Genomic DNA, 55,699 nt, shown 5'->3' with positions numbered 1-55,699 from the left:
GCAGACCGTGGTGTATGTCATCTTGCTGGCGGGCGCAGTGGCGGTGCTGGGAGAGGTCTACGGCGACCTGTTGCGCGCCGCGGGCGCCACGGAGCGGCTGATGGAGCTGATCGCGGGCGAATCCCCCGTGAAAGAACCGGAGCACCCCAAGCCGCTGCCAACGGGCGACCAGGGCCTGAAGGTGGATTTTGAAGGGGTGAATTTTCACTATCCCTCCAGACCCGATCATTCGGCCCTGCACGACTTCACGCTCCACCTCGAACCGGGTGAAACGGTTGCCCTGGTAGGTGCCAGTGGAGCAGGAAAGACCACGGTGTTCCAGTTGCTCCAGCGCTTCTATGACATCGACCAGCGTCCCGACGCAGCAACGCGCGGCCGCATTGCAGTCAACGGCGTGGACATACGGCAACTGGCGCTCAAGGAATTGCGCGCCAATATTGGCACCGTGCCGCAGGACGCCGTGATCTTCTCGGCGTCGGCTTTGGACAATATCCGCTACGGCCGCCCCGATGCCACCAAAGAAGATGTGATCGCCGCAGCCCGGGCAGCCTTCGCCCACGACTTCATTGAAGCACTGCCCCAAGGGTATTTGACCTTTTTGGGAGAGAGCGGCGTTCGCCTATCTGGCGGACAGCGCCAACGCATCTCGATTGCACGCGCAATGCTGAAGAATCCGCCCTTGCTGCTACTGGACGAAGCCACGAGTGCACTGGATGCGGAGAGCGAGCGCATGGTGCAGGCCGCACTGGAGATAGCCATGCAGCGCCACACTGGCCGCAGAACCACCCTGGTCATTGCGCATCGACTGGCGACGGTGCAGAACGCAGACCGGATCGTGGTGCTGGAAAACGGACGTATCGTCGAACAGGGAACCCATGCCGTGCTGCTCACCCAGGGCGGCGTCTATGCCCGCCTGGCAGCATTGCAATTCACAGCATGACCGTTGCTGCGCATCGCCTGCCGCGCAGTCCACGTCACCTGCGCGGCGAGTCCAGCCGGGCACGTTGCTTACTGCAAGGTTTCCTTGGCTGCCTCGGGCAACAGAAGTGGCAGCACTGCAATGCCTTCGTCGAGCAACTGCATGGTTTCTTCAGCCGACGCCCGCCCTCGTATGGCCCGCTGCTCTGCCTCGCCATGGTGGATGCGCCTAGCTTCCTGAGCAAACTGTGGGCCCACGTCCTCTGTAGTGGCCAACACCTTGCGCGCCAGCGACAACCATGCTGCCTGCTGATCCACACCCGACGCTTGCGTTGTGCTGTTGACTGAAGGCAACGGCGCAACCGGTGCAGACGACTCTGAGGCGGGTTGCCGTGCACCCAGGTTCAACCGTGGCGCACTCAGTCTTTTGGAGATGTGGACGTCGGCGCACAAGGGGCATTGCACCAGCGCATCGCGCAACTGCCCCTGAAAATCGTCTTCCGAGGCGAACCATCCCTCAAATACATGGCCCTGCCGACAATGCAGGTCAAGCACCTTCATGACGGAAACCTCGGCAAAGCCACGTCAACCGTGGCGACGCAGCAGATAGCGGTAGACAAAACCCGGAAAAGCCAGCGTAAGGAACAAGGTGCCCGTGACAGCATAGAACTCCCAACCCTGTGGAGCAATTTGCCCGGCACGCCGCTCCAGCAGGAGCGCCATGGCCCCCACCAGCAGGTACAGCACTACCAGCTCCACGAGCCGAACCAACAGGGCCTTCTTTGGCTGGGCCAACGGACCAATGGCCATCAACCGATGGTTGATGAAGGGAAGATTGGCCGCAATAAACGCGGCCACGATGACGAGCCAGATCGACCCAGTTTGAGACACAGAAATATTTGGATGGAGTTCAGGTGGCCAGGGCTCGCACGATGGCATCTGCACACAGCGCCATCAAGCCACCGGGCAACAAACCCAACACCAGCACCAGCGCGCCATTGACGGTCAACACCACCCGGACATCCAGGGGCGCTGACACACTGGTTGCGGTCAGGGGGGCATCAAAATACATCACCTTCACCACGCGCAGATAGTAGAACGCACCGATCAGGGACATGATGACCGCAAACACGGCCAGTGCAATATAAAGCCCTTGTCCCGATGCCATCAAGGCCTGCAAAACCGACAGCTTGGCATAAAACCCTACCAGCGGCGGAATGCCGGCCAAGGAGAACAGGCAGACCGCCATCACGCCCGCATACAAGGGGCTGCGCTGATTGAGACCTGCCAGATCGGCGATCTCTTCGCTTTCAAAGCCTTCGCGGGCCAGCAGCAAAATCACGCCAAACGCGGCCAGGGTGGTCAGGACATAGCTCACCACATAGAACATGGCAGAGCTGTAGGCGCTTTCCACCGCAGCGGCATCCACATTGCCGTTGATCACACCCGACAACAGGCCCAGCAAGACAAAGCCCATTTGAGAAATGGTGGAGTAAGCCAGCATGCGCTTCAGATTGGTCTGGGCAATGGCGGCCAGGTTACCCACAAGCAGCGAGCCGATGGCCAGCACCGCCAGCATCTGCTGCCAATCGATCGCCAGCGGCAATAACCCATCCACCAGCAGACGAATGGTGATTGCAAATGCGGCGAGCTTGGGTGCTCCACCGATCATCAGCGTGACGGCAGTGGGCGCACCTTGGTAGACATCGGGAATCCACATGTGAAATGGCACCACACCGAGCTTGAAAGCCAGACCTGCGACCACAAAGACCAAGCCGAACACCAGCACCTGGTGCCGGATCTGGCCAGAATTGACGGCCTTGAACACTTGCCCGATGTCCAGGGAGCCCGTGGCACCGTACAGCATCGACAGACCGTAAAGCAGAAACCCGCTGGCCATCGCACCCAGCACGAAATACTTCATGGCGGCTTCCGTGGCCGTTGCGTTGTCGCGCCGCAATGCCACCAGGGTGTAGCTGGAAAGGGTCAGCAGCTCCAGGCCCAGGTAGATCACCAGAAAGTTGTTGCCGGAGATCATGATGGACATGCCCAGCAAAGCCAGCATCGACAGCGTGAACAACTCACCACCCCGCAACATGCCTCGATCAGCGGCATAAGGGCGCCCGTAAACCAGCGTGACCATCATGGCCACGGTGGCGAAGCATTTGAGCCAGTTGCCCATGGCATCACTGACCACCATGTTGCCGAAACCGTAGAACGTGTTTCCGCTGCTGGCATACACACCCTGCAGGACAGCAACCACGGCCAACGTGAGCATGGTCAGGACGTAGGTACCGGTACGGCGTGGACTGTGGACCCCCAGGTCCACCAGCATGATCACGCAGGCCATGGCCAACAGCACGATCTCGGGGTAAATGGCAAGCCAGCTGATGTTGTCAATCATCTCGAATCTCTCAGTTCAGTCTGGTCAGTTCAGCTTCGACAGGGCCACATGCTTGAGCAACTCCGCCACAGAGGTGTCCATCACGTCGGTGAAGGGGCGTGGATAAAGACCCATGGCCAGCACGGCAATCGCCAGCAGCGACATCACGAGGAATTCACGACTGTTGATGTCGGTAAGCTCCTTGACATGGTCATTGGCAACGGGACCCAGATAGACACGCTTGAACATCCAGAGCGTATAGGCGGCACCGAAAATCAGCGCCGTGGCAGCTGCGCCGCCTATCCAGAAATTGGCCTTCACGGCACCCAGGATCACCATCCACTCGCCAACGAATCCGGCGGTTCCTGGAAGCCCACAATTGGCCATGGCAAAAAGCAAGGCAAATGCCGTGAAATTCGGCATGGTGTTGACCACGCCGCCATAAGCGGCAATTTCGCGGGAGTGCACCCGGTCGTACAACACACCAATGGACAGGAACATGGCACCCGAAACAAAGCCATGCGCGATCATTTGCACCAAGCCTCCCGAAACGCCCAGATCGTTGAAGATGAAGAAACCAAGCGTCACAAAACCCATGTGAGCGACGGAGGAGTAAGCCACCAGTTTTTTCATGTCCTTCTGGACGATGGCCACCAGGCCCACGTAAATCACGGCCACCAGTGACAGGGCAATCATGAGCCACGCCCACTCACGCGACGCATCCGGAGCAATCGGCAAAGAGAAACGCAGGAAACCGTAGGCCCCCAGTTTGAGCATGATGGCCGCCAGCACAGCGGAGCCACCTGTCGGGGCTTCCACGTGCACATCCGGCAACCAAGTGTGGACTGGCCACATCGGCACCTTGACGGCAAACGCCGCAAAAAAAGCAAAGAAAAGCAAGGTCTGGGCAGTGGAACTGAGCGGCAACTGGTGCCATGCCGCGATGTCGAAACTGCCGCCCGACTGGTTGTACAGGAAGATGAGCGCCACCAGCATCAGCAGGGAGCCGAGCAAGGTGTACAGGAAGAACTTGAACGCCGCATAGATCTTGTTGGGCCCACCCCAGATGCCGATGATGAGGTACATCGGAATCAGGGTGGCCTCAAAGAACACATAGAACAGCAGGCCGTCGAGGGCGCAGAACACACCGATCATCAACCCCGAAAGGATCAGAAAGGCGCCCATGTACTGGTTAACGCGCTCGGTGATCGACTCCCACGAGGCAATCACCACAATGACCGTGATGAACGCTGTCAGCGGCACAAACCAGAAAGAAATGCCGTCCACGCCCAGGTGGTAGTGCACATTGAAGCGCTCAATCCAGACGGACTTTTCAACAAACTGCATCGCCGCGGTACCCAGCTGGAAGCCATCGTACAGAGGCAGCGTTACCAACAAGCCGATGACGGCGCCAATCAGGGCGATCCAGCGGACAGCACGGGCATGCTCATCGCGCCCCACCGCCAGCAGCAAAACACCAAAGACGATCGGCGTCCAGATTGCAAGACTCAACAGACCCATTTTGTTCTTTTCCTTATTTGATGAGCTGCAGGAAATAGTCGCGCCAGACAAACCAGGTCATCAGCGCAAACACACCCAGAATCATCACCAGGGCATAGTGGAAGATGAAACCTGTCTGCATCCAGCGCACGACGCCGGAAACCCAACGCACCAGCTTCCACGATCCGTTGACCAAGGCACCGTCAATGATGGCCTGGTCTCCCACTTTCCACAGACCGGTGCCGAGCGCCCGGGCACCACGCGCCAGGATGTTTTCGTTGATCCAGTCCAGGTAGTACTTGTTTTCCAGCAACGTATACAACGGCTGCACACGCGCCTTGATGGCCGTTGGCAACGCGGGATTGACCATGTACATGTAGTAGGACAGCGCCACACCCGCCAGCGCCAGCCAGAACGGCGCCGTCTGCAGCCCATGCAACGCCATTGCCCAGGCACTGTGAAAGTGCTCAGCCATCTGTGCCATGGACGGATGCTTTGCCGCATCCACAAAAATCACATCCTTGAAAAAATCACCAAACAGCATCGGCTGGATGAACATGAAGCCCACCACGACAGAAGGGATCGCCAGTAGCACCAGCGGCACCGTGACTACCCATGGCGATTCATGAGGCTCATGGTGATCGTCATGACCGTGACCATGATCGCCCGCATGGTGGGCGTCCGGGTTCTGGTCATAGCGTTCCTTGCCGTGGAACACCAGGAAATACATACGGAACGAATAGAACGCCGTGATGAACACACCTGCCAAAACAGCAAAGTGCGCAAACCCTGCAGCAGGCAAGTGACTGAAGTGGACGGCCTCGATGATGCTGTCCTTGGAGTAGAAACCCGAGAACAGGGGCGTACCGATCAGAGCGAGCGAACCGAGCAGCGAGGTGATCCAGGTGATGGGCATGTACTTGCGCACGCCACCCATCCAGCGGATGTCCTGGTTGTGGTGCATGCCCATGATGACCGAGCCCGCGCCGAGGAACAGCAGCGCCTTGAAGAAGGCGTGCGTCATCAGATGAAACACGGCCACCGAGTAGGCCGATGCGCCCAGGGCCACCGTCATGTAGCCCAACTGCGACAAGGTGGAATAGGCGACCACGCGCTTGATGTCATTCTGGATGATGCCCAGAAAACCCATGAACAAGGCCGTGATAGCGCCAATCACCAGGATGAAGTTGAGTGCCGTATCCGACAGCTCAAACAACGGCGACATGCGAGCCACCATGAAGATGCCGGCCGTGACCATGGTCGCCGCGTGAATCAGCGCCGAGATGGGGGTGGGGCCTTCCATGGAATCGGGTAGCCACACATGCAGCGGGAACTGGGCCGACTTACCCATGGCGCCAATAAACAGGCAGATGCAGATGACCGTGATGAGCATCCAGTCGGTGCCCGGGAACGCCAGCCCGCCCAGCTCGGCCGTTTTGCCAAACACTTCGCCGTAATTGAGGGTCCCGGTGTATGCCGCAATCAGGCCGATGCCCAGAATGAAACCGAAGTCACCCACCCGGTTGACCAGGAATGCCTTCATGTTGGCGAAGATGGCCGACGGCTTGTTGAACCAGAAGCCGATCAGCAAATACGACACCAGCCCCACCGCTTCCCAGCCAAAAAAGAGTTGCAGCAGGTTGTTGCTCATGACCAGCATGAGCATGGAGAACGTGAACAGCGAAATGTAGGCAAAGAAGCGGTTGTAGCCGTCATCCTCCTCCATGTAGCCAATGGTGTAGATGTGCACCATGAGCGACACAAAGGTGACCACAACCATCATCATGGCGGTGAGACTGTCGATCAGGAAGCCCACTTCCATCTTCAGTCCACCCACCACCATCCAGGTGTAGAGCGTCTCGTTGAAGCGCGCGCCATCGAGGGCCACGCTCTTGAGCGTCATGGCCGACAGGATGAACGCGACCAGCACACCCAGGATGGTCAGCGTGTGGCTGAGGCGCCGGCCAATCCAGTTGCCGCCAAACGTGGTACCGAAGATACCGGCCAGCAAGGCGCCCGCCAGCGGCGCCAACGGAACCGCCAGAAGCGTTGAAGCAGAGAGGGTTTGACTCATTCTTGAGAACCTTGGGATGACGGGCGACTCAACCCTTGAGGGTGTTGAGTTCGTCCGCGTTGATGCTGGACTTGTTGCGGAACAACAGCACCAGAATGGCCAGACCGATGGCCGACTCGGCCGCCGCCACTGTCAGGATGAAAAACACGAACACCTGACCGTGCATGTCGCCCAGATAGTGCGAGAACGCCACGAAATTCATGTTGACCGCAAGCAGCATCAACTCGATCGCCATCAGCAGAACAATCAGATTCTTGCGATTGAGGAAAATGCCGATCACGGCGAGGGCGAACAACATCGCGCCCAGAGAAAGAAAGTGTCCCAGCGTCAATGTCATGCTTTTTTCTCCTCGCCCGCAGGCTCGCTGGCAACCTCGTGCCCAGGTTTCTGGGTTGCCGCAAGCTTCACGACCTGCAGACGATCGCGGGCCCGCACCCTGACCTGCGTCGAGGGGTCGATCGCCTTGGTGTCCTTGCGTTGTCGCAGCGTCAGTGCAATGGCGGCAATCATGGCCACGAGCAAAATGACGGCGGCAATTTCCACGGGGTACAGATATTCCGTGTAGAGCAATTTACCCAGAGCCTTGGCGTTGGAATAGGGAACCACCTGCCCCGCCGCATCCAGCACCACCGCTGCGACCTTGGGTTCATCCATGCCCCGGAATCCGCCCATGAGCACCGCCGCCATTTCCAGGGCAATCATGGCGCCCACGAAGGCGGCCAGCGGGAAATGCTTCCAGAACCCCTTGCGGATCGTGTCGATGTGGATGTCCAGCATCATCACCACGAACAGGAACAACACCATGACCGCGCCCAGATACACAAGGACCAGCACGATGGCCAGAAACTCCGCCTTGAGCAGCAACCAGATCGCAGCAGCCTGAGAAAAAGCCAGGATGAGGTGCAACACCGCATGCACGGGGTTGCGCGCGGTAATTACCCGGAAGGCTGCAAACAGCAGCACCACCGAGAAGAGATAGAAAAAACCAGTCTTGGCGTCCATGAATCGGTTCTTTGTAGAAAGTCTGGCCTAAGGAAGTCGCAGCAAGACCGCGTTAGCGGTACTTGGCGTCAGCGGCCTTGGCCGCAGCGATTTCACCTTCATAGCGGTCACCCACCGCCAGCAGCATGTCTTTGGTGAAATACAGGTCGCCCCGCTTTTCCCCGTGGTATTCGAGGATATGCGTCTCGACGATCGAGTCGACCGGGCAACTCTCTTCGCAAAAGCCGCAGAAGATGCACTTGGTCAGGTCGATGTCGTAGCGCGTGGTACGGCGAGACCCATCCTCACGCACATCCGATTCGATGGTGATGGCCATCGCAGGGCAGACAGCCTCGCACAGCTTGCAGGCAATGCAACGCTCTTCGCCGTTGTCATAGCGGCGCAATGCGTGCAACCCCCGAAAGCGAGGTGACAAGGGCGTTTTTTCCTCAGGGAACTGCACGGTCACCTTGCGGCGAAAGGCATAGCGGCCGGTCAGGGCCATGCCCTTGAGCAGCTCAACAAGCATGAAGCTCTTGAGAAAGTCTTTGAACGAAAAAGGTGCAGCAGCAGCAACAGCAGTCATTTGTGTCCCCGCTTATTTCCAGATATTCCACGGCGAGAGCAACCACCCGCCAACGATGAGCAGCCACACCAGCGTGACTGGAATAAAGATTTTCCAGCCCAGACGCATGATCTGGTCGTAACGGAAACGGGGGAAAGTCGCCCGGATCCAGATGAACATCGACACCACCACAAAGGTCTTCAGGCCCAGCCAGATCCAGCCTGGAACCCAGTTGAACAATGCGCTGTCAATTGGCGAGAGCCAGCCACCGAGAAACATCAGCGCAGCCAGGATGGACACCAACCACATGCTGGCGTATTCGGCCAGGAAGAAGATGGCGAAACCCATGCCCGAATATTCAACCATGTGACCCGCCACGATCTCGGCCTCGCCCTCGACCACGTCAAAGGGATGGCGGTTGGTTTCTGCCACGCCGGAAATCAGATAGACCAGGAAAATCGGCAGCAGCGGCAACCAGTTCCAGGACAGGAAGCCCAGGCCCATGTCGGCCGCCATGCCGCGCCCCTGCCCCATCACGATCTCGGTCAGGTTCATGCTGCCCGACACCATGATAACCACCAGGAAGCAGAACCCCATGGCGATTTCATAGCTGACCATTTGCGCAGAGGCACGCAGCGCACCCAGGAATGCATATTTGGAATTGGAAGCCCAGCCGGCGATGATCACGCCATAGACTTCGATGGACGTGATGGCCATCACCAGCAGCAAACCCGCATTCACATTGGCCAGGGCAACGTCCGGCCCGAAGGGAATCGCGACCCAGGCCGCCAGCGCAGGCATGATCGCCATGACAGGGCCCAGCACAAACAAGCCCTTGCTGGCTGCGGTCGGCTGGATGATTTCCTTGGTCAACAGTTTGAGTGCATCCGCAATGGGTTGCAGCAAACCCATCGGGCCGACACGATTGGGACCGTGGCGCACCTGCATGAAGCCAAGCAGCTTGCGCTCCCACAGCGTCAAATAGGCGACAGCCCCCATCAATGGCGCCAGGATCACCACAATCTTCAAAAGAATCCAGAGAACCGGCCAGACGATGGCAGTCCACCAGCCATAGCTCAACAGGTTCAGCCCCGCGTTGTGGATTGCATCAATCATGCCGCAGCTCCTTCCTGTGCACGACGGGCATCCGCCGTCAGTTGCAACGAAGTGGCCCGGCGCACCAGTCCATCGAGCTGGTAGATGGATGCCACGGCCGGCTCTCCCACCGCAGGCCCTTCAGCCTGGGGAAGCATGGCCTGGGCGTTACTCAACTGCGCGGACGAAACCGCTGCAACGCCGCCCGCCGGGGTGTTGGTAGCCCGTGCCAGCACGTCCTGGGAGGTCTCGAAATCAATGCCCGGCACGTTCAGCAGATTGGCCAGGACCCGCAGCACCTTCCAGGCAGGACGGGTTTCACCCAATGGCCGGACGACGGCATGGAAACTCTGCAAACGGCCTTCGGCGTTCACGAAGCTGCCCGACGTTTCGGTGAATGGCGCGATCGGCAGCAAGACATCGCTGAAAGCCATGTTAGCCTTGAACGGGCTCAGTGTGACGACCATGTCGGTGCCGGCCAGCGCCTGGCAGGCCGCCTCGCCACCGGCCGCGTCAAAGGCCGGCTCTGTGTTCAGCAAGAGGGCTGCTTTCAGACTACCACCGAGCATCTGGCCGGCATTCAGGCCGCCATTGCCGGGCATGGCACCGGCAAACTGCGCCCCCACCGTGTTGGCAGCCTCCGTGAGGTAACCCACCGTGGCCCCCGTCTGCTCTCCGATCCACTGTGCCAGCGCCAGAATGCGACTGGCATGCGCATGGTGGGCGGCAGCGTTGCCCAGCAAGATGGCCTTGCGCTCGCCTCCCAACAGGGAGCGGGCAATGGCCAGCGCGGAATCACTCACCTGAACCGAGCCATCGGGGACCTGAACGCCTTTTTCCTGGGCAATCGCGGCCGCCACGCTGGCCAAGGCTTGTTCCCAAGCGCTGGGCGGTTGCACCAGCGCCTGCACCACAGGCATGGCCCAGTCATAGACTTCTGAATTGATAGCACTCACCGCACAGCCATGGCGGGCTGCCTGGCGAATTCGCTGGGCAAACAGCGGATGGTCCTTGCGCAGGTTGGAGCCCACCACCAGAACGCGTTGCAAGGTGGACAAGGAAGCAATGGAAGTTCCCAGCCAGCGAATCCCGGATGGAGCAGCGAATTCGGCGTTGCGCAGCCGGTAGTCGATATTTTCACTGCCCAGGCCACGCACCAGCGCGCCGGCCAGATACAGCTCTTCCAGCGTGCTGTGCGGGCTGACCAAGGCACCGATGGCAGCAGCGCCATGGTCATTCTTGATGTTCTTGAGGCCGTTCGCGACGTATTCCAGCGCAGTCTGCCAGTCCACCTCTTGCCAGGTTCCGCCCTGCTTGAGCATGGGCCGGGTCAGGCGTTCGTCGCTGTTGAGTGCTTCGTACGAAAAGCGGTCGCGGTCAGCGATCCAGCACTCATTGACTTCTTCGTTCTCCAAAGGCACGACACGCATGACCTTGTGATTTTTCACCTGAACGATGAGGTTGGCACCGGTGGAATCGTGCGGGCTGACCGACTTGCGGCGCGACAGCTCCCAAGTGCGGGCGCTGTAGCGGAAAGGCTTGCTCGTGAGCGCACCGACCGGGCAGATGTCGATCATGTTGCCCGAGAGCTCGGAGTCGATCGTGTCGCCCGTCACGGTGGTGATCTCGGAGTGCTCGCCCCGGTGAATCATGCCCAGTTCCATCACGCCAGCCACTTCCTGGCCGAAGCGCACGCAGCGGGTGCAGTGGATGCAACGGCTCATCTCTTCCATCGAGATCAACGGGCCCACATCCTTGTGGAAGACCACGCGTTTTTCTTCTTCGTAGCGCGACGACGACGCGCCATAGCCCACGGCCAAGTCCTGCAACTGGCACTCACCGCCCTGGTCGCAAATGGGGCAATCGAGCGGATGGTTGATGAGCAGGAACTCCATCACCGACTGTTGGGCTTTGATGGCCTTGTCGGTCTTGGTGCGCACGATCATGCCCTGCGTGACCGGCGTGGCACATGCAGGCATGGGCTTGGGAGCCTTCTCGACATCGACCAGACACATGCGGCAATTGGCCGCAATCGAGAGCTTCTTGTGGTAACAGAAGTGAGGAATGTAGGTGCCGGCCTTTTCGGCAGCATGCATCACCATGGAACCCTCGGTGACTTCTACCTTCTGACCGTCCAGTTCAATTTCAACCATATGCTTTTCTCGCGATCAGGCAGAGGGCGCGGCCTGAGGGGTCTTGTTCCGGATCAACGCGTCGAACTCGGGGCGGAAGTGCTTGATCATGGCGCGCACGGGCATTGCGGCGGCGTCGCCCAGCGCGCAGATGGTGCGGCCCATGATGTTGCCGGCCACGGAGTCGAGCACCTCCATATCGGCAGGACGCCCTTCGCCGCGGTGGATGCGGTCCACCAGGCGCCAGAGCCAGCCGGTGCCTTCACGGCACGGGGTGCACTGCCCACACGATTCATGCATGTAGAAATACGACAGACGCTTGAGCGACTCGACCATACAGCGCGAATCGTCCATGACGATGACCGCACCGGAGCCCAGCATGGAGCCGGCCTTGGCAATGGAGTCGTAGTCCATGGTGCATTCCATGATGATGGATGCCGGCAACACGGGCGACGACGATCCACCCGGAATCACCGCCTTGAGCTGGCGCCCGGTGCGCACACCGCCAGCCAATTCAAGGAGCTTGGCAAACGGCGTGCCCATAGGCACTTCATAGTTTCCGGGCCGTTCCACATCGCCGCTGACCGAAAAGATCTTGGTGCCACCGTTGTTGGGCTTGCCGCAGGCCAGGTAGGCAGCGCCGCCATTGCGGATGATCCACGGCACCGCAGCGAAGGTTTCGGTGTTGTTGATGGTGGTGGGCTTGCCATAGAGGCCAAAGCTGGCCGGAAATGGCGGCTTGAAGCGGGGCTGGCCCTTCTTGCCCTCCAGCGATTCGAGCAAGGCGGTTTCCTCGCCGCAGATATAGGCACCAAAACCGTGGTGTGCATGCAGCTGGAAGCTGAATTCGCTGCCCAGAATGCCATTGCCCAGATAGCCCGCGGCACGCGCCTCTTCCAGCGCGGCTTCGAAGCGTTCGTAGACCTGGAAGATTTCGCCGTGGATGTAGTTGTAGCCCACGCTGATACCCATCGCGTAGGCAGCAATGATCATGCCCTCGATCACGATGTGCGGGTTGTACATCAGGATGTCGCGGTCCTTGCAGGTGCCTGGTTCGCCCTCGTCCGAGTTGCACACCAGGTACTTCTGACCGGGAAACTGGCGCGGCATGAAGCTCCACTTCAGCCCCGTGGGGAAGCCCGCCCCGCCACGACCCCGAAGGCCGGATTCCTTGACGGTCGCAATCACCTGGTCCTGCGTCAGGCCCGCGCCGCCATCCTTGCCCAAGATGGTGCGCAGCGCCTGGTAACCACCGCGCGCTTCGTAGTCCTTGATGCCCCAGTTGGCACCATGGAGGTCGGCATAAATCTGCGGCGTGATGTGCCGGTCGTGAAAGCAGGTCTCAACACCTGCTGCCTGGAATTGAGAAAGCACCTGGGCTGCCGTGGTCATTGTTTGGCCTCCGCTGCACGCAGGCTGTCTACCAGCTGGTCGAGCTTGTCGTTGCCCATGAAGCTGCACATGTGGCGGTCGTTCACCAGCATGACCGGCGCATCGGCGCAGGCACCAAGGCATTCGCATTGCTGCAGGGTAAACATGCCGTCCGGCGTCGTTTCACCCATGGAGATACCCAACTTGTGCTCCAGATGCTCCAGCGCCTTGCCGCCATCACGCAACAGGCATGGCAGATTGGTGCAGACGTTGAGCTTGTATTTACCCACCGCCTGCTGGTTGTACATGTTGTAGAAGGTGGTGACTTCATGTACGGCGATCTGCGGCATGCCCAGGTACTCGGCAATGCCCGCTTCGCTGGCTTCGCTGACGTAGCCCTGCTCCTGCTGCACGATGGACAGGCAGGCCATAACGGCCGACTGCTTTTGCTCCGCCGGGTACTTGGCCACTTCACGCGCGAATCGCGCCTTGGTCGCTTCGGTAATCATCGATCAATCTCTCCGAACACGATATCCATGGTTCCAATGATGGCCACGGCATCCGCAATCATGTGGCCCCGGGCCATCTCATCCAGCGTGGCCAGATGCGCGAAACCGGGGGCGCGGATCTTCAGGCGATACGGCTTGTTGGCACCGTCGCTCACCAGGTAGATACCAAACTCTCCCTTGGGATGCTCGACCGCCGCATAGGCCTCACCCTCGGGCACATGGAAACCTTCAGTGAACAGCTTGAAATGGTGGATCAGCTCTTCCATGTTGGACTTCATGGATTCGCGATCGGGCGGGGCAATTTTGTGGTTGTCCGTGATCACCGGGCCCGGATTGGCGCGCAGCCAGTCCACACACTGCTTGATGATGCGGTTGGACTCGCGCATTTCCTGCTTGCGGACCAGATAACGGTCGTAGCAGTCGCCGGTCTTGCCAACCGGCACATCGAAGTCCATGCGGTCGTACACGTCGTAGGGCTGGGTCTTGCGCAAATCCCACGCAATGCCGGAGCCGCGCAGCATGGGGCCGGTCATGCCCAGATTCAGCGCTCGCTCGGGCTGCACCACACCAATGCCCACAGTGCGCTGCTTCCAGATGCGGTTGTCGGTGAGCAGGGTTTCGTACTCATCCATGCAGCCAGGAAAGCGCTGCGTGAAGTCGTCGATGAAATCAAGCAATGAACCCTTGCGGTTCTGGTTCATGGCCTCCAGGGCCTTGGCATTCTTGATCTTGCTGACCTTGTACTGCGGCATGCTGTCCGGCAGGTCGCGGTATACACCGCCTGGACGGAAATAGGCCGCATGCATGCGCGCGCCGGAGACGGCTTCGTACATGTCGAACAGGTCTTCGCGCTCGCGGAAGGTGTAGATCAGGATGGTGGAGCTGCCGCAATCGTTGCCGTGCGAACCAAGCCACATCAGGTGATTCAGCAACCGCGTGATTTCGGCGAACATCACGCGGATGTATTGCGCGCGCAGCGGCACCTCGATGCCCAGCAGCTTTTCAATCGCCAGGCAGTAGGCGTGCTCGTTGCACATCATCGAGACGTAATCGAGCCGGTCCATGTAGGGCAGCGACTGGATGTAGGTCTTGTGCTCGGCCAGTTTTTCGGTGGCGCGGTGCAGCAGTCCGATGTGCGGGTCGGCGCGTTGCACGACTTCGCCGTCCAGCTCCAGCACCAGACGCAGCACACCGTGCGCGGCCGGGTGCTGCGGACCAAAATTCAGGGAATAGTTCTTGATTTCCGCCATGATGGATCACATGAGACGCCCAGCGGCTCAGTGCAGGCCTCCGTACTTGTCTTCGCGAATGATGCGGGGCGTGATTTCGCGCGGCTCGATGGACACGGGCTCATAGACCACGCGCCGTTGCTCGGCGTCATAGCGCATTTCCACATGCCCGGACAGCGGGAAATCCTTGCGGAAGGGGTGACCGATAAAGCCGTAGTCGGTCAGGATGCGGCGCAGGTCGTTATGGCCGTCAAACAAGATACCAAACAGATCGAACGCCTCGCGCTCGTACCAGTTGGCAGAATTCCACAGATCGGACACCGAGGCCACCACCGGGAAATCATCGTCAGGGCAGAACACCTTGACGCGCACGCGCTGGTTCAGGCTGACGGACAGCAAGTGCGACACCACGCAATAGCGGGCGCCTTCGTTCACAGCGTCGGCATATGCGGAATAGTCGACACCGCACAGGTCGATCAGCTGCTCGAAGCGGCAGCCCTCGGCATCGCGCAACACGCGCATCGCGTCCAGGTAGTCGGCAGCGGCAACCACCACCGTCACCTCGTCCAGAGCCACCGTGATCTGACGCACCTTGGCGCCCAAGGCCGCAGCAATGTTGTCTTGGAGTTTTTCAGGCCGAATGGCAACAGCAGTCATCATCAACCCTTCAGGCACGAGCAATGGTGTTGGTGCGGCGAATTTTCTGCTGCAGCTGGATGATGCCGTAGATCAGCGCTTCGGCCGTGGGCGGACAGCCCGGCACATACACGTCGACCGGCACGATGCGGTCACAGCCACGCACGACGGAATAGCTGTAGTGGTAGTAACCACCACCATTGGCGCACGACCCCATCGACAGCACCCAGCGGGGTTCGGACATCTGGTCATACACCTTGCGCAAAGCGGGGGCCATCTTGTTGCACAAGGTGCCCGCCACAATCATCAGATCGGACTGGCGCGGACTGGCGCGGAACACCTCGGCACCAAAACGCCCGATGTCGTAGCGCGCAGCGGCGGCATGCATCATTTCGACCGCACAGCAAGCCAGACCAAAGGTCATGGGCCACAGGGATCCGGTCTTGGCCCAGTTCACCACAGAGTCGTAACTCGTGGTGATGAAGCCTTCCTTCATCACGCCTTCAATCATTGCTTACGTCCTTATTGAAGCCCGCTCATTCCCAGTTCAGGGCGCCTTTTTTCCATTCGTAGGCAAAGCCCACGACAAGGATGGCCAGAAAGATCACCACGGCGACAAAGCCGGTCACACCCACGTCCTGCAGCGTCACCGCCCACGGGAAGAGGAAGGCGATTTCCAGATCGAACAGGATGAAAAGAATGGCCACGAGGTAATAGCGCACATCGAACTTCATGCGCGCATCTTCGAAAGCTTCGAAGCCACATTCGTAAGGGGAGTTTTTGGCGGCATCCGGGCGATTGGGGCCCAACACATACCCCAGAGCCAGGGGCACGACACCTACGGCGATGCCAACCAGGATAAACAAGAGGACGGGGAGGTACTGATCGAGATTCATCTGGAGGATGTGCTCACCGCTGCAGCTCTGCCCGCGACAACCCAGGGCGGGTCATGCAGGCAGGCCTATGTTTTGGTGCCGTCGGCGAGACTCGAACTCGCACAGCTTTCGCCACTACCCCCTCAAGATAGCGTGTCTACCAATTTCACCACGACGGCTGATTTTCTTATCTGGATGGCATGAGGCGCCTTGCGGCTTTTGCTTTCCAGACAGTCTTAATTCTACTCCGGAAAAACCCTTCCCCGGAGGCAGAAGCCCAATTAAGTGCGCTTTATTTCGTCGGAATCTGCCCCGCCCCCGAAGCGGCCGGCGCAGGCACCGGAACCGCCGCGCTCGAACCCGCAGGGACGGCATCCACCGGCGCTGCCGGAGCCACGGCCGCCGGCGTTTCCAGCACACTGCCCGAACCGGCCGGGCGCACGTTGCCAAAATAAGCCAGTGCCAGCGTGGCCACAAAGAACACCGTGGCCAGCACGCCCGTGGTGCGCGAGAGGAAGTTGGCACTGCCGCTGGCGCCAAACAGGCTGCCCGAACTGCCGCCGCCAAAAGCAGCACCCATGTCTGCCCCCTTGCCATGCTGGACCAGGATCAGGCCAATCATGCCCAGCGCCGTCAGCATCTGCACACCCAAAATCACATTCACAAGCACATTCATTCTCAATTTACTCCTGATTTAATAGCTTCAAGTGCAAGCCCTTATTGGGCTGCAGCAATAATTTGCAAAAAGTCCTGGGCTTTCAGCGCCGCGCCACCCACCAGGCCACCGTCGATATCGGGTTGCGCCAACAACTGCGCGGCGTTGGCAGCGTTCATGCTGCCGCCGTACAGCAGGCGAATGCGGTCTGCGTGCTCACTGGCCGCAGCCAGTTGTGCCCGCAGCACGGCGTGCACTTGCTGGGCCTGCTCGGGCGAAGCCGTGCGGCCGGTGCCAATGGCCCAGACAGGCTCATAGGCGACCACGATTTCACTGATGCAATGGCCGTTGAGATGGATCACGGCCGCCAGCTGGCGCTTCACCACCACCTCGGTTTGACCGGCTTCCCGCTCGGCCAGGGTTTCGCCCACACACACAATGGGCGTGATGCCTGCCGCCAGCGCCCGTTGCGCCTTGACGGCCACCAGGGTGTCGCTCTCGCCGTGGTACTGGCGGCGCTCCGAGTGCCCCACCAGGACATAGCGCACGCCAAATTCCTTGAGCATGGCCGCCGAGGTTTCGCCCGTGTAGGCGCCCGCTTCATGCACCGAGACATCCTGCGCGGCCAGCGCCAGCACCGATCCTGCAGCGATGCTCTGCACCTGGGCCAGATAGGGCGCCGGCACCGCCACCGCCACGTCACAAGCGGGCTGCCCCATACCGCTGATCAGGGCACGCACCAGCGCTTCGTTGGCAGCCAGACTGCCGTTCATCTTCCAGTTGCCTGCGATGAGTTTCTTTTTCATGATGACCACGTCAAAACAATCTTGCCAGTGTGCTGGTTGGATTCCATCAGCGCATGGGCCTGCGCCGCATCCGCCGCCGCGAACGTGCGGTAAATGACCGGGCGCACCGTGCCCGCAGCAATCAGCGGCCAGACATGCTCGCGCAGCGCGCGCGCAATGGTGCCCTTGAACGCCACCGGGCGCGGGCGCAAGGTCGAGCCCGTGATGGTCAGTCGGCGCCGCAGCACCAGGCCCGCATTGAAGTTGCTCTTGACCCCGCCCTGCACGGCGATGATGACCAGGCGGCCATCCTCGGCCAGGCACTCCACCTCGCGCGCCACATAGTCGCCCGCAACCATGTCTAGCACCACATCCACGCCCTTGCCGGCGGTGATGCGTTTGGCTTCCTCAACGAAATCCTGCGTCTTGTAGTTGATGGCATGGTGCGCACCCAGCGCCAGGCAGGCCGCGCATTTTTCGTCGCTACCGGCCGTCACGATCACCGTGGCGCCCAACGCGCGCGCCAGCTGGATGGCCGTGACGCCAATGCCGCTGGTGCCGCCCTGCACCAGCAGGGTTTCGCCCGCTTGCAGACGACCCCGGTCGAACACATTGCTCCACACCGTGAAGAAGGTTTCGGGCAGGGATGCGGCCTCGATGTCGCTCAGGCCCGCCGGCACCGGCAGGCACTGCTCAACCGGCGCCACGCACCACTCGGCATAACCACCACCGGCCACCAGCGCGCAAACGCGGTCGCCCACCTTCAACCCAGCCCGCGCCAGGGCGGCTGCATCGCCGCTTTCCACGACACCCGCCACCTCCAGCCCCGGCAGATCGGATGTGCCGGGTGGCGGTGCGTAATGGCCCAGACGCTGCAACACGTCCGGCCGGTTGATGCCGCTCGCGCTGACACGGATCAGCAACTCGCCCTCGCCCGCCTGGGGCATGGGGCGCTCGCCCAGGCGCAACACCTCGGGGGCGCCAAAGGCAGTGATTTCTACAGCGCGCATACAGGAACCCTTCGCTCGTCCATCCGAATGATTTTGGCCGCCAGGGCTTGATGGACAAGCGCCAGCAGCTCTTATATCAATAGCAGATCAATCAGCCGTTCAGCTGGCCCGCGTTGCCTTCGGAAGGCGCGGCTTGCTGCTGTTGCTGCTGCTGATCGACGGGCTGGCGATCACGACCGCCATCGCGGCGCTCGCCACCACGGTCGCCGCGGTCACCACGCTCGGCCGGGGCCGGACGATCGCTGCCGCCGGCTGGGCGCTCAGTCAGGGCCTTCAGGGACAGCTTGACGCGGCCCTTTTCGTCGGTCTCCATGACCTTGACCTTGACGATCTGGCCTTCGGTCAGGTAGTCGCCCACGCGCTCGACACGCTCGTGCGCGATCTGGCTGATGTGCAGCAGGCCGTCCTTGCCGGGCAGCAGGTTGATGAGGGCGCCGAAGTCCAGGATCTTGGTGACCGGGCCTTCGTAGATCTTGCCGATTTCGACTTCGGCCGTGATCTGCTCGATGCGGCGCTTGGCTTCGTCAGCCTTGGCGTTGTCGGTGGCGGCGATGGTGATGGTGCCGTCTTCCTCGATGTTGATCTGGCAACCGGTTTCCTCGGTCAGCGCACGGATCACGGCGCCGCCCTTGCCGATCACGTCACGGATCTTCTCGGGGTTGATCTTCATGGTGTAGAGCTTGGGCGCGAAGTTGCTCACTTCGGTCTTGGCTTCGCCCATGGCTTCCTGCATCTTGCCCAGGATGTGAATGCGCGCTTCCTTGGCCTGGGCCAGTGCCACCTGCATGATTTCCTTGGTGATGCCCTGGATCTTGATGTCCATCTGCAGCGCCGTGATGCCGGCAGTGGTGCCCGCCACCTTGAAGTCCATGTCGCCCAGGTGATCTTCATCGCCCAGGATGTCGGTCAGCACGGCAAAACGGTTGTCTTCCTTGATCAGGCCCATGGCGATACCGGCCACATGCGCCTTCATGGGCACGCCGGCATCCATCATCGACAGGCAGCCGCCGCAGACCGAAGCCATCGACGAAGAACCATTGGACTCGGTGATTTCCGACACCACACGCATGGTGTAGGGGAACTCTTCCTTGCTTGGCAGCACCGCCACCAGCGCACGCTTGGCCAGGCGGCCGTGGCCGATTTCGCGGCGCTTGGTGCTGCCCATGCGGCCCACTTCGCCGGTGGCAAAGGGAGGCATGTTGTAGTGCATCATGAAGCGGTCTTCGTACTCGCCGGCCAGCGCGTCGATGCGCTGCGCATCGCGCTCGGTGCCCAGCGTGGTCACCACCAGCGCCTGGGTTTCGCCACGCGTGAACAGCGACGAGCCGTGCGCGCGGGGCAGCACGCTGCTGCGGATTTCGATGGGGCGCACGGTGCGCGTGTCGCGGCCGTCGATGCGGGGCTCGCCCGCCAGGATCTGGCTGCGCACGATGCGCGCCTCGATGTCGAACAACATGCCTTCGACCTTGACGCTGTCGAAGGCAATGCCTTCTTCCTTCAGGTCGGCCATGACCACGGCATAAGCCTCGCGGCAGGCGTGCGTGCGGGCCTGCTTGTTGCGGATCTGGTAGGCCGCGCGCAGCTTGGCTTCGGCCAAGGCAGTCACCTTGGCGATGAGCGATTCGTCCTTGGCGGGGGCTTTCCAGTCCCACACGGGCTTGCCAGCCTCGCGCACCAGGTCGTGAATGGCGTTGATGGCCACATTGCCTTGCTGGTGACCGAAAACCACGGCACCCAGCATGATTTCTTCAGACAGTTGCTGCGCTTCGGATTCGACCATCAGCACGGCCGCTTCGGTGCCTGCCACCACCAGGTCCATCTGCGAGCTCTTGCGCGCCGTCTGGCCGGGGTTGAGCACATATTCGCCGTTGATATAGCCCACGCGCGCAGCGCCAATCGGGCCACTGAACGGAATGCCCGAGATGGCCAGCGCAGCGCTGGTGGCAATCAGGGCGGCAATGTCGGCATCGACTTCAGGGTTCAGCGACACCGTGTGGATGACCACATGCACGTCATTGAAGAAACCTTCGGGGAACAGCGGGCGGATCGGGCGATCGATCAGGCGGCTGGTGAGGGTTTCGTGCTCGCTGGGCTTGGCTTCGCGCTTGAAGAAGCTACCGGGGATCTTGCCCGCAGCGTAGGTCTTCTCGATGTAATCCACCGTCAGCGGGAAAAAGTCTTGACCCGACTTGGCCACCTTGGAGGCCACCACGGTGGCCAGCACCACGGTGTCGTCGATGTTCACCAGCACGGCACCACCGGCCTGGCGGGCGATTTCGCCCGTTTCCATGATGACGGTCTTGTCACCCCATTGGAAAGTCTTGGTGATTTTGTTGAAAATGCTCATGTTCAGCTCCTGTTTTAATAGCTGGCAGCGCTCTGCCAGATTGGCTTGGAGGGCAATTCAGAACACGATGCCATTCCAGTGAACCTGCCCGCCACCTGCGTGGATCAAGGCCATTGGAATGACACAGCTTCGCTCTGTTTTGCGGCTCCGAAGTAAAAAACGCCTGAGCTAGCGGACTAACCCAGGCGTTTTGACATGCAAATCAGATTACTTGCGCAGACCCAGCTTGGCGATCAGCGCGGTGTAACGCTCAGCGTCCTTGGCCTTGAGGTAGTCCAGCAGCTTGCGACGACGGCTCACCATGCGCAGCAGGCCGCGGCGACCGTGGTGGTCTTTGGCGTGCGTCTTGAAGTGAGGGGTCAGTTCGTTGATGCGGGCCGTCAGCAGGGCCACTTGCACTTCTGGGCTACCCGTGTCGTTGGCAGCGCGTGCATTGGCCTTGACAACTTCGGCCTTGATAGAGGATGCGATCATTGATTTTTCCTTGATGGAGACCTGCAGCAAAGCCACAGATCAATAGTTTTTACTTGCGCCAGCAGCTGGAACGGCCGTTGGCGTGCGTCTTGCACCATGCAAAACCGGCGGATTATAACCCGGGCCAGTTTTTGAGCCGCTCCACCCCCTGCACCAGGCGCTGTGGATCTTTGGACGCAAAACACCAGCGCAGCCAGCCCTGCGCCTCGTCGCCAAAGGCATTGCCAGGCGCCAGGCCCAACCCCGCCTCGGCCACCAGGCGCTTGGCGGTGGCCAGCGAATCGCCATGCCCCGGCAGGCGAAAGAACGCATACATACCGCCGCGCGCACTGGCCACCTCCACGCCGGGCAGCGCCTGCAAAAGTGGCACCAAGGTGTCGCGGCACTGCCGCAGGTGCGCAACCACACGCGGCGTGATCTCGTCCGCATGCTGCAGTGCGGCAATGCCGGCCCGCTGCGTGAAAACACTGGCGCACGAGGTATTGAACTCGACCAGCTTACCCATGTGGTGCGTCATCGACGGCGGCATCACCAGCCAGCCCAGGCGCCAGCCCGTCATCAAAAAGCTTTTGGAAAAGCTGTGCGCCACCACCAGGCGGTCTTCGGGCTCGGCCAGGTCCAGAAAACTGGGGGCACAGCCATGGGCGGTGGGCTCGTAATACAGGCGTTCATACACCTCATCGGCCAAGATCCAGGTGCCCGTGGCACGGCAATGCGCCAGGATGGCTTGCTGCTCCTGCGCCGTCAAGGTCCAGCCCGTGGGGTTGTTGGGCGCATTCACCACCAGCAACCGCGTGGCCGGGGTGATAGCAGCCAGCAGCTCCTGCATGTCCAGCGCCCAGGCGCCGCCCGGCTGGGGGCGCAGCGACACGCAGCGCAACGCCGCCCCCATGATCAGGGGCTGCGCCGTCAGGTTGGGCCACACAGGCGTGACGGCAACCACCTCATCGCCCGCATCCACCAGCGCCTGCACCGCCAGCATCAGCGCATTGACGCCGCCCGACGTGATGGCAATGCGGTCAGCGCCCACAGGCCGGTGCAGCCGGCTGGTGTAAGCCGCCACTTCGGCACGCAACTCCGGCAGGCCCAGGTTGTGCGCATAAAACGTTTCACCGCGCTGCAGCGAATCAATGGCCGCCTGGCGCACCACATCGGGCGTGCCCTCGTCACTCTCGCCAAACCAGAAGGCCAGCACATCGCTGCGCCCCATGCCAGCGTTGGCGACTTCACGGATACGGGATTCTTCGAGATTCAGCAAAGCTTGGCGCATGGCAGGATGGGCGTGGAAAATGACAACGCCGCATCGTAAAGGATGCCGACAGCAGACCGCCCGACCAACCTGCCAGCCATGGAGCACTCATGCATAGCAACAATTGCGACAAAAGCCTGCACAACCCACGCACTCAAGGCACAGGCGGTACAGGCGCCGCCGCCATCCTGTGTGCCTGCATGGCACTGGGCCTGCTGGCGCCCTCCCCCAGCGCGCAGGCCGCGCCCCAAAAGAGTGCCGCCGTTACAGGGGCCAGCACCCCCACCAAAAAGAAGGGCTCCGTCAAAGTGAAGCACCAGCGCAGCCCATCAGAAGAAAGCACCGCCGAGCGCGACCGGCGCCTGTACAGGGAATGCAAAGGGTTGCCGAATGCGGGGGCGTGCCTGGGGTACACGCGGCGCTGAACCATGGCGCTAAAAGCATGTTCACAAACTGAGCATGCGCAAACCCGTTGCGCCGCGGTAGCCAAAGACACGGTAAATCCATAGCATGCACGGCAGGCCCCGCACCAACCGCCCCACAGAAAGTTGCCGCCATGCCGTTGAACCGCAAAAACACCCGCCGCCCCGCCCTTGCGGCCAGTGCCAAACCCCGCCCGCTGCAAGGTTTCAGCATGGTAGAGGTAATGATCGTGCTCAGCATCGCGGCAATCCTCATGGGCCTGGCCGTTCCGGCATTTCAGGGGCTGCAGGAATTGCGCCGCCTCGAAGGCCACGCCGCAGAGCTGGCCACCGACATACAGCACATCCGCAGCGAGGCCGTGGCCCGCAATAGCCAAATGCATCTGCGCTTTGGCTCTGACACTGCAGGCACCTGTTATTTGCTGCACAGCGGCAACACCGGCGGCTGCACCTGCACCAGCGCCGGGACTGCGCAATGCACCGACCCAATGAACGCGCCCATCAAAAGCGTGGGCCTGGCCACCACGCAGGGCGTGCGCCTGCAGGCCAACGTCTCCACCATGCTGTTTGACCCGGTTCGCGGCACCACCACCCCTGCAGGATCCATCAACCTGATCGCCGACAGCGGCAAGACCATTCGGCATGTGGTCAACATCATGGGGCGCACCAGAACATGCTCGCCCCAGGGCAGCATGAGCGGCTACGCCACCTGCTGACGGCCAAGGCACGCCAGCACCACAGCACCACTGGCCCCCGCCCACCCCCACCAGAAACCCGACAAGCGGCCCCGCGCAATCGACCAGCGGCACATTCGAAACACTTGTTTCGAAAGCCTTACGCGTCAAAATGTAGGCATGAAAACCTCCACCGCACCACAGGCACGCCGCCAATCCCCCAAGCCCAATGGATTCACGCTGATCGAACTGATGATCGTCGTGGCGGTTGTGGGCATATTGGCTGCAGTGGCCTATCCCAGTTATATGAACCAGGTTCGCAAGTCGAGGCGCTCGGATGCGATTGCTGCGCTGGCTGAAGTTCAGCAGGCGCAAGAGCGCTGGAGGGCTAACAAGCCAAAGTACGCGAGCCACGCAGAGGCGATCGCGACGAAAACGCCGCCCCCTCCCCCACTGACCACACCACCCACACCGCCCACACCACCCGGACTCGGCCTATCAGCAACAAGCCAGGGCGGTTATTACACCTGGGCCGTTTCAAGCAACACGGAAACCGGCTACACCTTGACGGCAACCGCTGTTGATGGGAAAAGCCAGAAAAAAGACACCGGTTGCGATACCCTCACAGTCACGGTGAACAATGGCAGCGCAAGCAACTCGCCCAACACCTGCTGGGGCAAATGATGCCAAGGCAAAAAGGCTTCACCCTTATTGAGTTGTTGGTCACCGTGGCAATTGCAGCCATTTTGGTCACCTTGGCCGCGCCATCTTTTACTACTTTTTTTGCCAAAAAACGTGTCGAAGGTTTGATCAACGAACTGGTCACCGACTTGCAGTATGCACGCAGTGAAGCAGTGCAACGCAATGCCTCAGTCCAAGTGACCCTTGGCACTAATTGCTATGTTATTCACGCATTGGCAACGTCTACGACTACCGCATCTGCCAACACGAGTTGTGTACAGACAGCGGGAACAGCTTCGACCATCGGGTCTGGAGAGACAGAGCTAAAAACCGTCAAGATAGCAGCCGGAAGTTCAGCGTCCTTTTCGCCAAACACTGGAACGATAGTTTTTGATCCAGTACGCGGAATGGCAACCATCAGCAGCGGCGCCGACACAATCACAGCGACTAGCAGTATCGGCTCATGGGACCTGCGTGTAAACATCACTTCGATGGGCCGGGTAAAGACGTGCAGCCCTACCGGGTCCGGGCACATATCGGGCTATTCCACCTGCTGAATAAGGACAAAAAGTGTATACCCCAAAAAAAAGAGCACTACAGCAAGGCCTCTCTGTAATCGAGTTGCTTATTGGCGTGGCCGTCGGATTATTCATCCTCAGCGGTGCATTGATGCTGTTCGGCGACTACATCAACAACAATCGCCGTCTTGTACTCGAAACTCAGGTTAATCAGGACATGCGCGCAGCAGCAGACCTGATCGCCCGCGACTTGCGCCGGGCGGGTTACTGGGGCAACGCAACCGCGGCGGTCGTATCCTCCAGCGCTCCAATTCCGGCCGCTTCGTCACCCTACGCCGCAGTCTACCCAGCCGCCAGCGCAGCATCCTCAACCGCCACCTACAGTTACTCAAGCGCCAAACCCGCCAGCGCCGAGAACAACGCTCTTGATAGCGCAGAAAATTATGGTTTTAGGCTGAATTCTGGTGAATTGCAATTTCAACAAGGAAGCAGCAACTGGCAAGCTATTACTGATATCAAGTCCTTGACTGTCAGCAATTTCACTGTAACGCCAGTGCACAAATGCGTTCCATTGCAGCAGTACTGCACCGGTGGTAGCAGCAGCACTTGCGCTGCATGCACGGTTGATGCCAGCGGTTGCCCGACTGCGGCTTGCGCCACATGTCCGTTTATCAAAGTGCGAAGCTACAACATCGCATTGCAAGGCACATCCACCACTGACCCCACGGTAACGCGCAGTATTCAAGAGACTGTGCGTGTGCGCAACGAAGAACTACTTGGGAGCTGCCCACTATGACCTTATTTACAAATTCAAATCGGTCCACGCGCAATCCAAGGCTGCAGCGTGGTGCGACGACGCTAGTCGTATCTCTGATTTTGCTGTTCGGCATGACTTTGGTTGCGTTCTTCGTGAACAGAAGCATGCTGTTTGAGCAAAAAACCTCAGCAAACCAATTGCGCTCGACAAAAGCATTTGAAGCCGCCGAAGCAGGCATCGAATGGGCAACCGCGATGCTGAACGACCCGCGGTATGTCAACACGACCTGCACCACAACGGGCACCGGCAACACAAAGTCATTTCGAACCAAGTACCTGGGCTACGATGCAGCCGAAGGTTTTCTTGATTCGACGAAATTCCCATCCCCACCGCCGTCGCCAGTTTGCAGAATGAACGGTACCGCCGAGCCCGTCTGTAGCTGTCTTGATACTGGCATCCCAAGCCTCAGTACGACCACCGACCCCACGTTCACTGTGGAGTTAGAGCCTTTTAATGCAACAACCATTGCATTAAAGATGCCCGGCGCAACACCAGATAAGGAAAGCGTACTGGTCACATCCTACGGTTGCACTTCTGTCGGCAGCGGCAATCGTTGTGAGCCAGACAACACCAATAAATCCGATGCCTATCAGAAGATCAGCATTATCGTGAAACTGCGGCCAGCTGTCAGGGCGGTGCCAGCAGCGGCAATTACGACTGGTGGCTCGCTGCAGTTGACCAGTGCCGCCAGTAGTGTTTCAAACACCGACCCCGGCTCAAACGGCATACTTGTTAATGCAGGCGGTGGCATTAATAACACGGCAGTGCCCGGTTGCAACGGGGCATTCAAGGAATTTCAAAACACCTCTACTCTGTCGGGGACACCATGGCAAAACTCAATGATCGCAAATGATGCGTCACTTAGCAGCCTCAGTGCCGACCCCGACCCTGATGCCATGTTTAAGAGTTATTTCGGCACAACAATCGATCTATTTAAATCAGATGTATCGACAAAAATTTTAGGCAATTGCGGAAATGTAACAACTGACTATGCTTCAGCATTTGCCCAAGGTTATCGATCTTTCTACACAACTTGTTATTTTGACGCACAAAGCAACTTAGGCAGCCCAACAGATCCGGTCATCTTTGTAACGACAAACGGCCTGAAGTTCAATGGTGGTGAAAAGATTTACGGACTGGTTTATGGCGACCAAGCAACCTGGGACCAGGTTGGCCTTGGCAACGGTGAAATCAATGGGGCACTTATTGTGCGCGGCAATTATTGCGCAAATGCAAACGCCAATTACAACTACGACGCGGAAGCATTGAAAAAAATTCGCGGAGCAACAGGGTCAATGGTACGTGTACCAGGCAGTTGGAAAGACTTTTGATTTTTAGTCACCCACATAACCCAGAGAAGACCATGAAAGCACATTACAAAAAACCTGCCCATGGATTCGCACTGATCGAAGCCCTGGTCGCCATGATGGTGGTGAGTTTCGGAATGCTGGCTGTGGCCGGTTTTCAGACCACTTTGTCATTGAATGCTGACGTTGCCAAACAGCGCACCGAAGCTACCCGGTTAGCCCAGCAAAAAATGGAAGACCTGCGAACATTCGAGAATCTGACAAAATACGGGACGCAGATGGTGAGCAGTTCTGCCGTGACGCCCGTAACGCAAGAAACCATAACGTCCATTGCAGGTACAACGACTAATGCAACATTTATCCGATCCTGGGGTATCACGAGCGCAGGTACCCCTGACACTGGTCGCTCAGTCGTTGTTACAGTGGCCTGGACTGATCGTGCGGGGAATGCGCAACAAGTCCAACTGACATCCCATGTCTCCGCGACAGATCCACTCTTGGCTGGCAGCCTCTGGTTTCCGTTGCCCGACGGAACTATTCTGCGGCGGCCCAAAAATCGCAACCTAGATATTCCAATACCTTCTGTTGACTTAGGCAATGGCAAAAGCGCAGTCAGATTCAAAGACAATGGCAAATATATTTTGTTTGACAATATTACCGGCGACGTTACAAACACCTGCACCGACAACACATTAACTTCCACATCCACTGCAGATGAGATAAAAAACACCCTAAAGGACCCCAGCACCAGTAACACCGGAATTTGCACAAAAATTATAGGTTATATCGTAGCTGGGTATGTCGATGTAAGTTTAGAAGATGGAGCCAAAACTAGTCCAATCACAATTCCCACAGGATGGAATGCCAACAGCATTGACATTGATCACTCGGGTATTACCTACACACCAGCAACCAATTACTCAACAGAATGCCAGTTTGGCGACGCCAAAGATCAAAATTCTGGCATCACTATCGCTAACTACAAATCTTACATATGCCTGATCTCCTGGCCAGCACCAACGACAAACGGCCCGAACAATCAGACGTACGAATGGAATGGAACCATCAAACTTTCTGGCACTTCAATATGGGAGATCACCGAAAAAAATAAAAAAACAACGCACTATGACTACGTTTGCCGCTTCCAATATGCCAACTCCACGATCGACTCCAACGAACGTAATGAGCGACCATACACAAAAGTCAATAAATCCCTAGACCAGCAAAATTACTTCCTAGCGTCCACAACCGGAACTCCGAGTTGTGCGGGCACCAAAATGAACGTAACAAACATATCTACAGGCGTTCTGCACCAAAACTGCAACGTGGATGGCTGCCCAACTAGAACCAAGTAAACAATGGCCCGGGGCAATCACCTCTGCGCCGCCATGCCCGAGCTATGACTACCCCGTCCCAGCCACAAGCCCAAACCACCATCGAGGACTACCTTAAGGGCGAGCAGCTTGGTGAAGTCAAGCACGAATACCTGGCCGGCCAGGTGGTGGCCATGGTGGGGGCGACTCGCACGCACGCTCTGATCGCCGGCTCCTTGCATGCTGCACTGCTACCTGCGGCACGCCGCAAAGGCTGCCAGTTGTTCATGGCCGATATGAAAGTGCGCATAGACCAGGCCGAAGAGAGCTACTTTTACTACCCCGATGTGGTGCTTTCTTGCGCGACGGCCGACAGGCACCCCCTGTACACCGCGCTCCCTTGCCTGATTGTGGAGGTGCTCTCCCCCAGCACCGAACGCATCGACAGGTGCGAAAAGCTGTTTGCCTACCGCCTGCTGCCCAGCCTGCGCGAATACCTGCTGCTGCGCCAGGATCGCGTGCACGCCGATCTGTACCAGCTGGGCGACGAGGGCCGTTGGCAGCACAAGGTTCTCACCCGGCCCGATGAAGCGCTGGCGCTGCGCTGCCTGGATGTGGCCGTGAGCCTGCGCGATGTCTATGCCGATGTGCCCGTACATCAAGCTGACGGCTGTCGCCGAGCGCATCGTCATACAGTTCAAGGGGAAGTGACTATGGCAACAAAAATGAAACTTTGCGGTGCCTGCGGCGGCAAGACATACACGGCATTCGCGGGCGAGACCTTCGCCATCAGCGCCGATGTACAGGTGCATAACCTTTGCGGCGACCGCTGCGATAGCTGCGGCGAGGTGTACTTTGACCGTGAAAGTCAAGAGCGCTATATCGAAGCCAGCGACGCCTGGGTTTTGGCCGGGCGCGAGCAAGAGCAGCGCCTGCTACAGCGCGTGCGCAAGAAGCTGCGCCTCACCCAGCGCCAGGCCGCGCAGCTGACCGGCGGCGGGCACAACGCCTTCAGCCGCTACGAACGCGGCCAGGCCCAACCCATGCCAGCCGTGGTGAACCTGTTCAAGCTGCTGGACAAGCACCCCGCCCTGCTGGAGGAGCTGCGGTAAGGGTTTGAGCAGATTGCTCAAAATGGCGCCGTATCCAGAAAAATGTGGCGCAGTTCCATACTGCTGCTGCACGCTACTATCGCAGCCGCTATGACAGACGCATCCCCCTTCATCACCCAAGCGCTTGGGCTGGCCGCCCAGGCGCTTTTTTTGTCCAACCCCAATCCGCGCGTGGGCTGCGTGATTGCCGCGCCCGATGGGCGGGTGCTGGGCCAAGGCTTTACGCAGCAGGCTGGCGGTGCGCACGCCGAGGTGATGGCGCTGCGCGATGCGGCCGCCGCTGGCTGCGATGTGCGCGGTGCCACCGCCTACGTCACGCTGGAGCCCTGCGCGCACCAGGGGCGCACGGGGCCGTGCTGCGATGCGTTGATTGCGGCGGGCATTGGCAAGGTGGTGGCCTCCATTGCCGACCCCAATCCGCTGGTGGGCGGCCAGGGCTTTGCGCGGCTGCGCGCTGCGGGCGTGGCGGTAGAGGTGGGCCCGGGCGCGGCGCAGGCGCGCGAGCTCAATATCGGCTTTTTCAGCCGCATGGTGCGGGGCACGCCGTGGGTGCGCCTCAAGGCTGCTGCGTCGCTGGATGGCACCACTGCCTTGGCCAATGGCGCCAGCCAGTGGATCACATCGCCCGCTGCGCGCGCCGATGGCCACGCCTGGCGTGCGCGCGCCTGCGCGGTGCTGACCGGCATTGGCACGGTGCTGGACGACGACCCGCGCCTGGATGTGCGCGAGGTGCCCACCCCGCGCCAGCCGCATGTGGTGGTGGTCGATAGCCAGTTGCAAACGCCGCTGGATGCTCGCCTTTTCATAGCTGGCCGCGCTTGCTACATATACGCTGCAGCCCAAAATGATGCCAAAAAGGCCGCGCTGGAAGCGCGTGGCGCCACCGTGATCTATCTGCCCAATGCACAGGGCAAAGTGAGCCTGCCAGACATGCTGCGCGACCTGGCCCAGCGCGGCGTGAACGAGCTGCATGTGGAGGCCGGCAACAAGCTCAATGGCTCGTTCGTGCGCGAGGGGCTGGTGGATGAAATGCTGGTGTATCTGGCGCCCACTTTGCTGGGGCCGGGCCTGGGCATGGCAAGTGTTGGGCCTCTTGAAACGCTTGCCCAAGGGCTGGCGCTGGACTTCACTTCGGTGGACCGGGTGGGGCCAGATGTTCGCCTGGTGGCACGGGTGCGCGGGCGCGACGCGTTTTGATGATTGGGCAGGCTTTATAGGCGCACTTGACGACGATGGTTGGCGCCCCCACACTGGATTGCGCATTACACTGATTTATGTGTTGCAAGCATCAAAGGATCCAGCATGGCCACCAATGTCAATTTCACGGGTTCCGTGGATCGCGACCTGCTCAAGCGCGCGAAGGTGATCGCGGCCAAGGCGGACACGTCGATCAATGCACTTTTTAATACCGAGCTGCGCTACCTGGTCGAGACATTTGAAGCAGCCGAAAGCAGCGGCAACCAGAACTTCAAAACCCTGCTGGATTTTTCGCTGGGGCGCATTGGCGATGGTGAAGCGCTTGCCGCCTTGGGCATAGACAGCCAGGAAGACCTTTTCTTGCTGATGGCGCAGGCCCATTTGCCCATGCCGCGCATTGCAGACGCCGAGACACAGCACATGGTGGACAGCCTGCACGCACTGGCGCCTTGATCGGCAGGCCGCATGACGACGCACTCAGACATTGTTTTGCTGCCCGACGCAGGGCCGTTGATTACCCTCGCCTACGCCGACGCGCTGGATGTGCTTTTCAGGCCGGGCTGGGCGGTGGCGCTGGTGGATATGGTGCTGCTGGAGGTGACGCGCAACCAGACCCCTACCAGCGAGAAGCTGGCGCATTGGTCACAAGCCAACCATGTGCCCGTTCTCTCCACCCGGATTCATGAACGCTATCAACAAAGCCTGTCCAGCGGTGCTGCGCCACCCCGCAAATCGAATCTGGGTGAACTGGCAATTCAGGAGTCGATGAATCACTTCGCTGTGGAGCAGCCGCCGAAAACCGGTGTTTTTCTTTTTGAAGACCACAAAATAGCGCGCGCCAGCTTTGTCGTGCCAGACAACTGCCGCAAGGTCAGCACCCGGGCTTTCTTGTTGTTTCTGGAACAAAAGGGGTGGCTGGCGTCTGCCGCAGAAGTCGAGCGCAAAGCGGTTCACGCCGGGCGGGCGTTTTCCAACTTGCGCTTTCCCCCGTAACAGTCCGCCCTGCTCAGCCGCAAACCAGCTGGCTGCCCTGCCCTGGCGCCCGCGACTGCATGGCACCGATGGCGGCGGCTGCGGCAAAGCCGGCTTGCGCAAATGTGCCCAGCACGCTGGCCAGCGCATCGGGGCTGCAGCTCACCAGCAGGCCGCCGCTGGTTTGCGGGTCGGTCAGCAGGTGGCGCTGCCATTCGGGCGCACCGGGCGCCCAGGCCACGTCGGCGCCATAGGCGGCCCAGTTGCGTGCGGATGCACCCGTGACCACGCCATCGGCCGCAAACTTGGCTGCAGCTTCAATGACCGGCACCTGGGCCAGATTCACCTGGGCCGAAAGCCCCGAGCCCCGGCACACCTCCAGCAGATGGCCGGCCAGGCCGAAGCCGGTGACGTCGGTCATGGCGTGCACGCCATCGAGCGCGCCCAGCGCAATGCCCACGCGGTTGAGTTGCGTGGTGTAGCGCAGCATGTCGGCATAACCCGCGGCGTCCAGAATGCCTTTTTTGAGCGCGGCCGACAAAATGCCCACGCCCAGCGGCTTGCCCAGCACCAGCACATCGCCCGCCTGCGCATCGGCGTTGCGGCGCACGCGCTGCGGGTGCACCAGGCCCAGGCCCACCAGGCCGTAGATGGGCTCCAGCACGTCAATCGAGTGCCCGCCCGCAATGGGAATGCCGGCCTCGCGGCACACGGCGGCGCCGCCTTCGAGCACGCGGCCAATCACTTCGGGCGGCAGCTGGGCAATGGGCATGCCCACCAGCGCCAGCGCCATGATGGGCGTGCCGCCCATGGCGTAAATGTCTGACAGCGCATTGGTGGCGGCAATGCGGCCAAAGTCGTAGGGGTCGTCCACGATGGGGGTGAAAAAATCGGTGGTGGCCACCAGAGCCTGGCTGTCGTTGAGGCGGTAAACGGCGGCATCGTCACTGGTTTCGTTGCCCACCAGCAGCTCGGGCGGCACGATGCCCTGCGGTGCGCGTGCCAAAATCTCGTGCAGCAGGCCCGGCGCTATCTTGCAACCGCAACCGCCGCCGTGCGACAACTGGGTAAGACGAATGGGTTTGGAATCAACAGTCATGGTGCGCGCGATTGTGCCAGCCGACCGCCGGGCAGCGCGGGGCAAGGGCTTGGCACCATGAGCCACCGCGGCCCCGTGCGCGTGGCAGACCGCCATGCGTTTCACACCCTGATCGATGCGCGTTCGCCCGCCGAATTTGCGCTGGACCACATTCCCGGCGCCATCAACTGCCCGGTGCTCGACGACGACGAGCGCCGCATTGTGGGCACCATTTACAAGCAGCAAGGCGCCTTTGAGGCACGGCGCGTGGGCGGTGCCATGGTGGCCGCCAACCTGGCGCGGCATTTGCGCGAGCAGTTTGCCGACCAGCCCGCCAGCTGGAAGCCGCTGGTTTATTGCTGGCGCGGCGGCATGCGCAGCGGCTCGATGGTGACCTGGCTGCGCCTGGTGGGCTGGGATGCGCAGCAACTGGCCGGCGGCTACAAGGCCTGGCGCCGCCACGTCATCGACCGGCTGGCCGAGCTGGCACCGCAACTGCCCCTGCGCGTGATTTGCGGCCCCACCGGCAGCGCCAAAACGCGCGTGCTGCAAGCCCTTGCGGCGCGCGGCGCGCAGGTGATCGACCTGGAGGCCTGCGCCCGCCACCGGGGCTCGGTGCTGGGTGCCTGGCCGGGGGTGGAGCAGCCCTCGCAAACCGCCTTTGAAACGGCCCTGCTGCATGCGCTGGAGCCCCTGGATCTGCAGCGCACCATCTATGTCGAGGCCGAAAGCAGCAAGATCGGCCGCCTGGCGGTGCCCCAGCCGCTGGTGCAGCGGCTGCGCGCCAGCCCCTGCATCGAGATCGCGGCCAGCGTGCCGGCCCGACTGGATTTTTTGCTGCGCGACTATGCCAACCTGGGCGACGACCCGGCCCTGCTGGCCCGGCAACTGGGCGTTTTGAAAGAGCTGCACGGCAAGCAGGTGATCGCGCGCTGGCAAGACTGGGCCCAGGCCGGTGCGCTGGCCCCGCTGTTTGCCGAGCTGGTGGCCTTGCACTACGACCCGCTTTATGCCCGCTCGCAAAGCACCCACCTGCACCAGTGGGCCACGCGACACACCCTGGCCAGCGACGATCTTTCGGCGGCGGGCATTGATGCCCTGGCCGCCCAGGTGCTGGCGCTCGATTGAGCCTGGCACCGGGCTGGTTCATGCGTGGAAAAGCTATTAAATACATAGCTTGTGGCGCTTACTGGAAAAGGGCTAGAGCCGTTTTTTACCCAATTTTTCGGCATGCCTCCGATGCATGGCGCTTCCATCCGTTCGGGCTGAGCTTGGCCTGACCTGGCCGGCTCAGGGCGGGCGGGGTTGATTGGAGACAAATCACCGGGCCGTGTCCGTGATCTCGGCGCCACGTCTGACATCCACACAGAGCGCAGCCCACTACCCTGTGGCGCATGATGGCGTGGTCCGGTGCTGTCCAGACCCGCCTGACACGCCGGCACCCCAACCCGCTGGCAATGCCCCGCCGCCGGTTCACGCCGCCGATTTTTGCCACTGCGCCCGCCCATGACACTCGCCCTTGTTTCCGGTTTTCTCACCCCGCTGCTGCGCCGGCACCCGCTGCTGTGGGCGGCGCTGCTCGTTCCCCTGCTGGGGGCTTGTGCCGAATTGCCCCAGAACGTGCAGCGCCCCGTGTCAACGGCACTCGAAACCGTTGCCGGCACACCGCTGGCCACGCTGGTGGACGAGCGCCGCACGGCGGCGAATGCGCGCTTTGCATCGGGTTTTTTGCTGCTGGCCGGCCCCCAGGCGGCCTATGGCAGCCGCCTGGCCCTGGTGGAGGCGGCGCAGAAAACGCTGGACCTGCAGTACTACGCCATCCACGCCGATGCCAGCGCCGAGCGCCTGCTGCTCAGCGTGGTGGCCGCCGCCCGGCGCGGCGTGCGCGTGCGCGTGCTGCTGGACGACTTTCACAGCGCGGGCAAAGACGCGCAGGTGATGCGCCTGGCGTTTGAGCCCAACATCGAAATGCGCATGTTCAACCCGGTGGCGGGCGCCCGCGGCTCGGCCTTCTGGCGCATGGTCAGCGCGCTCAGCGATTTCTCGCGCGTGCAGCAGCGCATGCACAACAAGCTGTTCATCGCCGACAACGCCATGGGCATTGCCGGCGGGCGCAACCTGGGCGACGCCTATTTCGGCCACGACGCATCGGGCAACTTTGTCGATCTGGACGTGCTGGCGGTCGGCCCCATCGTGCAGGATCTGTCGCGCAGCTTTGACAGCTATTGGAACAACGAGCGCGCCTATCCGGTGCAGTCGCTGATCACGCAAAAAGAGCTGGACGCCCAGCGCGCGTCGCTTGCCGCCGCCGAAGAGGAACAAGGCGCGCGCACCGAGCCTTCGCCTGCACCCCCGGCCGCCTCTGGCCCTTTGGCAACGGCATCTGCCCCCATGGCGCCAGACGCCGACGCGGCCCAGCGCAGCCGGGTGTGGGACCGCAAGCCGCTCGATCTGACAACCGCCCGCTTTGTGTGGGCGCCCGCCGTGGTGCTGGTGGACAAGCCCGCCAAGATTCCGGCGGAATCTTCTGCCACCACCGAGCCGCTGGCACCCCAGCCCGACACGCCCTCGCCGCGTGCGGCAGTGGCGGCGCAGGGTGCTCCGGCGGCCCACCTGGAGGACAACGAAGACACCGTGGTGGATGGCCTGCTGCAGCTGATGGGCCAGGCGCGGCGCGATCTGCTCATCGTCTCGCCCTATTTCGTGCCGGGGCGCGAGATCACCGCGGCCTTTGCCCAGGCGCGTGCCCGGGGCGTGCGAGTACGCGTGCTGACCAATTCGCTGGCGTCGAACGACGCGCCCATTGCCCACGCCGGCTACGCGCGCCACCGCAAGGAGTTGCTGGCCATGGGCGTCGATCTGTACGAGATGCACAGCGAGACCACTGGTGTGCGCCGTGCCATCAGCGCCACGGGCAGCGGCGGCGCCACCGGCTCCTCGCGCGCCATGCTGCACTCGAAGTTGGTGATCATGGACAACCGGCTGCTCGCCGTGGGCTCCATGAACCTCGATATGCGCTCGCAAAAACAGAACACCGAAATCGCGCTGCTGATCCGCAGCACCGATCTGGCACGCCGGGCAGGCAGCAGCATCGAGCAAGCACTGCGCGATGCCGCCTGGCATGTGGAGCTGCAGGCTGGCGGCGGCCTGATCTGGCGAGCGCCCCAGGGCAGCAACCTGCAGGACGCCACCAGCGAGCCCGGTGCCAGCGTGCCGCTGCAACTGTTGCTGCTGCTACTGGGGCCGCTGGCGCCCGATCATCTTCTGTAGCGCCAGCCCCGCAGGGGTGCGGCCACCCACTTTCAAGACTGCAAGGCAGCCACCCAAGCGGTGATGGCGCGCTGATCGGTCATGGTGCGCACATGCTGGAATGCCAACTCGGCCTCGGGATAACGGCGGCGCAGCAGGTTGAGCCATTGCTTGAGCCGGCCAGCGCGCTGGCGCGGCTCCAGGTCGTTGCACACCAGCTGCCAGAACGCGGCCAACTGCGGCAGCAATGCGGGCCATTCCACCCGGTCCGTGCCCGGCTGGCCCTGGTCGGCAGCGCGGATGGCGCGGGCCAACCCGGGGTCGGCCACCATGCCGCGGCCCAGCATGAGGGCGTCGCAGCCCGACACCGCGCGGCAGCGCTGCGCGTCGGCCACGGTCCAGATCTCGCCATTGGCCACCACCGGAATGCGCACGGCCGCGCGGATCGCCGGAATCTGCTCCCAATAGGCTGGCGGGCGGTAGCCATCGGCCTTGGTGCGGGCGTGCACCACCAGTTCGCTGGCGCCGCCGGCTTCCATGGCCTGCGCGCACTCGCGCGCCAGGCTGGCGTCGTTGAAGCCCAGGCGCATCTTGGCCGACACGGGCAGATGCGCTGGCACGGCGCGGCGCACGGCGGCCACCACCGTGGCAATGCGCTCGGGCTCTTGCAGCAACGCCGCGCCGCCGCCGTGGCGGTTGACCACCTTGGCGGGGCAGCCAAAGTTCAGGTCGATGCCCTCGGGGCCCAGCGCCGCCAGGGCGGCTGCGTTCTCGGCCATGCACACCGGGTCGGAGCCGAGCAGCTGCGCGCGCACCGGCACGCCCGCCAGCGTGCGCCCGCCGTGGCGCAGCTCGGGCAGGTAGCGCAGGAACACCTTGTCAGGCAGCACGGTGCCGGTGACGCGGATGAACTCGGACACGCAGCGGTCCACGCCGCCCACGCGGGTCAGCACGTCACGCAGCACAAAATCCAGAAGCCCCTCCATGGGGGCGAGCAGCAAGGTCATGGTGCGTTCCACACGCCAAGGGCGGCGGTGGATGTCGAAAGAAAATTTACAAGAAAACAGGCAAAAGCGCTTATGCAGCAAGCGCTAGCAGCTACAAAACAAATAGCAAATCAGAACCCGATCTGCTGCCACCGGCAGCGCCCGCCATTGTGCGGCAGCCTGGCGGGCGGGCTGCAGTGCCGGCACGGGCTGCACGGCGGCGTGCCGTGCAGGTCATCACAGCGTCATCGCGCGGTGCTGGAATGCAGGCCATTCCTTTCCGTGATCCGTGCGTCCATGTTGCTCCAACGAACCGATAAAGCCCGCCGCGAACTCTCGCCTGGCGTTCGCACCCTGAGCCTGCGCGAACGCTCGTTGCTGCTGCTGGCCGACGGCAAGCCACTGTCTGAACTGCAGGCCATGTACAACGGCACCGGCGCCCAGATGGTGGAACACCTTGTGCGCGAGGGCTACCTTGCCCAGCTGGCCACCACGCAAGCTGCAACCGAACCCGTTGCCGCGCCCGAACCCGTTACGGCACCAGCGCCCGAACCCATTGCCGCACCGCAAACGCCCCCCGCTCCCAGCGAAGCCCTGCGCTCCCTGGCGAGCACCCGCATGTACCTGTTCGACCTGAGCGAGCGCCTGTTTGCCCGCCGCAACCCCGATCTGGCCCGCAGCTACCACGCGTCCCTGCGCGAAGCGCGCGACCGCGAGAGCATGCTGGCAGTGGGCGAAGCCCTGATTGCCGAGGTGGCCAAGGTGGCTGGCGATGAGCGCGCCCTGGGCATTCGCGAGCGCCTGGAGCAGTTGCAGCCGCCAGACCGGGCGCTGTCTGCCGCCATGAGCGACTGAGAGGCTGAGCGCGCAACGCAGCCCGGCGCAGCGCGCCCTCACCGTCTTAGCAGGAAATGGGATGGGCGCGCATCAGGCCGCAGCCAGGCGCCACAACGATGTGACTTCCGCCGCGCGGGCGGCGTGCAGGGCATCGCCCGCATCGGCCGCCTTGGCGTGGCGCGGGCGAATGTCCGCGCGGCCCAGCACCTGGAGGCCCGCATCGGCAATCCAGCCCATGAGCTGCTCGCGGGTGCGCAAACCCAGGTGCTCGGCCAGGTCCGACAAGATGAGCCAGCCTTCGCCGCCGGGCTCCAGGTGCGCGGCCAGCCCGGCCAGAAAGCCCCGCAGCATGCGGCTGCCCTCGTCGTACACGGCGTGCTCGATCGGCGAGCTGGGACGGGCCGGCACCCAGGGCGGATTGCACACCACCAGCGGCGCGCGCCCGGCGGGAAAGAGGTCCACCGACTGCAGCTCGACCTGCGCCAGCGCGCCCAGGCGCTGCAGGTTGTCACGGGCGCAGGCCAGCGCGCGCGGGTCTTGCTCGGTGGCCACCACGCGCTGCACGCCACGGCGCACCAGCAGGGCCGACAGCACGCCGGTGCCCACGCCGATGTCAAAGGCCAGCGCTTTCGATGGCAGGGCGGCCGCTGCCACCAGGTCCACATATTCGCCGCGCACGGGCGAGAACACGCCGTAATACGGATGGATGCGGTTGTTCGGCGCGGCGCCCAGGGCGGGCACTTCGACGCCCTTCTTGCGCCACTCGTGCGCGCCCACCAGGCCCAGCAGCTCGCGCAGCGAGGCCACCGAGCGCTCGCCCGTGGCCGGGCCCCAGGCTTCAGTGCAGGCCTGGCGCAGGTCGGGGGCGCGGCGCAGGTCCATGCCGTAATCGCCTTCCAAAGGAATCAGCAAGGCCGACAGCACGCGGGCGCGCTGGGCCTGCGCCTGGCGGTGCAGGTGAAACGCCTCGGCCGGCGTGGCCGCCGCAATTTTTTCGGCGGCCTTGGCTGCTGCCTTGGGCGGCTTGCGGTCCACCCGCCGCATGAGGGCCTGCAGCAGCATGCGGGCGTTTTGAAAGTCGCCCTGCCACAGCAGGCCGGTGCCTGCGCAGGCGAGCCGGTAGGCCGTGTCGGCAGACAGCGTGTCGTCGGCCACCACCACGCGGCGCGGCGCAGTGGCCCCGCTTTCGGAGCGCCAGCGGGCTTCGTGGGCTTGGCCCGAGTCGCTCCAGGAGATCATGGGATGGCCTTAGTTGATGGGGCGCTTGAGGCGCACTTCTTCAATCTTCACGCCACCCACCACGGCCGTCTTGGCGGTGGAGAGTTCGCGCTTGAAGCCGGCCATTTCGTGGAAGCGGATGGCGCGCTCGTTGCGCAAGGGCACCCACGCGGTCACGTTGGTGCAGCCTTCTTCGTGCAGGCCGTCGCGGGCGGCGTCCCACAGGGCCAGGCCTACGCCCTGGTTCCAATGGGTGGGCGCGGCGTAGATGGCCCAGATTTCACCGGTGGTGGGGCGGGATTTTTCATCGCGCGAGCGGTCGTAGCCGACGAAGCCGACGATTTTTTCGCCATCGATGGCGACCTGCACCTGCGGCTCGCAATACTCGATGGCCTCGCGCCAGTAGGCTTGGCGCTTTTCGACCGACATGGATTTCAACTGCTCGTCTGGCACCAGACCTTTGTAAGCCTCTTGGGCGGAAACGGTATGGATCTGGGCAATGGCTTTGGCATCGCGAAGTGTGGCGGGACGAACCTGGATACTGGACATGGAAAAACCGAACGAAAACAGGGGGTGAAAAAACAAAAAGGACCGGCATTGTCGCCGCAAACGCTTTTTCACCCCGTGCGGCTGGTTAATCCGCGGGCCTGCCCAGGCCCCTGAAACCGTCCTCAGGCCATTGCCAACGCAGCCTTTTCGTCGCCCGTTGCCGCGCCCTGCGCACGGGCGCGCTTGTTGCGCGGACGGGGCACTTTCACCGCCGGAGGCACCCCGTTGATGGCACCCAGGCCCAGCACCAGCGTCACGCTGTGCGAAGCGTCCTCGCGTTCATCGGGCGCGTAGGGGCGATAGCTGCCGTTGCCGGCGCCATGGCTGCGCTGCACGGCATGCAACACCACGCGCGCGCCATCGCGGCTGGCGCCCGTGCACAGCACGCGCAGACGTGCGTCGCGATCGAGTGCCAGGCCCATGTGGCCGGGCCGGTTGATGAGGTCGGTGCGAATGGCGCGCCAGGTCTGCCCGTCGTCCAGCGAAAACTGCCAGGTGCCCGCCTGCGTATCCAGGTATTCAATGACCACGCCGGCCGATGCCTGCAGCTCGGCGCAGTTTTCTTGCAGCAGATGGGCCACGGTGTTGCCCCCCACGCCCGTCCCTGCGCCATTGGCCATGGAACGCGGGCCGGCAGTGTGTGGACGGTGGGCGGAAAATCCGGCGGCAGAATGGAAAGCGAAAGCACTGGCACTCATGAGGAAACCTCTTTGCAGATAACCAAGTCAGGATCAGTTGCGCAATGCGGTCTAACCACAGACCACCACAACGCCTTGAACAAAGTCTAGGAAACGCACGCCCGCGCGTCCATCGCACAAATGGACTAGACCCGCAGCCCGGCGTTGTGCGCAATACTCGCCCCATGCCCGCCAGTCTGCTGCTTGTTGACGACCACACCCTGTTTCGCACCGGGCTGCGCCTGATCGTGCAGGACCACCCGGCGGTGGACTCCATTTCCGAGGCCGGCACCGTGGCCGAAGCCTGTGCGCTGCAGCTGGACGCGGTGGATCTGGTGCTGCTCGATATCCAGATGCCCGGCATGAGCGGCCTGGACGGCCTGCGCCTGTTGCGCCAGGCCTGCCCCCGGGCGCGCATCGTGCTGGTGTCTGCCAGCGTGGCGCCCGACGCTGTTTACGAGGCGCGCATGCGCGGTGCCGACGGCTTTTTGCCCAAGTCGGCCAGTGGCGAGGACATTCTGGAAGCCATCACCTGCGCGCTGTCTGGCGCGCCCTGCTTTCCCCCCAACAGCGGCAACACCGCCACCACGCGCGGACCGGCAGCGCCCTCGCTGACGGCCCGCCAGCTCGACGTGCTCTCGCTGCTGTGCACCGGCAAGCCCAACAAGGTGATTGCGCGCGATCTGGGGCTGAGCGAGAACACCGTGCGCGTGCATGTGGCCGCCATCTTTGCGCAGCTGGGCGTCAACAGCCGCAGCGCTGCCTTGCTGGCGGCCCAGCGGCTGGGCCTGTCGCTGCCGCCGCTGCACGATGCCGCCTGAAACGCCAGGGGTCGCTGCGCGCTGGCGGTGGCCCTGGCCGTCGCTGCGCTGGGAGCGCGACGAGGTGCTGCGCGAGCAGGTCGCACTGCTGCGCCAGAACTTTCCCATGACCCTGCTGGCCTCGCTGGCCACGGCGCTGGGCACGATGTGGGTGATGGACGGCGTGGCCGACGCGCAGGCCATGACCGCATGGCTGATCGCGCATGTGCTGGTGGTGGCGGTGGTCTATCTCGCGCTGCGCAGCATGGACCCCCACGCCGCCCCCGCCCGCCAATCGGCCTACAAGCTGATGGCCTGCATGGCCGGCATGGGGCTGAGCTGGGGCAGTCTGGGCCTGGTGGTGATGCACTGGGGCAACGCCGCCAGCGTGATCTATGCGATTGGCATCGTCAGCACGGTGTCATCGGGCGCCCTGGGGCTGGGAGCGCCGCTGTACCGCGCCTACCTGACCTACCTGGGCTGCGCCATCGGCGGCGTGCTGCTGGCCGTTGCCCTGGCAGGCGGGCCGGTGCTGTGGCCCGCGCTGTTCCTCGTGCTGGTGTATTTCAGCCTGACCTGCATGCAGGCCAGCACCGCCGACAAGGCCACCCGCCGCAGCATTGGCCTGAAACTGGAAAACCAGCGCCTGGTGGGAGAGCTGCGCGCCGAGTCCCAGCGCGCCCAGGCGGCCCAGCAGATTGCCGAAAAAGCCGACCGCGACAAATCGCGCTTTCTCGCGGCGGCCAGCCACGACCTGCGCCAGCCCCTGCATGCCATGGGGCTGTTTCTGGAGAGCCTGCAGCGCAGCCCCCTGAACGAGCGCCAGCAGACGGTGCTGGACCATGCGCACGCCGCATCCAGCGCCGCAGCCGAAATGCTCACCACCTTGCTCGACTACTCGCGGCTGGAGGCCGGCGTGGTCAAGGTGCGCCCGGCGGCCTTTGCCGTGCAGCCGCTGCTCACGGCGCTGGAGCAGGAGTTTGGCGTGCAGGCCGACAACGCGCGCCTTGTGTACCGCACCCGCGAGACCTCATTGGCCGCGCATGCCGACCGCGCGCTGGTGGGCCTGGTGATGCGCAACTTCATCTCCAATGCGCTGCGCTACACCGCCCGGGGTGGGGTGCTGATTGCGTGCCGCCGGCGCGGCCAGCGGGTGGCACTGGAGGTGTGGGACACCGGGGTTGGCATACCCCAGCACCAGTGGGACGACATTTTTCAGGAGTTCCTGCAGCTCGACAACCCGGAGCGCGACCGGCGCAAGGGCCTGGGCCTGGGGCTGGCCATCGTGCACCGGCTGGTCAACGAGATGGGGGGCACCACCGTCGAGCTGCGCTCAAAGCCAGGCCGGGGCTCGGTGTTTCGCCTCTGGATGGATGCGTGGGACGGCGCACTGGAGGATGACGCCGCGCCGCTCCCCGAAGACCGCAGCCTGGAGGGCCTGCATGTGCTGGCCATCGACGACGACGAGGCGGTGCGCCTGGGCATGCAGTCGCTGCTGCAAAGCTGGGGCTGCCTGTGCACCGTGGCCGACTCGGGCGCGGACGCACTCGAACGCCTGGGCGACGACACCCCCGACCTCATCATCACGGACTTCCGGCTGCGCCACGAGGAAACCGGCAAGCAGGTGCTGCAGGCGCTGCGCACGCACCTGGGCACTGCGGTGCCGGCCATCATCATGACGGGCGACACCTCGCCCCAGCGCCTGCGCGATGCGCAAAGCACGTCGGCCCTGCTGCTGCACAAGCCCGTGTCCACCAGCCAGCTGCGCGAAGCCATGGTGCAGCTCATCACCCAGCCGCAGTCCACCAAAGCGGCAGGCTCCGCGCGGGGGCAGGACGACAAGAGCGCGGCTACAGCCAGCGACGCAGCAGGCCCATGATGCAGTCGAAGCGCGCACCATACGGCGGATAGAGCAGCGCGCCCATGGCCCAGCGCGACTGCACCAGCACCGACTTCTGGTGGCAAAAGCGCAGAAAACCCTGCTCGCCATGGTAGGCACCCCAGCCGCTGTCGCCCACACCGCCAAAGGGCAGGTTGTCGTGGGCGATGTGCATGAGCGTGTCGTTCACCGTGACGCCGCCGCTGACGGTGCGGCGCAGCACATCGTCCCGCACGGCTTCGCTGCGGCCAAACCAGTACAGCGCCAGCGGGCGGGGCCCCGCGTTGATGTGGGCGATGGCGTCGTCGAGCCGGTCATACGAAATCACGGGCAGGATGGGGCCAAAAATTTCCTCCTGCATCAGGCCCATGCCCGACGTGGCGCCAAACACCAGCGAGGGCGCCATCTGGCGGCTGACCCCGTCGCCCAGCGTGCCCACGGTGGTGGTCGCGGGCTTGCCCCTGGCGGGATCGATGGTGTGCACCTCGGCGCCCTGCGTCTGGGCCTGCTGCAGCAGGGTGCGCAGCCGCGCATAGTGGCGCGGCGTGATGATGGAGGCGTAATCGGGGTTGCCCTCGATGCGGGGAAACAGGCGCGCCACCGCCGCCTCGTAGGCCTGGGAAAACTCGGCCTCGCGCCCGCGCGGCAGCAGCACGTAATCGGGGGCAATGCAGGTCTGGCCGGCATTGAGCAGCTTGCCGTGGGCAATCTTGAGCGCGGCGTCCTGCATGTCGCCATCGGCGTCCACGATGCACGGCGACTTGCCCCCCAGCTCCAGCGTGGTGGGCGTGAGGTGCTGCGCGGCCGCCTGCGCCACCTTGCGCCCCACGGCGGTGGAGCCGGTAAACACCAGGTGGTCAAACGGCAGCGACGCCACCAGCGCCGCCGTGGCCGCGTCGCCCTGCACCACGCAAAACTCATCTGCCGCAAAGAACTGCGCCACCAGCAGGGCCAGCTGCGCCGAAGTGTGGGGCGTGAGCTCGCTGGGCTTGAGCATGACGCGGTTGCCCGCCGCCAGCGCCGTGATGGCGGGGGCCAGCGCCAGCTGCACGGGGTAGTTCCACGGCGAAATCACGCCCACCACGCCCAAGGGCTGGCGCGCGATCCAGCCGCGCGCAGGCTGCAAGAAGAGCGGCGTGCGCACCTTCTGGGGCTTCATCCAGCGCGCCAGATGGCGCAGGGTGTGCGCCAGCAAGGTGCGCAGCACAAAAAAATCGGCCACCTCGGTCAGGCGCGGCGAGCGCATGCCGAAATCGGCCTGCACAGCGGCGGCCAGCACGGGCCCGTGCTCATCGAGCATCTTTTGCACCCGCAGCAGGCGCTCACGGCGCACCAGCAGGGGCACGTCAATGTGCGCCCGGCTGGCCTGGTGCTGAAGATGAAAATGGGCGCGGATGTCGTCAGGGGTCATGGCGGTCATCATAGAAGGCCGCCCAGCGCCTGAAACGTAAGAACTGTTTCTTACCCACTTCCGGCTTTACCGCCGTTCGCGCGGTTCCACATCCACCACATCATCAGCGCCGGGCAGCACGCCCGCGCGGCGTGCGGGCGTGTCGGCGGCAGGCGGGGGACGCGCCGCCGACCAGCGCTCGGTGGATCGGTACACCGTGCGCCAGCCCGTGCGCGGATCGACGCGCAGGGTCCAGGGCATGACGGGCCGGCCGGTGAGGCGTGCCCACAACGCACGCAACCCCCAGGCCAGCGCCAGCACCAGCATGGCAGCCAGCAAACTCAGAAACATCACCAGCCCGGCCACCACCAACACGGCCCGGATGAACCAGCGGGCCAGGCCCGTCAAAAAATCATTCAAACAACCTCCTTGGCCATCACGCCGACACGGGTGTGCCGAAGTGGAAAACGCCGGGCTCCAGCACCGGATCGACACCAACCGGGATCACGCTCTTGGGCGGGAAGCGCCCTTCCAGCAGCAGCTTGGACAGCGGGTTCTCGATGCGCTGCTGGATGGCCCGCTTGAGCGGCCGCGCACCAAACACCGGGTCGAACCCCACCTTGGCCAATTCTGCCAAGGCGGCGTCGGACACCTGCAACTCCAAATCCATCTTCGCCAGCCGGGTTTGCAGCAGCTGCAGCTGGATCTTGGCGATCTTGGCGATGTGCTGCGCGTCGAGCGCGTGGAACACCACCGTCTCGTCGATGCGGTTCAAAAACTCGGGGCGGAAATGGTTTTTCAGCTCGCCCCACACCGCTTCCTTGATGTCCTCGCTGTCCTGCCCCACCATGGCCTGGATCAGGTGCGAGCCGATGTTGCTCGTCATCACGATCACGGTGTTCTTGAAGTCCACGGTGCGGCCCTGGCCGTCCGTCAGGCGGCCGTCGTCCAGCACCTGCAAGAGCACGTTGAACACGTCCGGGTGGGCCTTTTCCACCTCGTCGAGCAGCAGCACGCTGTAGGGCTTGCGGCGCACGGCCTCAGTGAGGTAGCCGCCCTCTTCATAGCCCACATAGCCCGGAGGCGCGCCAATCAAGCGTGCAACGCTATGCTTTTCCATGAACTCGCTCATGTCGATGCGGATCAGGTGGTCTTCGCTGTCAAACAAAAAGCCCGCCAGCGCCTTGCACAGCTCGGTCTTGCCCACGCCCGTGGGGCCGAGGAACAAAAAGCTGCCCGTGGGGCGGTTCGGGTCCGACAGGCCCGAGCGCGAGCGGCGAATCGCGTTGGCCACGGCGGCAATCGCCTCGTTCTGGCCCACCACGCGCTCGTGCAGCCGGGTTTCCATCTGCAAGAGCTTGTCTTTTTCGCCCTGCATCATCTTGGCCACGGGAATGCCGGTGGCGCGGCTCACCACCTCGGCGATTTCCTCGGCGCCCACCTGGGTGCGCAGCAGGCGGTTGGGCTGGGCCGCACCATCTTTGCCTTCTTCCTTGGCCTGGGCTTCCTTGAGCTGCTTTTCCAGCTCGGGCAGCTTGCCGTATTGCAGCTCTGCCACCTTGTTGAAGTCGCCCTTGCGCTTGAGTTCCTCGATCTGCTGCTTGACCTGCTCGACCTGCTCGCGCACATGCTGGCTGCCCTGGGCTTGGGCCTTCTCGGACTGCCAGATTTCGTCAAGGTCGGCAATTTCCTTTTGCAGGGATGCAATCTCTTCCTCGATCAGGCCAAAGCGCTTTTGCGAGGCTTCGTCCTTCTCGCGGCGCACGGCCTCGCGCTCGATCTGCAGCTGGATCAGCCGGCGGTCGAGCTTGTCCATCACCTCGGGCTTGGAGTCGATCTCGATCTTGATCTTCGATGCCGCCTCGTCGATCAGGTCAATCGCCTTGTCGGGCAGGAAGCGGTCGGTGATGTAGCGGTGGCTCAGCTCGGCGGCGGCGACGATGGCCGGGTCGGTGATCTCCACGCCATGGTGCAGCTCGTATTTTTCCTGCAGGCCGCGCAGGATGGCAATCGTCGCCTCCACCGTGGGCTCGCCCACCAGGATCTTCTGAAAGCGCCGCTCCAGCGCCGCGTCTTTTTCGATGTACTTGCGGTATTCGTCGAGCGTGGTGGCGCCCACGCAGTGCAGCTCGCCACGCGCCAGCGCGGGCTTGAGCATGTTGCCCGCGTCCATCGCGCCCTCGGCCTTGCCGGCGCCCACCATGGTGTGCAGTTCGTCGATGAAAACGATGGTCTGCCCTTCGTCCTGCGCCAATTCCTTGAGCACGGTTTTCAGGCGCTCCTCGAACTCGCCACGGTACTTGGCCCCGGCCAGCAGCGCCGCCATGTCCAGGCTCAGCACACGCTTGCCCTTGAGCGACTCGGGCACCTCGCCCGCCACGATGCGCTGGGCCAGGCCTTCAACAATGGCCGTCTTGCCCACGCCGGGCTCGCCGATCAGCACCGGGTTGTTCTTGGTGCGCCGCTGCAGCACCTGGATGGCGCGGCGGATCTCATCGTCGCGGCCGATCACCGGGTCGAGCTTGCCCATTCGGGCGCGCTCGGTCAGGTCAATGCAGTATTTCTTGAGGGCTTCGCGCTGGCCCTCAGCCTCGGCGCTGTCCATCTTCTGGCCGCCGCGCACGGCGTCAATGGCGGCTTCCAGACTTTTGCGCGTGAGGCCGTTTTCCTTGGCGATGCGCGCGGCCTCGCCCTTGCTGTCGATCACGGCCAGCAAAAACAGCTCGCTGGCAATGAACTGATCGCCGCGCTTGATGGCTTCTTTTTCAGTGGCCTGCAGCACGCGGCCCAGCTCGGGCCCGCCCTGCACCTGGTCGTTGCCTTGCACCTGCGGCAGCCGCTTGACGGCCGCCTCGGCTGCCGCCAGCAGGCCGGGCACATTGACCCCGGCACGTTGCAGCAGCGCCTTGGGGCCGTCGTCCTGTTGCAGCATGGCCTGCAGCACATGCACAGGCTCGATGTAGGCGTGGTCATTGCCCAGCGCAATGCTTTGCGCGTCGCTCAGGGCTTCCTGGAACTTGGTGGTGAATTTGTCGAGACGCATGGTCCATATCCTCCGAATTGCAGAGCACTTGAGGCAGTGTGTGCCTGATTTCAAGACAGTGCCGCGGCGGCAGGATTGACCTGCATCAGTGAATCATCCAGGCGCCATCGCCGTCGAAACTACTGTTTTGATAGCTACCAGCGCTTTACCAACAAGCGCTTGCGGGCAATTTCATCCAAATTTTCAGTTCGGGGCAGCGATACGGGCTTCAGGCATTGCTCGCCGTGATGCCCCAGCGCGCCAGCGCGGCGTCGTCGCTCACGCGCGCGTCCACCCAGCGGGCGCCCTGCGCGGTCTGCTCTTTCTTCCAGAACGGCGCCTGGGTCTTGAGGTAGTCCATCAAGAACTCGCAGGCCTGAAAGCTCTGGCCCCGGTGGGCGCTGGTCACCGCCACCAGCACGATCTGGTCGAGCGGCTGCAGCAGCCCCACGCGGTGGATCACGCGGGCGCCAAAGATGTCAAAGCGCCCAAAGGCCTCGTCCACCATGGCTTCGATGGATTTTTCGGTCATGCCGGGGTAATGCTCCAGCTCCATCGAGGCCACGGCGTCGCCCTCGTTGCGGTCGCGCACCGTGCCCACAAAGCTGCAGACCGCCCCCACGCCCTTGTCACCACGCCGCAGGGCGTTGAGTTCGGCAGACACATCAAAGTCTTGCGTCTGGATGGATACACGGGGCAGGTTCATGGCAGGCTCAACAACGGGCGAAATCATGGGCGGGACGATCGCATCAGCCATCACGGCGAACGGTGCAGGCGCGGTGCGGCAAGCAGCGCACGCTCTTCCTCCACCACCTGCTGCAGCTGCTGCAGCGCGGGCGATGGCGGCAGCTGGGCCAACAGCCCCTGCAAGCGCGTAACGTCGCCCACGCTGGGTGCCACCTTGATCTGCGCCGAAGCCGCCGCCAGGTTGCCGCTGCGCACCAGCGCCATCACCTTGGCGGGCCATTCACTCTTGGTTCGTGCCATGGGAAGGTTTTTTGAAGGGAAAAGGGATTGTCTGTAGCATTCGCCCGCACTGTAACCCCAACCCGCCCATGGCCACGCAAACCATCACCACCGCCAGCTACAAGCTGTTTCCGTCACCCCGCAACCAGCACCGCAACGCCGTCTTCGAGCACGAAGTGTTTGTGCCCCACCCCTATGCACTGATCGATCTGCCCAGCATGCACCTGGCCGGCAAATACACCCTGTTTGCGGCCTGCCGGCTGTCGGACATGAAGATGGGGCAGTTGGTGACGTTCGAGCTGGCGGCCGATGGGGTGAAATTCGAGCGGCTGTTCACCCCCGACTGAGCATTGCCCATGGACGACGACAACCAGATCCACGTCCCGCCCTCCTTCATGGCGGTGTACAGCGACGCCCGCGGGCGGCTGACTGAAAAGGCCAATGGGGTGCGCACCCGCTATGAGCTGTGCGAAGACCTGGCAGGCCACCTGGTAGAGCACGCACAGACGCTGTACCACGTACAGGCGCCGTCCGAGGCCGAGATTTTGCGGCGCATCCATGCCGGCCTGTGCACGGCCGAATCGGGCGTATCGGCGCCCGAAGCCACCTGGATCGTCACGCGGCTGGCCGAGTTGCTGGCGTGGCCCTGCCCGGAACTGCGGGCGCCGCAGCCAGAGCCGGCAGCAGACGCGCCCCTGCAGCCACCGGCGCGCTAAAACAGATTGCTGTCAGCCGCCCGTCACCGGCGGAAAGAAGGCGACTTCGGCCCCGTCGGCCAGGGCAGCCGACTCGTCGCTGAGTACCTGGTTGAGCGCCAGGCGCACGGCCTTGCCGCGGGCCAGGCTGGCGGCATGGGCACCGCCACGGGCGATGAGTTCGTCGCGCAGCGCGCCCAGCGTGGCGGCAGAGGTATCGACCGCCTCGCTGCCTTGGCCAATGGCCTCGCGGATCGAGGCAAAGTAACGCACGGTAACCTTCATGACAGCAGCTCCGAAAACGCGATGAACCGCACGGTGTCACCGGCGGCAATCGTCTGGCCGGCCGGGTTGTCCACCACGCCATCGCCCCAGGCGGCCGAGGTGAGCACGCCCGAGCTCTGGTTGTTGAACAGGTCGAGCCCGCCCGCCGCGTTGTGCCGCACGCGCAAAAATTCGCGGCGTTTATCGGCCTTAGCCCAGGTGAAATCAGCACGGGCAGCTATGATTTGAGGAGCAACGCTGTGCACGCCCTGCAGCCGCAACACAAACGGCCGCACCAGCAGCGCAAAAGTCAGAAAGCTCGACACCGGGTTGCCCGGCAGGCCCATGAAATGCGCGCGGCCGTTGTCGCGCGGAATCTGGCCGTAGGCAAACGGCTTGCCGGGTTTCATGGCGATCTGCCACAAATCGAGCGTGCCCAGCGTTTCCACAGCGGGCTTGATGTGGTCTTCCTCGCCCACGCTCACGCCGCCACTCGTCAGGATCAGGTCGTGCACGTTGCTGGCCTGGCGCAGGGCGTCGATGGTGGTGTCGCGCCGGTCGGGCACGATGCCGAAGTCCGTCACCTCGCAGCCCAGGCGCAGCAGCATGGCGCGCAGAAAAAACCGGTTGCTGTTGTAGATGGCGCCAGGGCGCATCTGCGCGGGCGGCACATCGCCGGGCATGACCAGTTCGTCGCCGGTGGAGAACAGCGCCACGCGCGGGCGGCGGGCCACCTGCAGCTGGTGCATTCCGATGCTGGCGGCCAGGCCCAGCTCGGCGGGCGTCAGGCGCGTGCCGGCCTGCAGCACCACGGCGCCGCGCGTGATGTCTTCGCCAGCGCGGCGAATCCACTGGCCCGGCCGCGGCACGGCGTTGATGCGCACGCGGCCATCTTCCAGTGCATTGCAGTCTTCTTGCATCAGGATGGCGTCGGCGCCCGCCGGCACGGGGGCGCCGGTGAAGATGCGCGCGGCCGTGCCGGGCTGCAGGGGCTCGCCCGCGCTGCCCGCTGCAATGCGCTGCGACACGGGCAGTTCCACGCCCACAGCCGCCACATCGGCGCAGCGCACGGCGTAACCGTCCATCGCGCTGTTGTCCTGCGGCGGCACATGCAGCACCGAGGTGCAGTCCTGCGCCAGCACGCGGCCGTCGGCATCGAAGGTGGTGACCATGTCGGCGCCTGCCAGCGGCACCGCATGGCCGAGCAGCTCGGTCAGGGCGTCATCGAGCGGCTTGAGCGGCTGCTTCATTGGGGGGCGCATGGCAACAGGTCTCCGTGCAGGTCCCACTGGTAGTCAAAGCGGTCGGCATGCTGCAACAGCCAGTCGACCACCTGGGCGGGCGCGTTGAGGTCGAGCACGGGCCGCTGGGTGGGCACGGGCAGCTGCCCGGGGGCGTCGGTGGCCACGGCCACGATGAAGCAGTCGTTGGGGTAGCGCACCGGCCGGGCCACCTGGCCGGGCTCGGGGGCCCGCCAGACCTCGATCTTGGGCAGATCGCTTTCCTTGAAGCCTTCGACCAGCACCCAGTCCACCCCCTGGTAGAGCTCGGCCAGCAACTGGTGCACGCTGAGCTGGGCGGGTTGCTCGAACTCGCGGATCAGGGCCAGGCGCCGGTCTGACGCCGCCACCACCTCGAAGGCGCCCGCCTCGCGGTGGCGGTAAGTGTCCTTGCCCGCATGGTCGATGTCGAAACTGTGGTGCGCATGTTTGACCACCGACACGCGCAGCCCGCGCAGCCGCAGCTCGGGGATGACCTGCTCGACCAGCGTGGTCTTGCCGCTGCCGGAGAAACCGGCAAAGCCTACAACCTTCATCCAATGCTCCTCTGAATAGCTATGCTATTTATAGCTGCCTGCGCTTTACAGACAAGCGCTAGGGGCATTTTTCATTCAAATCCATGGTGGCCGCTGCACGCTTGCCCGCCGCTCACTGGCAATGCCGTTCGATATACGCCTTGACCAGCAGCACATCGGCCGGCATGACCTGCACGCGCTTGGGCAACGCCTCGATGCCGGCAAACTTTTCGGGCCGCTCGGGCGCATGGCCCAGGGCCTCCTGGATGGTCTCGGCAAACTTGATGGGCAGGGCCGTTTCCAGCACGATCATCGGCACCGCCGGGTTGCCCCGGTGCTCACGCGCCACCTTCACGCCATCGGCGGTGTGGGTGTCGATGGTCACGCCAAAGCGGCTGTAGGTGTCGCGGATGGTGGCCAGGCGATCGGCGTGCGTGCTCTTGCCGCTTTCAAAGCCGTATTTGGCCGCCGCTTCGGCAAACAGCGGGTCGGCGCTCAGATCGAACCGGCCATAGGTTTGCAACGCGGCGCTGAACAAGGCCTTGGTGCGCTGGCCATTGCGCCCGAGCAGGTCAAAAATGAAGCGCTCGAAGTTGCTGGCCTTGCTGATGTCCATCGAGGGGCTCGATGTTTCGTGCGTGTCGGCGCTGCTGCGCACGCGGTAGACGCCGGTGCGAAAGAACTCGTCGAGCACGTCGTTTTCGTTGGTGGCCACCACCAGCTTGTCGATGGGCAGGCCCATGCTGCGCGCCACATGGCCGGCGCAGATGTTGCCAAAGTTGCCGCTGGGCACGGTGAAGCTGACCTTCTGGTCGTTGGTTTCCGTAGCTTGCAGATAGCCCGCGAAGTAGTACACCACCTGCGCCAACAGGCGCGCCCAATTGATGGAGTTGACGGTGCCAATCTTGTATTGGCGCTTGAAGGCCAGGTCGTTGCTGACGGCCTTGACGATGTCCTGGCAGTCGTCAAACACGCCTTCGATGGCGATGTTGTGGATGTTCTCGTCCTGCAGGCTGAACATCTGCGCCTGCTGAAAGGCGCTCATGCGGCCGTGCGGGCTGGTCATGAAGACGCGCACGCCCTCTTTTCCGCGCATGGCGTATTCGGCGGCGCTGCCGGTGTCGCCGCTGGTGGCGCCCAGGATGTTGAGCTGCTCGCCACGGCGCTTCAATTCGTACTCGAACAGGTTGCCCAGCAACTGCATGGCCATGTCCTTGAAAGCCAGCGTGGGGCCGTTGGACAGGGCTTCGAGCCACAGGCCGTCTTCGAGGTGTCGCAGCGGCACGATCTCGCCGGTGCCAAACACTTCAGCGGTGTACGTTTTGGCGCACAGGGCTTTCAGGTCGGCGGCGGGGATGTCGTCGATGTAGAGCGACAGGATCTGGAACGCCAGCTCAGCGTAGCCCTGCTCGTGGTAGGCCTTGCGCAGGCGCGTGAGCATGGCGTCGTCCACCTGCGGGTAATGCTCGGGCAGGTACAGGCCACCATCGGGCGCCAGGCCTTCGAGCAGGATGTCGCAGAAATGCTTGCGGTCGGGGTGGCCGCGTGTGGAGAGGTACAGCATGGCGTTCGTTGTGCTCGTTGTGCTCGTTGTGCTTGCGGCGCTCAGTTCAGCTCTTCCTTGCGGATGCGTGTGATGGGGGCCAGCACCGTGGGCAGGGCCTGCATCTGGGCGATGGCGTCGTTCATGGTGCCTTCGCGCGTGTCGTGCGTGAGGATGATGAGGTCGGTCTGCGTGGAGCCCTCGCCGCCCACTTCGTCGGCCTCGCGCTGCAGCACGGCGTCGATGCTGATGCCGGCACCGGCCAGGATGCCAGTCACCTTGGCCAACACACCGGCCTGGTCGGCCACGCGCAGGCGCAGGTAGTAGCTGGTGACCACTTCGCTCATGGGCAGCACGGGCAGCTCGTTCATGGCCTGGTCCAGCGTGTGCGGCTGGAAGGCCAGGTGTGGCACGCGGTTGAGCGGGTCCACCGTGTGCAGGCGCGTGATGTCCACCAGGTCGGCAATCACGGCGCTGGCGGTGGGCTCGGAGCCCGCACCCTTGCCGTAGTACAGCGTGGCGCCCACGGCGTCGCCCTGCACCACCACGGCATTCATGGCGCCTTCCACATTGGCGATCAGGCGCTTGGACGGCACCAGGCTGGGGTGCACGCGCAGCTCGATGCCACCAACGGCTTTGCCGGCGGCATCGGTTCTTTCCACGCGCTTGGTGATGCCCAGCAGCTTGATGCGGTAGCCCAGTTGCTCGGCGTATTTGATGTCGGTGGCGCTGAGCTGGGTGATGCCTTCGACATAGGCCTTGTCGAACTGCACCGGGATGCCAAAGGCGATCGCGCTCATCAGCGTGACCTTGTGCGCGGCGTCCACGCCTTCGATGTCGAAGGTGGGGTCGGCCTCGGCGTAGCCCAGGCGCTGCGCTTCTTTCAGCACCACGGCAAAGTCCAGGCCCTTGTCGCGCATCTCGCTCAGGATGAAGTTGGTTGTGCCGTTGATGATGCCGGCCAGCCACTGGATGCGGTTGGCAGTCAGCCCTTCGCGCAGCGCCTTGATGATGGGGATGCCGCCAGCCACGGCGGCTTCAAACGCCACCATCACGCCCTTGGCCGACGCGGCGGCAAAAATTTCGGTGCCATGCACGGCCAGCAGCGCCTTGTTGGCCGTGACCACATGCTTGCCGGCCGCAATGGCTTCGAGCACCAGCGCCTTGGCAATGCCGTAGCCGCCGATCAGCTCGATGACGATGTCGATCTCGGGGTTGGCGATGATGGCGCGCGCGTCGCTCACCACGTGCACGCCGTCGCCCACCACCTTTTTGGCGCGCTCCACGTCGAGGTCGGCCACCATGGCGATCTCGATGCCACGGCCCGCCCGGCGGCGGATTTCTTCCTGGTTGCGTTGCAGCACGTTGAAGACGCCGCTGCCGACGGTGCCAATGCCCAGCAGGCCTACTTGGATGGGTTTCATGAGAGTTTTATCAGTCAAAATTGGCTCTAGCGCTTATACAGCAAGCGCTAGCAGCTATCAAAAAAAGAGTATCAGTCGGTGCCGAACCGCTTGCGGTATTGCGCCAGAAAGCGCGCCACGCGAGCAATGGCCTCGCGCAGGTCGGCCTCATGGGGCAAAAACACGATGCGGAAATGGTCCGGAGCAGGCCAGTTGAAACCCGTGCCCTGCACCAGCATGACCTTGGTCTCCTGCAGCAGCTCCAGAAAGAACTGCTGGTCGTCCTTGATCGGATAAATCGCCGGATCAAGGCGCGGAAACATATACAGCGCCGCCTGCGGCTTTACGCAGGTCACGCCGGGAATGGCGGTGATGAGTTCATAGGCCAGGTCGCGCTGCTTGCGCAGGCGCCCGCCCTCGCCCACCAGCTCATTGATGCTCTGGTAGCCGCCCAGCGCCGTCTGCACGGCCCACTGGCCGGGCACGTTGGCGCACAGGCGCATGTTCGAGAGCATGTTCAGGCCCTCGATGTAATCGCGGGCGGGTTTCTTGTCGCCCGACACCACCAGCCAGCCCGCGCGGTAGCCGCAGGATCGGTAGCTTTTGGACAGCGAGTTGAAGGTGAGTGTGAGCACGTCCTCGCTCAACGAGCCGATGGCCGTGTGCTTGGCGCCGTCGTACAACACCTTGTCGTACACCTCGTCAGCAAAAATGACCAGGCCATGCTCGCGGGCGATGGCGACGATGCCCTTGAGCAGCTCGTCCGAATACAGGGCGCCGGTGGGGTTGTTGGGGTTGATGACCACGATGCCCTTGGTCTGGGGCGTGACCTTGGAGCGGATGTCGTCGAGGTCCGGCATCCAGCCGTTGGCTTCGTCGCACAGGTAATGCACGGGCGTGCCGCCCGACAAGCTGGCCGCCGCCGTCCACAGCGGGTAATCGGGCGAGGGCAGCAGCAGCTCGTCGCCGGTGTCGAGCAGCGCATTGGTGGCCATCACGATGAGCTCGCTGGCGCCATTGCCCAGGTAGATATCGCCGAGCGTGACGCCCTTGATGCCCTGCTTTTGCGTCTCGTGCATCACGGCCTTGCGCGCCGCGAAAATACCCTTGCTGTCCGAATAACCGGCCGAATTGGGCAGGTTGCGGATCATGTCCTGCTGGATCTCTTCAGGGGCATCGAAGCCAAACACCGCCAGGTTGCCGATGTTGAGCTTGATGATCTTGTGGCCGTCTTCCTCCATCTGCCGGGCCGCGTCCATGATGGGGCCCCGGATGTCGTAGCAGACGTTGGCGAGCTTGGCGGATTTGTGGACGGTTTTCATGGGCTGACGGTGGAATGCGGTGGGGCCAGAGACCTGCCAGCGCCCGGGGCGCCTTGGCGAAACCTATAATTTGACCACAGATCGACCGCGCCCCAGAGGCCACAGCGCCCCGCAAAGCCCCGCCCCGCGGCCCGCGCCAACCCAACCCAGCCCTCGCATGAAATTCCAGCCCGAACCGTCCACCGCGCAGACCATCCGTGCCTACGGCCCCGGCTGGATCGGTGT

Annotated in this window: 58 protein-coding genes and 1 tRNA gene (2 of these 59 cut by a window edge); 20 read left to right on the top strand and 39 right to left on the bottom strand. The window is 62.8% G+C overall.

Going from position 1 to position 55,699, the window contains the following annotated elements; all coding sequences use genetic code 11:
• Positions 1–940, top strand: partial view of an ABC transporter transmembrane domain-containing protein gene (locus CCX87_RS05705; RefSeq protein WP_087744501.1) — the final stretch only. It extends 962 nt beyond the left edge of the window; only the last 940 of its 1,902 coding nucleotides appear in the window; its start codon lies beyond the left edge, outside the window; the stop codon is at positions 938–940.
• A 68-nt stretch (positions 941–1,008) separates the two neighbouring features.
• Here the strand turns inward: CCX87_RS05705 and CCX87_RS05700 are convergent, their stop codons facing one another.
• From CCX87_RS05700 to CCX87_RS05590, 23 genes are all read right to left on the bottom strand, one after another.
• Positions 1,009–1,479: a DUF1178 family protein gene (locus CCX87_RS05700; protein ID WP_087744499.1), complete on the bottom strand. Its 471-nt coding sequence runs from the start codon at positions 1,477–1,479 to the stop codon at positions 1,009–1,011.
• 24 nt (positions 1,480–1,503) lie between these two features.
• Positions 1,504–1,809 (bottom strand): DUF2818 family protein, encoded by a 306-nt coding sequence (locus CCX87_RS05695; protein WP_087744497.1) that lies wholly within the window; start codon positions 1,807–1,809, stop codon positions 1,504–1,506.
• A 19-nt stretch (positions 1,810–1,828) separates the two neighbouring features.
• Positions 1,829–3,322 (bottom strand): NADH-quinone oxidoreductase subunit NuoN, encoded by a 1,494-nt coding sequence (nuoN, locus tag CCX87_RS05690; protein ID WP_087744495.1) that lies wholly within the window; start codon positions 3,320–3,322, stop codon positions 1,829–1,831.
• Positions 3,323–3,346: 24 nt separating this feature from the next.
• A complete protein-coding gene (locus CCX87_RS05685) occupies positions 3,347–4,822 on the bottom strand; it encodes an NADH-quinone oxidoreductase subunit M (RefSeq protein ID WP_087744493.1) in 1,476 nt (491 codons plus the stop codon).
• Positions 4,823–4,835: 13 nt separating this feature from the next.
• Positions 4,836–6,875: an NADH-quinone oxidoreductase subunit L gene (gene nuoL / locus CCX87_RS05680; protein WP_087744490.1), complete on the bottom strand. Its 2,040-nt coding sequence runs from the start codon at positions 6,873–6,875 to the stop codon at positions 4,836–4,838.
• Between the two features lie 28 nt (positions 6,876–6,903).
• A complete protein-coding gene (gene nuoK, locus CCX87_RS05675) occupies positions 6,904–7,212 on the bottom strand; it encodes an NADH-quinone oxidoreductase subunit NuoK (protein ID WP_086912973.1) in 309 nt (102 codons plus the stop codon).
• Complete coding sequence (locus tag CCX87_RS05670) at positions 7,209–7,877, bottom strand: NADH-quinone oxidoreductase subunit J (protein WP_087744488.1); 669 nt, start codon at positions 7,875–7,877, stop codon at positions 7,209–7,211. Before CCX87_RS05670 ends, nuoK begins: the two co-directional genes overlap by 4 nt.
• A 52-nt stretch (positions 7,878–7,929) precedes the next feature.
• Entirely contained in the window at positions 7,930–8,442 is a 513-nt protein-coding gene (gene nuoI, locus CCX87_RS05665; RefSeq protein ID WP_087744486.1) for an NADH-quinone oxidoreductase subunit NuoI, read from the bottom strand.
• A gap of 12 nt (positions 8,443–8,454) precedes the next feature.
• The gene (gene nuoH, locus CCX87_RS05660) at positions 8,455–9,537 is read right to left on the bottom strand and encodes an NADH-quinone oxidoreductase subunit NuoH (protein ID WP_087744485.1); all 1,083 of its coding nucleotides are present in this window, start codon (positions 9,535–9,537) and stop codon (positions 8,455–8,457) included.
• Positions 9,534–11,669, bottom strand: coding sequence for an NADH-quinone oxidoreductase subunit NuoG (gene nuoG / locus CCX87_RS05655; protein ID WP_087744482.1), 2,136 nt, complete (start codon positions 11,667–11,669; stop codon positions 9,534–9,536). The genes nuoH and nuoG overlap by 4 nt, the downstream gene beginning before the upstream one ends.
• Positions 11,670–11,684: 15 nt before the next feature.
• Positions 11,685–13,040, bottom strand: a complete 1,356-nt coding sequence (gene nuoF, locus CCX87_RS05650; RefSeq protein ID WP_087744480.1) for an NADH-quinone oxidoreductase subunit NuoF — start codon at positions 13,038–13,040, stop codon at positions 11,685–11,687.
• Positions 13,037–13,528, bottom strand: coding sequence for an NADH-quinone oxidoreductase subunit NuoE (nuoE, locus tag CCX87_RS05645; protein WP_087744478.1), 492 nt, complete (start codon positions 13,526–13,528; stop codon positions 13,037–13,039). The genes nuoF and nuoE overlap by 4 nt, the downstream gene beginning before the upstream one ends.
• Positions 13,525–14,778 carry an NADH-quinone oxidoreductase subunit D gene (locus tag CCX87_RS05640; protein WP_087744476.1) on the bottom strand — a complete coding sequence of 418 codons (1,254 nt, stop codon included), beginning with the start codon at positions 14,776–14,778 and terminating at the stop codon, positions 13,525–13,527. The genes nuoE and CCX87_RS05640 overlap by 4 nt, the downstream gene beginning before the upstream one ends.
• Before the next feature lie 27 nt (positions 14,779–14,805).
• Positions 14,806–15,414, bottom strand: coding sequence for an NADH-quinone oxidoreductase subunit C (locus CCX87_RS05635; RefSeq protein WP_087748196.1), 609 nt, complete (start codon positions 15,412–15,414; stop codon positions 14,806–14,808).
• Positions 15,415–15,424: 10 nt separating this feature from the next.
• Positions 15,425–15,904 carry a NuoB/complex I 20 kDa subunit family protein gene (locus CCX87_RS05630; RefSeq protein WP_005793239.1) on the bottom strand — a complete coding sequence of 160 codons (480 nt, stop codon included), beginning with the start codon at positions 15,902–15,904 and terminating at the stop codon, positions 15,425–15,427.
• A gap of 25 nt (positions 15,905–15,929) precedes the next feature.
• The gene (locus CCX87_RS05625) at positions 15,930–16,289 is read right to left on the bottom strand and encodes an NADH-quinone oxidoreductase subunit A (RefSeq protein WP_087744474.1); all 360 of its coding nucleotides are present in this window, start codon (positions 16,287–16,289) and stop codon (positions 15,930–15,932) included.
• 73 nt (positions 16,290–16,362) lie between these two features.
• Positions 16,363–16,447, bottom strand: a tRNA-Leu gene (locus CCX87_RS05620).
• 113 nt (positions 16,448–16,560) lie between these two features.
• Positions 16,561–16,944: a preprotein translocase subunit SecG gene (secG, locus tag CCX87_RS05615; RefSeq protein ID WP_087744473.1), complete on the bottom strand. Its 384-nt coding sequence runs from the start codon at positions 16,942–16,944 to the stop codon at positions 16,561–16,563.
• A gap of 41 nt (positions 16,945–16,985) precedes the next feature.
• Positions 16,986–17,729: a triose-phosphate isomerase gene (gene tpiA / locus CCX87_RS05610; protein ID WP_087744471.1), complete on the bottom strand. Its 744-nt coding sequence runs from the start codon at positions 17,727–17,729 to the stop codon at positions 16,986–16,988.
• Positions 17,726–18,718, bottom strand: a complete 993-nt coding sequence (locus tag CCX87_RS05605; protein WP_087744469.1) for an NAD(P)H-quinone oxidoreductase — start codon at positions 18,716–18,718, stop codon at positions 17,726–17,728. Before CCX87_RS05605 ends, tpiA begins: the two co-directional genes overlap by 4 nt.
• A gap of 91 nt (positions 18,719–18,809) precedes the next feature.
• Complete coding sequence (gene pnp, locus CCX87_RS05600; protein WP_087744467.1) at positions 18,810–21,065, bottom strand: polyribonucleotide nucleotidyltransferase; 2,256 nt, start codon at positions 21,063–21,065, stop codon at positions 18,810–18,812.
• A 207-nt stretch (positions 21,066–21,272) separates the two neighbouring features.
• Positions 21,273–21,539: a 30S ribosomal protein S15 gene (rpsO, locus tag CCX87_RS05595; protein ID WP_007849123.1), complete on the bottom strand. Its 267-nt coding sequence runs from the start codon at positions 21,537–21,539 to the stop codon at positions 21,273–21,275.
• Between the two features lie 112 nt (positions 21,540–21,651).
• Positions 21,652–22,809 carry a pyridoxal phosphate-dependent aminotransferase gene (locus tag CCX87_RS05590; protein WP_087744466.1) on the bottom strand — a complete coding sequence of 386 codons (1,158 nt, stop codon included), beginning with the start codon at positions 22,807–22,809 and terminating at the stop codon, positions 21,652–21,654.
• A 179-nt stretch (positions 22,810–22,988) separates the two neighbouring features.
• Here CCX87_RS05590 and CCX87_RS21270 point away from each other — a divergent pair, with 179 nt between their 5' ends.
• From CCX87_RS21270 to CCX87_RS05545, 11 genes are all read left to right on the top strand, one after another.
• Complete coding sequence (locus CCX87_RS21270; protein WP_232476538.1) at positions 22,989–23,213, top strand: hypothetical protein; 225 nt, start codon at positions 22,989–22,991, stop codon at positions 23,211–23,213.
• 131 nt (positions 23,214–23,344) lie between these two features.
• The gene (locus CCX87_RS05580; protein ID WP_087744464.1) at positions 23,345–23,926 is read left to right on the top strand and encodes a GspH/FimT family pseudopilin; all 582 of its coding nucleotides are present in this window, start codon (positions 23,345–23,347) and stop codon (positions 23,924–23,926) included.
• Positions 23,927–24,064: 138 nt separating this feature from the next.
• Positions 24,065–24,568, top strand: a complete 504-nt coding sequence (locus CCX87_RS05575; RefSeq protein WP_087744461.1) for a type IV pilin protein — start codon at positions 24,065–24,067, stop codon at positions 24,566–24,568.
• Positions 24,565–25,122 carry a GspH/FimT family pseudopilin gene (locus CCX87_RS05570; protein WP_087744459.1) on the top strand — a complete coding sequence of 186 codons (558 nt, stop codon included), beginning with the start codon at positions 24,565–24,567 and terminating at the stop codon, positions 25,120–25,122. The genes CCX87_RS05575 and CCX87_RS05570 overlap by 4 nt, the downstream gene beginning before the upstream one ends.
• A 13-nt stretch (positions 25,123–25,135) precedes the next feature.
• Positions 25,136–25,879: a PilW family protein gene (locus CCX87_RS20725; RefSeq protein ID WP_143218347.1), complete on the top strand. Its 744-nt coding sequence runs from the start codon at positions 25,136–25,138 to the stop codon at positions 25,877–25,879.
• A complete protein-coding gene (locus CCX87_RS05565; RefSeq protein ID WP_087744457.1) occupies positions 25,876–27,231 on the top strand; it encodes a pilus assembly PilX family protein in 1,356 nt (451 codons plus the stop codon). Before CCX87_RS20725 ends, CCX87_RS05565 begins: the two co-directional genes overlap by 4 nt.
• Positions 27,232–27,263: 32 nt before the next feature.
• Entirely contained in the window at positions 27,264–28,562 is a 1,299-nt protein-coding gene (locus CCX87_RS20720; protein WP_143218346.1) for a type IV pilus modification PilV family protein, read from the top strand.
• 44 nt (positions 28,563–28,606) lie between these two features.
• Positions 28,607–29,632 (top strand): type II TA system antitoxin MqsA family protein, encoded by a 1,026-nt coding sequence (locus CCX87_RS05560; protein WP_087744455.1) that lies wholly within the window; start codon positions 28,607–28,609, stop codon positions 29,630–29,632.
• A 90-nt stretch (positions 29,633–29,722) separates the two neighbouring features.
• Complete coding sequence (gene ribD / locus CCX87_RS05555; RefSeq protein ID WP_087744453.1) at positions 29,723–30,829, top strand: bifunctional diaminohydroxyphosphoribosylaminopyrimidine deaminase/5-amino-6-(5-phosphoribosylamino)uracil reductase RibD; 1,107 nt, start codon at positions 29,723–29,725, stop codon at positions 30,827–30,829.
• 105 nt (positions 30,830–30,934) lie between these two features.
• Positions 30,935–31,282, top strand: a complete 348-nt coding sequence (locus tag CCX87_RS05550) for a hypothetical protein (RefSeq protein ID WP_087744451.1) — start codon at positions 30,935–30,937, stop codon at positions 31,280–31,282.
• A 12-nt stretch (positions 31,283–31,294) separates the two neighbouring features.
• Positions 31,295–31,822 carry a hypothetical protein gene (locus tag CCX87_RS05545; RefSeq protein ID WP_087744449.1) on the top strand — a complete coding sequence of 176 codons (528 nt, stop codon included), beginning with the start codon at positions 31,295–31,297 and terminating at the stop codon, positions 31,820–31,822.
• A 13-nt stretch (positions 31,823–31,835) separates the two neighbouring features.
• Here the strand turns inward: CCX87_RS05545 and selD are convergent, their stop codons facing one another.
• Positions 31,836–32,900, bottom strand: a complete 1,065-nt coding sequence (gene selD, locus CCX87_RS05540; RefSeq protein WP_087748194.1) for a selenide, water dikinase SelD — start codon at positions 32,898–32,900, stop codon at positions 31,836–31,838.
• A gap of 57 nt (positions 32,901–32,957) precedes the next feature.
• On the opposite strand from selD, the gene mnmH reads away from it, so the two are divergent.
• Both mnmH and CCX87_RS05530 read left to right on the top strand, forming a co-directional pair.
• A complete protein-coding gene (mnmH, locus tag CCX87_RS05535) occupies positions 32,958–34,007 on the top strand; it encodes a tRNA 2-selenouridine(34) synthase MnmH (RefSeq protein WP_087744447.1) in 1,050 nt (349 codons plus the stop codon).
• A 378-nt stretch (positions 34,008–34,385) separates the two neighbouring features.
• On the top strand, positions 34,386–36,149 hold the full coding sequence (locus CCX87_RS05530) for a phospholipase D family protein (RefSeq protein ID WP_087744445.1): 1,764 nt from the start codon (positions 34,386–34,388) through the stop codon (positions 36,147–36,149).
• A gap of 32 nt (positions 36,150–36,181) precedes the next feature.
• Here the strand turns inward: CCX87_RS05530 and CCX87_RS05525 are convergent, their stop codons facing one another.
• Entirely contained in the window at positions 36,182–37,135 is a 954-nt protein-coding gene (locus tag CCX87_RS05525; protein ID WP_087748193.1) for a tRNA dihydrouridine synthase, read from the bottom strand.
• A gap of 276 nt (positions 37,136–37,411) precedes the next feature.
• Between CCX87_RS05525 and CCX87_RS05520 the strand changes: the two genes are divergently transcribed.
• Positions 37,412–37,969, top strand: coding sequence for a hypothetical protein (locus CCX87_RS05520; protein ID WP_087744443.1), 558 nt, complete (start codon positions 37,412–37,414; stop codon positions 37,967–37,969).
• 72 nt (positions 37,970–38,041) lie between these two features.
• On the opposite strand, the gene CCX87_RS05515 is transcribed toward CCX87_RS05520, so the two are convergent.
• The 3 genes from CCX87_RS05515 to CCX87_RS05505 form a co-directional block, all read right to left on the bottom strand.
• Positions 38,042–39,190: a methyltransferase gene (locus CCX87_RS05515; protein ID WP_087744441.1), complete on the bottom strand. Its 1,149-nt coding sequence runs from the start codon at positions 39,188–39,190 to the stop codon at positions 38,042–38,044.
• Positions 39,191–39,199: 9 nt separating this feature from the next.
• Entirely contained in the window at positions 39,200–39,718 is a 519-nt protein-coding gene (locus CCX87_RS05510; protein ID WP_024814453.1) for a GNAT family N-acetyltransferase, read from the bottom strand.
• 122 nt (positions 39,719–39,840) lie between these two features.
• Entirely contained in the window at positions 39,841–40,338 is a 498-nt protein-coding gene (locus tag CCX87_RS05505; RefSeq protein ID WP_087744439.1) for a hypothetical protein, read from the bottom strand.
• Between the two features lie 242 nt (positions 40,339–40,580).
• On the opposite strand from CCX87_RS05505, the gene CCX87_RS05500 reads away from it, so the two are divergent.
• Complete coding sequence (locus CCX87_RS05500) at positions 40,581–41,216, top strand: response regulator (protein WP_087744437.1); 636 nt, start codon at positions 40,581–40,583, stop codon at positions 41,214–41,216.
• Entirely contained in the window at positions 41,206–43,074 is a 1,869-nt protein-coding gene (locus CCX87_RS05495) for a hybrid sensor histidine kinase/response regulator (RefSeq protein ID WP_087744434.1), read from the top strand. Before CCX87_RS05500 ends, CCX87_RS05495 begins: the two co-directional genes overlap by 11 nt.
• Here CCX87_RS05495 and CCX87_RS05490 read toward each other — a convergent pair.
• The 5 genes from CCX87_RS05490 to CCX87_RS05470 form a co-directional block, all read right to left on the bottom strand.
• Positions 43,046–44,485 (bottom strand): coniferyl aldehyde dehydrogenase, encoded by a 1,440-nt coding sequence (locus tag CCX87_RS05490; RefSeq protein WP_087748192.1) that lies wholly within the window; start codon positions 44,483–44,485, stop codon positions 43,046–43,048. The two genes, CCX87_RS05495 and CCX87_RS05490, sit on opposite strands and share 29 nt — an antisense overlap.
• A 66-nt stretch (positions 44,486–44,551) precedes the next feature.
• Positions 44,552–44,884: a hypothetical protein gene (locus CCX87_RS05485; RefSeq protein WP_087744431.1), complete on the bottom strand. Its 333-nt coding sequence runs from the start codon at positions 44,882–44,884 to the stop codon at positions 44,552–44,554.
• Positions 44,885–44,900: 16 nt separating this feature from the next.
• Positions 44,901–47,507, bottom strand: a complete 2,607-nt coding sequence (clpB, locus tag CCX87_RS05480; RefSeq protein ID WP_087744429.1) for an ATP-dependent chaperone ClpB — start codon at positions 47,505–47,507, stop codon at positions 44,901–44,903.
• A 208-nt stretch (positions 47,508–47,715) separates the two neighbouring features.
• On the bottom strand, positions 47,716–48,192 hold the full coding sequence (locus tag CCX87_RS05475; protein WP_198314764.1) for a molybdenum cofactor biosynthesis protein MoaE: 477 nt from the start codon (positions 48,190–48,192) through the stop codon (positions 47,716–47,718).
• A 50-nt stretch (positions 48,193–48,242) separates the two neighbouring features.
• A complete protein-coding gene (locus CCX87_RS05470; RefSeq protein WP_086913003.1) occupies positions 48,243–48,473 on the bottom strand; it encodes a hypothetical protein in 231 nt (76 codons plus the stop codon).
• Between the two features lie 68 nt (positions 48,474–48,541).
• Here CCX87_RS05470 and CCX87_RS05465 point away from each other — a divergent pair, with 68 nt between their 5' ends.
• Entirely contained in the window at positions 48,542–48,799 is a 258-nt protein-coding gene (locus CCX87_RS05465; protein ID WP_086913004.1) for a hypothetical protein, read from the top strand.
• A gap of 9 nt (positions 48,800–48,808) precedes the next feature.
• The gene (locus CCX87_RS05460; RefSeq protein WP_087744428.1) at positions 48,809–49,168 is read left to right on the top strand and encodes a hypothetical protein; all 360 of its coding nucleotides are present in this window, start codon (positions 48,809–48,811) and stop codon (positions 49,166–49,168) included.
• A 12-nt stretch (positions 49,169–49,180) separates the two neighbouring features.
• On the opposite strand, the gene moaD is transcribed toward CCX87_RS05460, so the two are convergent.
• From moaD to CCX87_RS05430, 6 genes are all read right to left on the bottom strand, one after another.
• Positions 49,181–49,432, bottom strand: coding sequence for a molybdopterin converting factor subunit 1 (gene moaD, locus CCX87_RS05455; RefSeq protein WP_087744426.1), 252 nt, complete (start codon positions 49,430–49,432; stop codon positions 49,181–49,183).
• On the bottom strand, positions 49,429–50,661 hold the full coding sequence (locus CCX87_RS05450) for a molybdopterin molybdotransferase MoeA (protein WP_087744424.1): 1,233 nt from the start codon (positions 50,659–50,661) through the stop codon (positions 49,429–49,431). The genes moaD and CCX87_RS05450 overlap by 4 nt, the downstream gene beginning before the upstream one ends.
• On the bottom strand, positions 50,658–51,227 hold the full coding sequence (mobB, locus tag CCX87_RS05445; RefSeq protein ID WP_087744422.1) for a molybdopterin-guanine dinucleotide biosynthesis protein B: 570 nt from the start codon (positions 51,225–51,227) through the stop codon (positions 50,658–50,660). Before mobB ends, CCX87_RS05450 begins: the two co-directional genes overlap by 4 nt.
• A gap of 112 nt (positions 51,228–51,339) precedes the next feature.
• Positions 51,340–52,770 carry a threonine synthase gene (thrC, locus tag CCX87_RS05440; protein ID WP_087744420.1) on the bottom strand — a complete coding sequence of 477 codons (1,431 nt, stop codon included), beginning with the start codon at positions 52,768–52,770 and terminating at the stop codon, positions 51,340–51,342.
• A gap of 41 nt (positions 52,771–52,811) precedes the next feature.
• Positions 52,812–54,173, bottom strand: a complete 1,362-nt coding sequence (locus tag CCX87_RS05435) for a homoserine dehydrogenase (RefSeq protein WP_087744418.1) — start codon at positions 54,171–54,173, stop codon at positions 52,812–52,814.
• A 71-nt stretch (positions 54,174–54,244) separates the two neighbouring features.
• Positions 54,245–55,474: a pyridoxal phosphate-dependent aminotransferase gene (locus tag CCX87_RS05430; protein WP_087744417.1), complete on the bottom strand. Its 1,230-nt coding sequence runs from the start codon at positions 55,472–55,474 to the stop codon at positions 54,245–54,247.
• Positions 55,475–55,631: 157 nt separating this feature from the next.
• Between CCX87_RS05430 and CCX87_RS05425 the strand changes: the two genes are divergently transcribed.
• A protein-coding gene (locus tag CCX87_RS05425; protein ID WP_087744415.1) for an Mth938-like domain-containing protein crosses the window boundary here: on the top strand, positions 55,632–55,699 show its beginning. The gene runs 313 nt beyond the window's last position; 68 of the gene's 381 nt are visible here — the first part of the coding sequence; the start codon lies at positions 55,632–55,634; its stop codon lies beyond the right edge, outside the window.

Origin of the sequence: Acidovorax sp. T1 (genome assembly GCF_002176815.1) — a bacterium.
Taxonomy (GTDB): Bacteria; Pseudomonadota; Gammaproteobacteria; order Burkholderiales; family Burkholderiaceae_C; genus Acidovorax.
This window is presented reverse-complemented; position numbering and strand designations above follow the sequence as displayed.

Bases quoted from the DNA above. Each gene is read 5' to 3' on its own strand.
- CCX87_RS05700 (WP_087744499.1), bottom strand. From the start codon at position 1,479: ATGAAGGTGCTTGACCTGCATTGTCGGCAGGGCCATGTATTTGAGGGA.
- nuoN (WP_087744495.1), bottom strand. From the start codon at position 3,322: ATGATTGACAACATCAGCTGGCTTGCCATTTACCCCGAGATCGTGCTG.
- CCX87_RS05685 (WP_087744493.1), bottom strand. From the start codon at position 4,822: ATGGGTCTGTTGAGTCTTGCAATCTGGACGCCGATCGTCTTTGGTGTT.
- nuoL (WP_087744490.1), bottom strand. From the start codon at position 6,875: ATGAGTCAAACCCTCTCTGCTTCAACGCTTCTGGCGGTTCCGTTGGCG.
- nuoK (WP_086912973.1), bottom strand. From the start codon at position 7,212: ATGACATTGACGCTGGGACACTTTCTTTCTCTGGGCGCGATGTTGTTC.
- CCX87_RS05670 (WP_087744488.1), bottom strand. From the start codon at position 7,877: ATGGACGCCAAGACTGGTTTTTTCTATCTCTTCTCGGTGGTGCTGCTG.
- nuoI (WP_087744486.1), bottom strand. From the start codon at position 8,442: ATGACTGCTGTTGCTGCTGCTGCACCTTTTTCGTTCAAAGACTTTCTC.
- nuoH (WP_087744485.1), bottom strand. From the start codon at position 9,537: ATGATTGATGCAATCCACAACGCGGGGCTGAACCTGTTGAGCTATGGC.
- nuoG (WP_087744482.1), bottom strand. From the start codon at position 11,669: ATGGTTGAAATTGAACTGGACGGTCAGAAGGTAGAAGTCACCGAGGGT.
- nuoF (WP_087744480.1), bottom strand. From the start codon at position 13,040: ATGACCACGGCAGCCCAGGTGCTTTCTCAATTCCAGGCAGCAGGTGTT.
- nuoE (WP_087744478.1), bottom strand. From the start codon at position 13,528: ATGATTACCGAAGCGACCAAGGCGCGATTCGCGCGTGAAGTGGCCAAG.
- CCX87_RS05640 (WP_087744476.1), bottom strand. From the start codon at position 14,778: ATGGCGGAAATCAAGAACTATTCCCTGAATTTTGGTCCGCAGCACCCG.
- CCX87_RS05635 (WP_087748196.1), bottom strand. From the start codon at position 15,414: ATGACTGCTGTTGCCATTCGGCCTGAAAAACTCCAAGACAACATTGCT.
- CCX87_RS05630 (WP_005793239.1), bottom strand. From the start codon at position 15,904: ATGATTGAAGGCGTGATGAAGGAAGGCTTCATCACCACGAGTTACGAC.
- CCX87_RS05625 (WP_087744474.1), bottom strand. From the start codon at position 16,289: ATGAATCTCGATCAGTACCTCCCCGTCCTCTTGTTTATCCTGGTTGGC.
- secG (WP_087744473.1), bottom strand. From the start codon at position 16,944: ATGAATGTGCTTGTGAATGTGATTTTGGGTGTGCAGATGCTGACGGCG.
- tpiA (WP_087744471.1), bottom strand. From the start codon at position 17,729: ATGAAAAAGAAACTCATCGCAGGCAACTGGAAGATGAACGGCAGTCTG.
- CCX87_RS05605 (WP_087744469.1), bottom strand. From the start codon at position 18,718: ATGCGCGCTGTAGAAATCACTGCCTTTGGCGCCCCCGAGGTGTTGCGC.
- pnp (WP_087744467.1), bottom strand. From the start codon at position 21,065: ATGAGCATTTTCAACAAAATCACCAAGACTTTCCAATGGGGTGACAAG.
- rpsO (WP_007849123.1), bottom strand. From the start codon at position 21,539: ATGATCGCATCCTCTATCAAGGCCGAAGTTGTCAAGGCCAATGCACGC.
- CCX87_RS05590 (WP_087744466.1), bottom strand. From the start codon at position 22,809: ATGCGCCAAGCTTTGCTGAATCTCGAAGAATCCCGTATCCGTGAAGTC.
- CCX87_RS21270 (WP_232476538.1), top strand. From the start codon at position 22,989: ATGGCACTGGGCCTGCTGGCGCCCTCCCCCAGCGCGCAGGCCGCGCCC.
- CCX87_RS05580 (WP_087744464.1), top strand. From the start codon at position 23,345: ATGCCGTTGAACCGCAAAAACACCCGCCGCCCCGCCCTTGCGGCCAGT.
- CCX87_RS05575 (WP_087744461.1), top strand. From the start codon at position 24,065: ATGAAAACCTCCACCGCACCACAGGCACGCCGCCAATCCCCCAAGCCC.
- CCX87_RS05570 (WP_087744459.1), top strand. From the start codon at position 24,565: ATGATGCCAAGGCAAAAAGGCTTCACCCTTATTGAGTTGTTGGTCACC.
- CCX87_RS05565 (WP_087744457.1), top strand. From the start codon at position 25,876: ATGACCTTATTTACAAATTCAAATCGGTCCACGCGCAATCCAAGGCTG.
- CCX87_RS20720 (WP_143218346.1), top strand. From the start codon at position 27,264: ATGAAAGCACATTACAAAAAACCTGCCCATGGATTCGCACTGATCGAA.
- CCX87_RS05560 (WP_087744455.1), top strand. From the start codon at position 28,607: ATGACTACCCCGTCCCAGCCACAAGCCCAAACCACCATCGAGGACTAC.
- ribD (WP_087744453.1), top strand. From the start codon at position 29,723: ATGACAGACGCATCCCCCTTCATCACCCAAGCGCTTGGGCTGGCCGCC.
- CCX87_RS05550 (WP_087744451.1), top strand. From the start codon at position 30,935: ATGGCCACCAATGTCAATTTCACGGGTTCCGTGGATCGCGACCTGCTC.
- CCX87_RS05545 (WP_087744449.1), top strand. From the start codon at position 31,295: ATGACGACGCACTCAGACATTGTTTTGCTGCCCGACGCAGGGCCGTTG.
- selD (WP_087748194.1), bottom strand. From the start codon at position 32,900: ATGACTGTTGATTCCAAACCCATTCGTCTTACCCAGTTGTCGCACGGC.
- mnmH (WP_087744447.1), top strand. From the start codon at position 32,958: ATGAGCCACCGCGGCCCCGTGCGCGTGGCAGACCGCCATGCGTTTCAC.
- CCX87_RS05530 (WP_087744445.1), top strand. From the start codon at position 34,386: ATGACACTCGCCCTTGTTTCCGGTTTTCTCACCCCGCTGCTGCGCCGG.
- CCX87_RS05525 (WP_087748193.1), bottom strand. From the start codon at position 37,135: ATGACCTTGCTGCTCGCCCCCATGGAGGGGCTTCTGGATTTTGTGCTG.
- CCX87_RS05520 (WP_087744443.1), top strand. From the start codon at position 37,412: ATGTTGCTCCAACGAACCGATAAAGCCCGCCGCGAACTCTCGCCTGGC.
- CCX87_RS05515 (WP_087744441.1), bottom strand. From the start codon at position 39,190: ATGATCTCCTGGAGCGACTCGGGCCAAGCCCACGAAGCCCGCTGGCGC.
- CCX87_RS05510 (WP_024814453.1), bottom strand. From the start codon at position 39,718: ATGTCCAGTATCCAGGTTCGTCCCGCCACACTTCGCGATGCCAAAGCC.
- CCX87_RS05505 (WP_087744439.1), bottom strand. From the start codon at position 40,338: ATGGCCAATGGCGCAGGGACGGGCGTGGGGGGCAACACCGTGGCCCAT.
- CCX87_RS05500 (WP_087744437.1), top strand. From the start codon at position 40,581: ATGCCCGCCAGTCTGCTGCTTGTTGACGACCACACCCTGTTTCGCACC.
- CCX87_RS05495 (WP_087744434.1), top strand. From the start codon at position 41,206: ATGCCGCCTGAAACGCCAGGGGTCGCTGCGCGCTGGCGGTGGCCCTGG.
- CCX87_RS05490 (WP_087748192.1), bottom strand. From the start codon at position 44,485: ATGACCCCTGACGACATCCGCGCCCATTTTCATCTTCAGCACCAGGCC.
- clpB (WP_087744429.1), bottom strand. From the start codon at position 47,507: ATGCGTCTCGACAAATTCACCACCAAGTTCCAGGAAGCCCTGAGCGAC.
- CCX87_RS05475 (WP_198314764.1), bottom strand. From the start codon at position 48,192: ATGAACCTGCCCCGTGTATCCATCCAGACGCAAGACTTTGATGTGTCT.
- CCX87_RS05470 (WP_086913003.1), bottom strand. From the start codon at position 48,473: ATGGCACGAACCAAGAGTGAATGGCCCGCCAAGGTGATGGCGCTGGTG.
- CCX87_RS05465 (WP_086913004.1), top strand. From the start codon at position 48,542: ATGGCCACGCAAACCATCACCACCGCCAGCTACAAGCTGTTTCCGTCA.
- CCX87_RS05460 (WP_087744428.1), top strand. From the start codon at position 48,809: ATGGACGACGACAACCAGATCCACGTCCCGCCCTCCTTCATGGCGGTG.
- moaD (WP_087744426.1), bottom strand. From the start codon at position 49,432: ATGAAGGTTACCGTGCGTTACTTTGCCTCGATCCGCGAGGCCATTGGC.
- CCX87_RS05450 (WP_087744424.1), bottom strand. From the start codon at position 50,661: ATGAAGCAGCCGCTCAAGCCGCTCGATGACGCCCTGACCGAGCTGCTC.
- mobB (WP_087744422.1), bottom strand. From the start codon at position 51,227: ATGAAGGTTGTAGGCTTTGCCGGTTTCTCCGGCAGCGGCAAGACCACG.
- thrC (WP_087744420.1), bottom strand. From the start codon at position 52,770: ATGCTGTACCTCTCCACACGCGGCCACCCCGACCGCAAGCATTTCTGC.
- CCX87_RS05435 (WP_087744418.1), bottom strand. From the start codon at position 54,173: ATGAAACCCATCCAAGTAGGCCTGCTGGGCATTGGCACCGTCGGCAGC.
- CCX87_RS05430 (WP_087744417.1), bottom strand. From the start codon at position 55,474: ATGAAAACCGTCCACAAATCCGCCAAGCTCGCCAACGTCTGCTACGAC.